General features: G+C 67.4%; 43 protein-coding genes and 1 pseudogene (1 of these 44 running past the window's edge). 29 read left to right on the top strand and 15 right to left on the bottom strand.

Translation table 11 applies throughout. The annotated features are described in order from the left end of the window. Positions 1 to 168 precede the first annotated feature (168 nt). From ABN028_RS29230 to ABN028_RS29255, 6 genes are all read left to right on the top strand, one after another. On the top strand, positions 169 to 762 hold the full coding sequence (locus ABN028_RS29230) for a LuxR C-terminal-related transcriptional regulator (RefSeq protein WP_349698838.1): 594 nt from the start codon (positions 169 to 171) through the stop codon (positions 760 to 762). An 85-nt stretch (positions 763 to 847) separates the two neighbouring features. After that, the gene (locus ABN028_RS29235) at positions 848 to 1,723 is read left to right on the top strand and encodes an NAD(P)-dependent oxidoreductase (RefSeq protein WP_349332198.1); all 876 of its coding nucleotides are present in this window, start codon (positions 848 to 850) and stop codon (positions 1,721 to 1,723) included. Between the two features lie 31 nt (positions 1,724 to 1,754). Then, positions 1,755 to 2,363, top strand: coding sequence for an NAD(P)H:quinone oxidoreductase (gene wrbA / locus ABN028_RS29240; RefSeq protein WP_349332197.1), 609 nt, complete (start codon positions 1,755 to 1,757; stop codon positions 2,361 to 2,363). Further along, entirely contained in the window at positions 2,360 to 2,797 is a 438-nt protein-coding gene (locus tag ABN028_RS29245; RefSeq protein ID WP_349698839.1) for a nuclear transport factor 2 family protein, read from the top strand. Before wrbA ends, ABN028_RS29245 begins: the two co-directional genes overlap by 4 nt. Beyond that, entirely contained in the window at positions 2,794 to 3,972 is a 1,179-nt protein-coding gene (locus ABN028_RS29250) for an MFS transporter (RefSeq protein ID WP_349698840.1), read from the top strand. Before ABN028_RS29245 ends, ABN028_RS29250 begins: the two co-directional genes overlap by 4 nt. Before the next feature lie 45 nt (positions 3,973 to 4,017). Beyond that, positions 4,018 to 4,584, top strand: a complete 567-nt coding sequence (locus ABN028_RS29255; protein ID WP_349332194.1) for a TetR/AcrR family transcriptional regulator — start codon at positions 4,018 to 4,020, stop codon at positions 4,582 to 4,584. Here the strand turns inward: ABN028_RS29255 and ABN028_RS29260 are convergent. Next, the gene (locus ABN028_RS29260; RefSeq protein ID WP_349698841.1) at positions 4,569 to 5,918 is read right to left on the bottom strand and encodes an SRPBCC family protein; all 1,350 of its coding nucleotides are present in this window, start codon (positions 5,916 to 5,918) and stop codon (positions 4,569 to 4,571) included. The two genes, ABN028_RS29255 and ABN028_RS29260, sit on opposite strands and share 16 nt — an antisense overlap. 94 nt (positions 5,919 to 6,012) lie before the next feature. Further along, positions 6,013 to 6,465 carry an NUDIX hydrolase gene (locus ABN028_RS29265; protein ID WP_349698842.1) on the bottom strand — a complete coding sequence of 151 codons (453 nt, stop codon included), beginning with the start codon at positions 6,463 to 6,465 and terminating at the stop codon, positions 6,013 to 6,015. Positions 6,466 to 6,718: 253 nt separating this feature from the next. Between ABN028_RS29265 and ABN028_RS29270 the strand changes: the two genes are divergently transcribed. The 4 genes from ABN028_RS29270 (at position 6,719) to ABN028_RS29285 (ending at position 12,054) form a co-directional block, all read left to right on the top strand. Further along, positions 6,719 to 7,954, top strand: coding sequence for an ROK family transcriptional regulator (locus ABN028_RS29270; protein WP_349698843.1), 1,236 nt, complete (start codon positions 6,719 to 6,721; stop codon positions 7,952 to 7,954). Positions 7,955 to 7,963: 9 nt separating this feature from the next. Then, positions 7,964 to 9,508 (top strand): sulfatase family protein, encoded by a 1,545-nt coding sequence (locus tag ABN028_RS29275; RefSeq protein ID WP_349698844.1) that lies wholly within the window; start codon positions 7,964 to 7,966, stop codon positions 9,506 to 9,508. Then, the gene (locus ABN028_RS29280; protein ID WP_349698845.1) at positions 9,505 to 11,127 is read left to right on the top strand and encodes an alpha-L-arabinofuranosidase family protein; all 1,623 of its coding nucleotides are present in this window, start codon (positions 9,505 to 9,507) and stop codon (positions 11,125 to 11,127) included. Before ABN028_RS29275 ends, ABN028_RS29280 begins: the two co-directional genes overlap by 4 nt. An 81-nt stretch (positions 11,128 to 11,208) precedes the next feature. After that, entirely contained in the window at positions 11,209 to 12,054 is an 846-nt protein-coding gene (locus ABN028_RS29285; RefSeq protein WP_349698846.1) for an alpha/beta fold hydrolase, read from the top strand. Positions 12,055 to 12,222: 168 nt separating this feature from the next. On the opposite strand, the gene ABN028_RS29290 is transcribed toward ABN028_RS29285, so the two are convergent. Further along, a complete protein-coding gene (locus tag ABN028_RS29290; protein WP_502879222.1) occupies positions 12,223 to 13,719 on the bottom strand; it encodes a SulP family inorganic anion transporter in 1,497 nt (498 codons plus the stop codon). 471 nt (positions 13,720 to 14,190) lie between these two features. Between ABN028_RS29290 and ABN028_RS29295 the strand changes: the two genes are divergently transcribed. The 7 genes from ABN028_RS29295 (at position 14,191) to ABN028_RS29325 (ending at position 24,131) form a co-directional block, all read left to right on the top strand. Next, a complete protein-coding gene (locus tag ABN028_RS29295; RefSeq protein WP_349698847.1) occupies positions 14,191 to 15,702 on the top strand; it encodes a UDP-N-acetylmuramoyl-L-alanyl-D-glutamate--2,6-diaminopimelate ligase in 1,512 nt (503 codons plus the stop codon). A 181-nt stretch (positions 15,703 to 15,883) separates the two neighbouring features. After that, positions 15,884 to 17,212 carry a GNAT family N-acetyltransferase gene (locus tag ABN028_RS29300; protein WP_349698848.1) on the top strand — a complete coding sequence of 443 codons (1,329 nt, stop codon included), beginning with the start codon at positions 15,884 to 15,886 and terminating at the stop codon, positions 17,210 to 17,212. A 220-nt stretch (positions 17,213 to 17,432) separates the two neighbouring features. After that, a complete protein-coding gene (gene mraY, locus ABN028_RS29305) occupies positions 17,433 to 18,509 on the top strand; it encodes a phospho-N-acetylmuramoyl-pentapeptide-transferase (protein ID WP_349698849.1) in 1,077 nt (358 codons plus the stop codon). A 38-nt stretch (positions 18,510 to 18,547) separates the two neighbouring features. Further along, positions 18,548 to 20,080, top strand: coding sequence for a murein biosynthesis integral membrane protein MurJ (gene murJ, locus ABN028_RS29310; RefSeq protein ID WP_349698850.1), 1,533 nt, complete (start codon positions 18,548 to 18,550; stop codon positions 20,078 to 20,080). Between the two features lie 38 nt (positions 20,081 to 20,118). Continuing rightward, positions 20,119 to 20,295 (top strand): trypsin-like serine protease, encoded by a 177-nt coding sequence (locus ABN028_RS29315; protein ID WP_349331133.1) that lies wholly within the window; start codon positions 20,119 to 20,121, stop codon positions 20,293 to 20,295. A gap of 112 nt (positions 20,296 to 20,407) precedes the next feature. Then, positions 20,408 to 22,909 carry a DEAD/DEAH box helicase gene (locus tag ABN028_RS29320; protein WP_349331134.1) on the top strand — a complete coding sequence of 834 codons (2,502 nt, stop codon included), beginning with the start codon at positions 20,408 to 20,410 and terminating at the stop codon, positions 22,907 to 22,909. Between the two features lie 271 nt (positions 22,910 to 23,180). Continuing rightward, a complete protein-coding gene (locus ABN028_RS29325) occupies positions 23,181 to 24,131 on the top strand; it encodes an MASE1 domain-containing protein (protein ID WP_349698873.1) in 951 nt (316 codons plus the stop codon). A 74-nt stretch (positions 24,132 to 24,205) separates the two neighbouring features. Here the strand turns inward: ABN028_RS29325 and ABN028_RS29330 are convergent, their stop codons facing one another. The 3 genes and pseudogenes from ABN028_RS29330 to ABN028_RS29340 form a co-directional block, all read right to left on the bottom strand. After that, positions 24,206 to 26,191: an ABC transporter substrate-binding protein gene (locus ABN028_RS29330; protein WP_349698851.1), complete on the bottom strand. Its 1,986-nt coding sequence runs from the start codon at positions 26,189 to 26,191 to the stop codon at positions 24,206 to 24,208. 155 nt (positions 26,192 to 26,346) lie between these two features. Beyond that, a complete protein-coding gene (locus tag ABN028_RS29335) occupies positions 26,347 to 27,264 on the bottom strand; it encodes an ATP-binding cassette domain-containing protein (protein ID WP_349698852.1) in 918 nt (305 codons plus the stop codon). 158 nt (positions 27,265 to 27,422) lie between these two features. Continuing rightward, a pseudogene (locus ABN028_RS29340) lies at positions 27,423 to 28,064 on the bottom strand (ATP-binding cassette domain-containing protein); the annotation flags it as partial. A 235-nt stretch (positions 28,065 to 28,299) separates the two neighbouring features. Between ABN028_RS29340 and ABN028_RS29345 the strand changes: the two are divergent. Further along, positions 28,300 to 28,794, top strand: coding sequence for a cupin domain-containing protein (locus ABN028_RS29345; RefSeq protein ID WP_349331138.1), 495 nt, complete (start codon positions 28,300 to 28,302; stop codon positions 28,792 to 28,794). Positions 28,795 to 28,889: 95 nt separating this feature from the next. On the opposite strand, the gene ABN028_RS29350 is transcribed toward ABN028_RS29345, so the two are convergent. The 6 genes from ABN028_RS29350 to ABN028_RS29375 form a co-directional block, all read right to left on the bottom strand. Then, a complete protein-coding gene (locus tag ABN028_RS29350; RefSeq protein WP_349698853.1) occupies positions 28,890 to 29,429 on the bottom strand; it encodes a hypothetical protein in 540 nt (179 codons plus the stop codon). Between the two features lie 137 nt (positions 29,430 to 29,566). Continuing rightward, positions 29,567 to 30,112, bottom strand: a complete 546-nt coding sequence (locus tag ABN028_RS29355) for a hypothetical protein (RefSeq protein WP_349698854.1) — start codon at positions 30,110 to 30,112, stop codon at positions 29,567 to 29,569. After that, a complete protein-coding gene (locus ABN028_RS29360; protein WP_349698855.1) occupies positions 30,109 to 31,491 on the bottom strand; it encodes a hypothetical protein in 1,383 nt (460 codons plus the stop codon). Before ABN028_RS29360 ends, ABN028_RS29355 begins: the two co-directional genes overlap by 4 nt. 315 nt (positions 31,492 to 31,806) lie before the next feature. Then, the gene (locus ABN028_RS29365) at positions 31,807 to 33,063 is read right to left on the bottom strand and encodes a hypothetical protein (RefSeq protein ID WP_349698856.1); all 1,257 of its coding nucleotides are present in this window, start codon (positions 33,061 to 33,063) and stop codon (positions 31,807 to 31,809) included. Next, positions 33,060 to 33,587, bottom strand: a complete 528-nt coding sequence (locus ABN028_RS29370) for a SigE family RNA polymerase sigma factor (protein ID WP_349698857.1) — start codon at positions 33,585 to 33,587, stop codon at positions 33,060 to 33,062. Before ABN028_RS29370 ends, ABN028_RS29365 begins: the two co-directional genes overlap by 4 nt. Before the next feature lie 300 nt (positions 33,588 to 33,887). Continuing rightward, a complete protein-coding gene (locus ABN028_RS29375; protein WP_349698858.1) occupies positions 33,888 to 34,685 on the bottom strand; it encodes a phytanoyl-CoA dioxygenase family protein in 798 nt (265 codons plus the stop codon). Positions 34,686 to 34,773: 88 nt separating this feature from the next. On the opposite strand from ABN028_RS29375, the gene ABN028_RS29380 reads away from it, so the two are divergent. From ABN028_RS29380 to ABN028_RS29400, 5 genes are all read left to right on the top strand, one after another. Next, the gene (locus tag ABN028_RS29380; RefSeq protein ID WP_349698859.1) at positions 34,774 to 35,592 is read left to right on the top strand and encodes a helix-turn-helix domain-containing protein; all 819 of its coding nucleotides are present in this window, start codon (positions 34,774 to 34,776) and stop codon (positions 35,590 to 35,592) included. A gap of 160 nt (positions 35,593 to 35,752) precedes the next feature. Then, positions 35,753 to 37,717, top strand: a complete 1,965-nt coding sequence (locus ABN028_RS29385) for an ABC transporter substrate-binding protein (RefSeq protein ID WP_349698860.1) — start codon at positions 35,753 to 35,755, stop codon at positions 37,715 to 37,717. Between the two features lie 72 nt (positions 37,718 to 37,789). Further along, complete coding sequence (locus ABN028_RS29390; RefSeq protein WP_349698861.1) at positions 37,790 to 40,027, top strand: FAD-dependent oxidoreductase; 2,238 nt, start codon at positions 37,790 to 37,792, stop codon at positions 40,025 to 40,027. 125 nt (positions 40,028 to 40,152) lie between these two features. Further along, positions 40,153 to 40,929: an IclR family transcriptional regulator gene (locus ABN028_RS29395; RefSeq protein WP_349331148.1), complete on the top strand. Its 777-nt coding sequence runs from the start codon at positions 40,153 to 40,155 to the stop codon at positions 40,927 to 40,929. Positions 40,930 to 41,070: 141 nt separating this feature from the next. After that, the gene (locus ABN028_RS29400; RefSeq protein ID WP_349698862.1) at positions 41,071 to 42,927 is read left to right on the top strand and encodes an alpha-galactosidase D; all 1,857 of its coding nucleotides are present in this window, start codon (positions 41,071 to 41,073) and stop codon (positions 42,925 to 42,927) included. 51 nt (positions 42,928 to 42,978) lie between these two features. Here the strand turns inward: ABN028_RS29400 and ABN028_RS29405 are convergent, their stop codons facing one another. The 3 genes from ABN028_RS29405 to ABN028_RS29415 all read right to left on the bottom strand — a co-directional run bounded on the left by ABN028_RS29405 (position 42,979) and on the right by ABN028_RS29415 (position 48,335). Further along, the gene (locus tag ABN028_RS29405) at positions 42,979 to 44,970 is read right to left on the bottom strand and encodes an ABC transporter substrate-binding protein (protein WP_349698863.1); all 1,992 of its coding nucleotides are present in this window, start codon (positions 44,968 to 44,970) and stop codon (positions 42,979 to 42,981) included. Positions 44,971 to 45,117: 147 nt separating this feature from the next. Further along, positions 45,118 to 46,005 carry an aminoglycoside phosphotransferase family protein gene (locus ABN028_RS29410; protein WP_349698864.1) on the bottom strand — a complete coding sequence of 296 codons (888 nt, stop codon included), beginning with the start codon at positions 46,003 to 46,005 and terminating at the stop codon, positions 45,118 to 45,120. Between the two features lie 242 nt (positions 46,006 to 46,247). Then, on the bottom strand, positions 46,248 to 48,335 hold the full coding sequence (locus ABN028_RS29415; RefSeq protein WP_349698865.1) for a HelD family protein: 2,088 nt from the start codon (positions 48,333 to 48,335) through the stop codon (positions 46,248 to 46,250). Between the two features lie 569 nt (positions 48,336 to 48,904). Here ABN028_RS29415 and ABN028_RS29420 point away from each other — a divergent pair. The 6 genes from ABN028_RS29420 to ABN028_RS29445 all read left to right on the top strand — a co-directional run. Then, positions 48,905 to 51,496 carry a hypothetical protein gene (locus ABN028_RS29420; protein WP_349698866.1) on the top strand — a complete coding sequence of 864 codons (2,592 nt, stop codon included), beginning with the start codon at positions 48,905 to 48,907 and terminating at the stop codon, positions 51,494 to 51,496. 1 nt (position 51,497) lies between these two features. Continuing rightward, positions 51,498 to 52,571: a TolB-like translocation protein gene (locus ABN028_RS29425; RefSeq protein ID WP_349331154.1), complete on the top strand. Its 1,074-nt coding sequence runs from the start codon at positions 51,498 to 51,500 to the stop codon at positions 52,569 to 52,571. Positions 52,572 to 52,621: 50 nt separating this feature from the next. Next, positions 52,622 to 54,241, top strand: coding sequence for a malate synthase A (gene aceB, locus ABN028_RS29430; RefSeq protein ID WP_349331155.1), 1,620 nt, complete (start codon positions 52,622 to 52,624; stop codon positions 54,239 to 54,241). Between the two features lie 415 nt (positions 54,242 to 54,656). Then, entirely contained in the window at positions 54,657 to 56,513 is a 1,857-nt protein-coding gene (locus tag ABN028_RS29435; protein ID WP_349331156.1) for an ABC transporter substrate-binding protein, read from the top strand. A gap of 7 nt (positions 56,514 to 56,520) precedes the next feature. Next, a complete protein-coding gene (locus ABN028_RS29440; RefSeq protein ID WP_349331157.1) occupies positions 56,521 to 57,513 on the top strand; it encodes an ABC transporter permease in 993 nt (330 codons plus the stop codon). Positions 57,514 to 57,539: 26 nt separating this feature from the next. Continuing rightward, on the top strand, positions 57,540 to 57,671 hold the start of the coding sequence (locus tag ABN028_RS29445; RefSeq protein WP_349331158.1) for an ABC transporter permease. 1,044 nt of this gene lie beyond the right edge of the window; 132 of the gene's 1,176 nt are visible here — the first part of the coding sequence; the start codon lies at positions 57,540 to 57,542; its stop codon lies off the right edge, out of view.

The following is a 57,671-nucleotide window of genomic DNA, read 5'->3' on the forward strand; positions in this document are numbered from 1 at the left end:
GGAGTCGAGGCGCGGCTGAGAGCCTAGAGCAGCCGGCTCGTAGACACCGGGCGGGTCTCGGCCGCCTGCGCGCTCAGCCTGAGCGACCTCGGCCACGGACGCGTCGATCAGGCACTGCGGCGACTAGAGGCGGCGAGGAGCGCGCCGGGCCACCACGTCACGGTGCTGATGGCGTCGACGGGTGACCTGGTGGAGGCGGCGGTCCGGCTCGGCGTACCGGAACGGGCCGAGCACCCCCTGGCCCAGTTCGAGCAGTGGGCCGCTGCCGGTGGTCAGCCGTGGGCGCGGGCGGTCGCGGCACGCTCTCGGGCACTGCTCGACCCGAGCGACGAGGCGTTCGAGGCGGCGCTGGCGGCGCACGCGCTCGGCGGCCGGCCGCTCGAGCGGGCCCGCACCGAGCTCGCCTACGGCGGCTGGCTGCGCCGCAACCGGGGCGCGACCGCAGCCCGCGACCAGCTGCGCGCAGCGGAGGAGGGGTTCACGCGGCTCGGTGCCGGGCCGTGGCTCGAGCTGACGCGGGCGGAGCTGCGGGCGGCCGGCGCCCGGATCCGTCCGGCGACCGCCACCGCGGTCGACGCGGTCGACCGGCTCACCGCGCAGGAGCTGCAGGTGGTGCGGCTCGCCGCGCAGGGGCTGGCCAGCCGCGAGATCGGGGAACGTCTGTTCCTGAGCCGCCGCACGGTGGAGTACCACCTCTACAAGGCCTACCCGAAGCTCGGCATCAGTTCCCGACGCGAGCTGGCGGAGGTCGATCTCCAGTAGCGGCGGTCGATCTCCAGTAGCCGTTACTGAAGCCGGCCGGTAATCCGCATCCCTAGCGTCGTCACCGACGACGAAGGGACGTGCGATGAGCGAGCAGAAGCAGCCAGTGAGCGTGGTCGGTCTCGGTGACATGGGCGCCGCCCTGGCGTTGGCCTTCGTGGACGCCGGGCACCCGACCACGGTCTGGAACCGGACCATTGAGAAGGCGGACCGGCTGGTCCAGATGGGCGCGACGGCGGCGCCGAGCCTGGTGGCCGCCGCGAGCGCGAGTCCCCTGGTGGTCGTCAACGTCACCGGCGGTGAGGTGGCCCGCGGGCTGCTGGAGCGGGCCGGCGACGCCCTTGCGTACAGCGACGTGGTCAACCTCTCCGACGGCACCGCCGGCGACGCTCGGCGTACGGCAGCGTGGGCGGCGGCCCACGGCGTCGGCTACGTACACGGCCAGATCGAGACCATCCCGGCCGGCATCGGCGACCCGAGCAGCGTGATCGTGTACGGCGGGTCGGCGGAGGTCTACGAGCGTCACCGGACCACCCTCGACGTGCTCGCGGGCAATGGCCGGCTGGTCTCCGACGACCCCGGCACGGCGGCGCTCTTCGGCATGGGCATCCACTCAGTGATGTGGGGCCTGCTCAACGGCTTCGTGCATGCCGCCGGAATGCTCACCGCGGAGGGTGTCGAGGTCGGCGCCTTCTTGGCGGGCGCCGACGTCCAGCTGCGTCAGTTGCACGACTTCCTCGGCGTGCTTGCCGCCGAGATCGACAAGGACGAGTACGCCGTGCCGACCAGCGGTCTCGCCGCGCACCTGCCGTCGATCGAGGACCTGCTCCGGCAGGGCGAGGACGTCGGCCTCGACAACGAGCTGGTCGAGGTCACCCGGCGCTGGGTCGCCCGCGCCGTCGGAGACGGCCACGGCGCCGACAACTACTCCCGGCTCGTCGACTACGTGCGCGCCGGCTGACGACAACCACGAAACCACAAGGAGCAGATCCATGACCCAGACCCGACTCGCGGTGATCTACTACAGCTCGACCGGCAGCGTGCACCGGCTCGCAGAGCGCGCCGCCGAGACCGCAGCCAACGCCGGCGCCGAGGTGCGGCTGCGGCGCGCCGCGGAGCTCGCCCCGCAGCAGGTGATCGACCGCGTGCCGGCATGGGCCGCGCACGCCGCGGCGACCACCGACATCGAGGTGGCGGCGCCCGACGACGCGGCGTGGGCCGACGCGGTGCTGTTCGGCACGCCGGTCCGGTTCGGCAACGTTGCTTCCCAGCTCAAGCAGTACATCGACACCCTCGGCGGGCTGTGGGCCGAGGGTCGGCTGGCCGACAAGGTCTACGCCGGCTTCTCCTCCGGCGGCACCGGCGGCACCGAGGCCACCCTGCTCGCGCTGTACAACTGCGTACACCACATGGGCGGCGTCCTGGTGCCGCCCGGCTACACCGACCCGATCAAGTTCGTCGACGGCAACCCGTACGGCGCCGCCAACCTCAGCGGCGCCGACGGCAGCGAGCTCCCGGGCAAGGTGGAGCTGACTGCGGTGGACCACCTGACCGAGCGGGTGTTGCGGTTCGCCCGGCTGGTCCGGCGGCCGGCGGCATGAGCGGCGCGGTGCCCGACGCGGCCGCGTTGGCCGACCTCCGGTTGACGATCGCACCGGAGGCGGCCGCGCCGGCCGCGGTGCTGGAGCCGCTGGTCGCCTACGCCCGCGGCCACGCGACCGGCGACCCCGCCCACTTCCGCCGAGCCTTCCGGCCGACAGCTCACGTGGAGGGCATCCGGGAGCACGGCTTCGCGTCGTGGCCGCTCGACGACTACTGCGGCCTCTTTCCCGGCGCCCCCGCGGCCGACGAGGCCGACCGTCGGCGGCGGCTCGACGTCGTACGTGTGACCGGGACCGTCGCCACGGCGGCCATGACCCTGCACCACGGGCCCGACGTCTTCACCGACATGTTCGTGCTCGTGGCCGAGGACGGCGAGTGGCGGATCGCGAACAAGGTCTACCACCGCGGCACCCCCAGGCAGAGGCAGCGATGAAGCCGGCGGTGGTGGCCAGCAGGGCCGGTGCGCCGCCGGCGGTCGCCGCCCTGGTGCTGGTTGCCCTCAGCGCGCCGATGTCACTCGGCGTCTCGGGGCCGGTGCTGGTGCTGGACCGGATCGACGGCCACGCCGGGCTGATCGTCACCGCGTTCGGCGCCGGCACCTCGATCGGAACCGCGATCGCCGGTGCCGCGCTCGGCCGCTTGGGACCGCGCGGGGTGGTGGCGACCTGTGCGTCCCTGCTCGCGCTCGGAGCGGCTCTGACGCTGACCGGTCCGAATGTGCCGGTGCTGGCCCTGGCCGCGCTCCTGCAGTCCCTCGGCGCCGCGGGGTTCACAGTTCTCGCCACCAGCCTCGCCCGCTCGGCGGTGCAGGTGGGTGCCATCACCGGCGGGCTGGCGGTGGTCGGCTCCTCGGGTCCACTGGTCGGGCAGGCGGTGGCCGACCTGACGTCGTGGCGCGTGACGCTCGCGCTTCCGGTGCTCGCGCTGCTCGGCATGCCTGCCCTCCTGCGGGCGCTCGGACCGAGCTTTCGGCGTGCGGTCCGACCCTGGGATCCGCTCGGCATCGCGCTCGTCGCCGGCGTCGTGACGGCCGTGGCGATGATGCCCGTCCACCTCGTCCTCGCTGGCCCGGCAGCGCTGGTGCTAGCCGCGCTGGCGTTCAGGTACGTCGGCGCCCGACCCCACCGCTTCCCGCCGCCAGGTCTGCTGCGGGCCGGCCGCTTCTGGCTCCTTTGTGGTCTCAGCCTGACGTTGGCCTCGACGAACTTCGGCCTGCTCTACCTCTCACCCGTCCTGCTCGCCGACCAGGGCGTGTCCGCCGCCGCGACCGGCATGGTCATCCTGTGGCCCTACCTGGCGGGCGGCTCGCTGTCGTGGGTCGTCGTACCCCTCGGTGCGCGGTTGCCGACCGCCTGGCTGACGGTGCTGCTGCCGGCCACGGCAATCGTCGGCGCCGTCACCGCCTCGCTGGCGCCGGCCACGGCCGTGGTGCTGGTCGGACTCGGGCTCTGCTCGCTCGCCGCGGTCTCGGGCCAGGGCATGCTGATCCACCGCGCCTCGGCGTTCGTCCCAGAGACTGCGCGCGATGCCGCCATCGGGTTCTTCACCAGCTGCTACCTGCTCGGCATCGCCGTCGGACCGGCGGTGGCCGCCGGCGTCTCTGCCTGACCCGGGCGACGCACGGGCGTCGGCGGGCCGACTAACCTGCGAGCGGTGAGCACATCGGAGCCGTCCTCCCCGCGCCAGCGCCTGCTCGCGGCAGTGGTGGCGGTGATGACCGAGCGCGGCTCGACGGACTGGAGCCTCCGCTCGCTCGCCGAGGCGATCGGCACCAGTCACCGGATGCTCATCTACCACTTCGGCTCGCTGGACGGGCTCATGATCGCTGTCGTGGGGCAGGTGGACGCCGCGGCGCGGGAACGGTACGCCGCGCTGTCGGAGGAGTACGACGACCCGCTGGCCGCCGCCCGCGCCTGGTGGGAGCAACTCGCCGACCCCGAGCAGGCGGCGGGGGAGCGGTTGTTCTTCGAGCTCTACGCAGCCGCCCTGCAGGGCAAGGAGCACGCGCGGCCACTGCTCGAAGGGGTGATCAACGACTGGCTGGCGCCGCTGACCGCCGCGTTCGCCGAGCTCACCGGCGACCCCTCCACCGCGGCCGTCGACGCGCGGCTCGGCGTGGCTGTGGTCCGGGGCCTGCTGCTCGACCTCCTCGCGAGCGGCGACAGTGACGGCGTGACGGCCGCGCACGAGCGCTACCTCGCGCTCTACTCCGCGGACTGAGCGCGCTGCTCGGCCGCTTCAGCCAGGCCGGCCAGCTCGAGGTCGACGTACCGTCGGATGGTGCCGGCGACCATCCGCCACATCGGTCGCGCGAACGCGCCCCGCATCTCGATCGACAGGGTCAGCTCGCTGCGGCGGCCACCGGCCGGGAGGATCCGGTGGGTCGCGATGGTGTGCACGCCGGTGGTGCGGCTGTGCCATGCGAACCCGCCGACCGGCCGCCAGTCATGCACCGTCCAGGTGGCCGGCAGCAGCTTCGGCTGCCGGATCCGCACTCGGCTGCCGAGGCCGAGGGGTCGGCCGCCGGCGATCCTGACCCGGGTCATCGATGGCGTCCAGCGCGGCATCGCCTCGACGTCACTGAGCACTTGCCACACGACCTCGACCGGTGCGTCGAGCTCGCGGGTGACGACGTACGACGTCGCACGATCGCGCCGGCCGCGTAGGGTGCTTATCATCCCGAGCCCGGCAGCGACCGCGACCACGTGGATGACGACGAGCAGCCCGAGGTGCTCGGGGAACCAGGAGTCCTCGGGCCGGCCGGCAGCCGAAGCGACCAGGATGAACGGGAGCTTCCAGCCGTGCCACGCGACGAGCGCCCCGCTCGTGAGCCAGACGGCGCCGACGGGTAGCCAGGCCGCACGACGGATCCGGTGGCGGACCAACGCCAGGTAACCGGCTGCGCCGACCAGCGCCCAGCCGCCGAGCACCGCGTGGAAGGCGTGCCAGTGCGGGGCGCGGTCGCCGGGGACGGTGAGCCCGAGCGGGCTGCCGGCCGCCCACTGCAGCAGGACGACCCCGACCAGCGCGGCGGCCGCTGCCGGCCATCGGCGGCCGCCTGCGGCACGGGCGGCGGCGACCCGCGCCGCCGCCGGCCACCGCCGAGCGACGTACGCCGGCAGCGCGAGCGCGAGTCCGGCGCCCATCCCGACAAACGCGGTCTGCAGCAGCGCCATCTCCCAGGACGGCCCCGACGAGCCGGTGCCGGCTCCTTCCGTCGGATCGCTGAGGAACGCCTGCACCGCGAGGTAGGGCAGCGCCGAGACCAGGAACCCGCCGCCGAGCCAGCCACCGACGACCAGCGGCGTCGCCCGCACCCGCTGGCCCCACGGGCGTGCCAGCGCCAGCGCGACCAGGATCGCCACGGCCGCCATGCCGATCGTCACGATGTTGAGTGCCACGAATGCGGTGGCGTCGCCGTCGTACCGACCGGCGAGCGCCTGCGCCACCCACGAGACCTTGATGAGCAGGTATGGCGTCATGGCGAGCGCGGCGCCGTACCCCGCCCACCTGCCGATCCGATCGAACCCGCCCGCCGTCACCAACTGCCGCATGTACCACATGGTACAGACGGCGGCGTGGCGAGTTACCGGCGCGCACCGCCGGCGTGGACCCGTGGGGCCCGTCCTCGGGCGCCCTGGCAGGCGGTCAAAGCTTGTCCAGGGAGCGATCGAGCAGCCGCCGGTTGTAGGTGTTCATGTCGGCAGGAAGCCCAGTCGGCGAGAAGTAACGCACTTCACTGCACTCGCCGCCGTCCGGCCGAGGCTCGCCTTCCACGGCTCCGGCAAGATACGTGGCGCCGACGACGTAGGCCTGGTCTCCGTTGGGGTACTCCAGGAACCAGTCCGGACCAGAGTGCAGATCCAGCAGTTCCAGGTCACGCGCGACAAGACCGGTCTCTTCGTACAGCTCGCGCTTCGCCGTCTCCTCCAGGGTTTCCCCGAGTTCCATGGCCCCTCCAGGGATACCCCACTGGCCAGTCTCGGCGTTGCGCTGCAGCAGAACGGCGCCAGCGGAGTCCTTGACGATCACCCCCGCAGCGACCAGGAGGAGTGGTCGGCTACCCACATGCTTCCGCAGCTCACGCACATAGTCAGACATGCGGCGAAGGCTAGGGGCTGTCCCCTGGATCTTGGCCGGGCTCGCGACCCTGATCCACGGGACACCCCCTAGTCGGCCGGGTTCCGCCCCCCGTCGTGCTCGCGCGCCCTCGGGGGAATCCGAGCCGGGGCCCCACAGGACCGCGGATGGTCAGCGCTTGACCTTGAACGACGCCACCAAATGATCGCCGCCGTACCCGGGTCAATCTTCTTGAGTATTGACAGAATAGTGGTCAGCTCGTCAGACTCCAGCCATGCCAGAGCCGTCCTCGAGTGTGCTGCGCCTGCTCCGCGAGAGTCATGAGGAGCGACTGCTCGCCGCGCTCCGCGTCCATGGCTCGCTGAGCCGGGCCGAGCTCGGACGGCGTACCGGACTGTCCCGCGCCACGTTGTACGCGATCATCCAGCACCTGATCGCCACCGACCGGGTGGTCGAGCTTCCGGCCGTGGCTTCGCCGTCCCGCGGTCGGGGGCGGCCGGCCACGTTGGTGACGCTGAACCCGTCGGGTGGTCTGGCGCTCGGGCTCGACCTCGGCCACCGGCGCATCCACGCGGCTGTCGCCAACGTCGCCCACGAGGTGGTCGGCGCGGCGAGTGAGCGCTGCGGTGAACGGACTCCGTGGGCCACCCGGCTCGAGATCGCCCTCGGCCTGGTCGACCAGCTCGCCGAGGAGGCGCACATCTCGCTCGCGGCCCTCGACGGTGTCGGCGCCGGGGTGATCGGCCCGGTGTCCGAGCCGGCAGATGCGAAGCATCGGCGCAGTCGGGTCGAGCTGGTGCGGGACGGGCTGGCCGACAGGTACGGCGTGCCCGTCCTCATCGACAACAACACCCGCCTCGCGGCACTTGCCGAGTCCATCTGGGGCAGTGGTGCCGGCGTCCCGAACGTCCTCTACGTACGCCTGTCCTACGGAGTCGGCGGCGGCTTGGTGCTGGGCGGCCACCTCCACTCGGGCGCGGCCGGCGGCGCGGGCGAGTTCGGTCACGTCAGCGTCGATCCGGACGGACCCCCCTGTCACTGCGGCGGCCGCGGTTGCCTCGAGCGGTACGTCTCGATCGCGGCGATCCTCGAGCAGTGCGACGCACGACGACTCGACCACGTACTCGACCGGCTGCGTTCTGGAGACCGGCGGACGCGTGAGGTCATCACCGCGGCGGGCATCCGCCTCGGCAGGGTCATCGCAGCCGCGTGCAACGTCGTCAACCCCGAGGTCGTCGTCGTGGGCGGAGAACTCGCCGCCGCCGGCGACCTGCTGCTCGACCCGGCGCGGGAAGCACTCCACGCCTATGCCCACCGTCAGGTACGCCAGGGCCTCCAGCTCCATGGTGCGGAGCTGGGCGACGAGGCCGCCGCCCGCGGCGGCATCGCCCTGGTCCTGCGCAAGTCAGCCCTGCTGGCCGGATATCCCCCTGCGACGGCCGCTCCTGCGACCCGTGACGCAGACAGAGACGGTTGGGGCACGCTGGCCGTCGACCTCCACCGGGAGTAGGGAGATGATGTGACCGGAGGATCACGATCCAACGTCCTGCTGCTCATGACCGACCAGCACCGGCTCGACACACTGGGCTGCTACGGCAACGAGGTCTGCGAGACGCCGGCGCTCGACGGGCTCGCGGCGTCCGGGACGCGGTTCGAGCACTGCTACACGCCGACCGCGATCTGTACGCCCGCGCGGGCCACCCTGCTCACCGGCGTCCTGCCGTTCCGGCACACGCTTCTTGCCAACTACGAACGCAATGTCGGCTATCGCGAGGAACTCGGCGGCCGGTTCCCTCCGTTCTCGGAGGCACTGGCGGACGCCGGCTACCGGCTCGGCCATGTCGGCAAGTGGCATGTCGGTAAGGAGAACGGGCCGCGGGAGTTCGGTTTCGACGGCGAGCACTACCCAGGCTGGGGGAATCCGGTCCGCCATCCGGACTACCTGCGGTATCTCGCCGACCGCGGCCTGCCGGAGTTCCGGCTGCGCTCGGAGGTGCGCGGCTCGTTCCCCAACGGGCAGCCCGGCAACCTTCTCGCCGGGGTGCTCGAGCAGCCGGTCGAGGCGACATTCGAGTACTTCCTCGCCGAGCGGACGATCGAACGGCTCCGAAGCTACGCCGGGCACCGCCGCACCGACGGCAGGCCGTTCTTCCTTGCCTGTCACTGGTTCGGGCCACACCTGCCGTACTGCCTGCCGGAGTCGTACTACCACCGCTACGACCCGGCGGCGGTCGAACTGCCGGCCTCGATGGCGGAGACGTTCGACGGGAAGCCGCGGGTCCAGCGGCACTACTCCGCGCACTGGACGTTCGACAGTTTGCCCCCCGACGACTGGCGGCAGCTGATCGCGGCGTACTGGGGCTACGTCAGCCTCATCGACAGCCAGGTCGGGCGGATCCTGCGGGCGCTGGAGGAGCTGGGCATGGCCGACGACACCGCCGTGCTCTTCACCGCCGACCACGGAGAGTTCACCGGATCGCATCGCCTGCACGACAAGGGCCCGGCGATGTACGACGACATCTACCGCATCCCGCTACTCGCCCGGGTGCCCGGCAGTGCTGGTGCGGCGTCCGCGGCTGGCGCCGCGTGGCCGGGAGGCCGCGTCGACGACTCGTTCGTCACCCTCGCCGACCTCACGCCGACGTTCCTCGACCTGGCGGGTCTGCCGGCACCCGCGTACTTCGACGGCGCCAGCCTGCTCCCTCTCCTCCGCGAGGGCCGTCGCCCCGATCGGGCGGATCACGTGGTCGCGGAGTTCCATGGCCACCACTTTCCTTATCCGCAACGGATGATTCGCACCCGTACGCACAAGCTCGTGGTCAGTCCCGCCGACGACAACGAGTTGTACGACCTCACCGCCGACCCGCACGAGCTGCGCAACCGCTACCACGACCAGGCGTTCGCGGAGGTACGCCGCGAGCTCCTCGGCACGCTCTACCGCGTCCTGCGCGAGCGGGGCGACAACTTCTACCACTGGATGACGTCGATGTACGACGTGGGCGAGAAGACCTACGACGCCGCACTCAGCCATGTCGACGACCACGCAGGAAAGGGTTCTGAGTGAACCACGTCGAGGCGAGGATCGAGATCGACCGCGACCGCGAGATCGGCCGGATCGAGGAGAACATCTACGGCCACTTCCTGGAGTCCAGCTTCTTCGGCAACATCGAAGGCGGCGTCTTCGACGAGGGTTCTCCGCACTCCTATGCGGGCGACGGACCGCGGGCGGGGCTGCGCCGCGACGTCATCGAGGCCTGCCAGGACCTGGGGCTGCCGGTGGTGCGCTGGCCGGGCGGGAACGTCGCCTCGCCGTACCACTGGGAGGACGGCATCGGCCCGCGCGGCGACCGCCCACGCAGGCTCGAACTCGCCTGGGGCTCGGAGGAGACCAACCGGTTCGGCACCGACGAGTTCCTGGCCTGGTGTGCCGAAGTCGGCACCCAGCCGTACCTCGTGCACAGTTGCCGCGACGTCGACGAGGCGGTCCGGTGGGTGGAGTACACCAACCACACCGGTGACACGGACTACACCAGGCGCCGGGCCGCGGGTGGGCATCCTGATGCCTACGGCGTGCGCTACTGGGGACTCGGCAATGAGGTCTACGGTCAGTGGCAGATGGGCCACCGGTCGCCCGAGGAGTACGCCGCCGCGGCCCGCGACCACGCCCAGTTCATGCGCAAGGTGGACCCGTCGATCCGCCTCGTCGCGGTCGGCACTCCCAGTGAGCGCTGGACCCGCCCGGTGCTGGAGCGGGTCGGCAGTCTCGTCGACTACGTCTCCCTGCACCTCTACGGTGCCTCCACGCACCTCTACACCGCCGACAGCGGTGACGACGACTACGACGCGGTGGTCGCCCAGCCGCTCTACTTCGAACGCCAGATCCACGAGTACGCCCACCTCGTCGCGAACCTTGCCGCGGCGGCCGGGGTGGAGCGGCCACTCGCACTGGCTCTCGACGAGTGGAACATCCGCCACCTCGAACCCGTCGACTGGCCCGAGCCCCAGCCCTCCCCCGACGGTGTCGTCGTCAGCCGCGACACCGAGCCGGTGAACGGTCGGCCCGCTCGGCTCCGCGTCAACCGGTGGAGTCCGCGCACTCTCGCCGACGCGCTGTTCTATGCGGGCGTCTTCCATGCTCTGCACCGCGCGAGTGGCCTCACCGTGCCGCCGACCATGGCCAACACGGTCAACCTGGTCAACGCCAACGGGCTGCTCGCCGTACGACCGGGCGGTGTCGTACGGTCCGCGTCGTACCACGTGTGGAACCTCTACCAGAACCACACCGGCACCATCGCCATCCACGCGGACGTGTACGGACCGGCGCGCACCGGTGCCGTCCGTCAGGGCGACAGCCGCGACGGCAGCGGGGGCTTCGCGACCCGGCCTGGGTCGGTGCCGATGCTCGACGCCTCCGCCACCCTCACCGACGACCGCCGCCTTCGCCTCGCCGTCATCAACCGGTCGCGCACCGACGGCATTCGTACCCGGATCATCCTCGACGGACGGGCGGCACTACCTCCCGGCACCGTCCACGACCTCGGAGCGGATGAATCCGACACCATGGCCACCAACACTCTCGACAGTCCGAACCGGATCCGACTCAGTGACCGCGGGCACGTCACACTCGACGACGGGACCTACACCTTCCCGCCCCACTCCGTCACCCTGCTGTCCTTCACCTGAGGCGAACCGCGCGGTCGGACCAGGCTCGTCGAAACCGTAAGCCCCTTTGACGACAGGCTGCGTACCCGGGAGTCTGTGCCGGTGGACGAGATACGGGAACGCGCGGTGACACTCGACGATGGCGCCCAACTGTGGACGATGAGTTCCGGACCCACCAGCGGATCGCCTGTCGTCCTGTGCCATGGCGGGCCGGGCCTGTGGGACGACCTCAGCTCGATTGCCACCATGCTGGATTCGACCCATCGCGTCCATCGGTACGACCAGCGGGGCTGTGGCCGATCGACCGGACCTGATGACTACCGGGTAGACCGGGCACTCGCCGACCTCGATGGGCTGCGCCGACACTGGGGCTATGACCGGTGGACGGTCTTCGGCCACTCGTGGGGAGCGACCCTCGCCCTCGCGTACGCATGGACCTACCCCGCACACGTGCAGGCCGTGATCTACTGCAGCGGGGTCGGACCAGGGACGGAGTGGCGGGAGCCGTACTACGCAGAGTCCGCCAGGCGGCTCACGCCCCGGCAGCAGGAGCGGCGGGATGAGCTGGAACAGCAGGAGGAGCGGAGCTGGGACGAGGAAGTCGAGTACCGCATGCTGTGCTGGCTACCGGGCTATGCCGATCCTTCGAGGGCTGAAGCCTGGGCAAGGGAGGCTGCCGCCGTCCCATTCGACATCAACTGGCGGGCCAACCGAGGCCTTTGGACCGACCGACCTGACGAGATCACACTCGCCACGAAGGTGACCGCTCCGACTCTGATCATCCATGGTGAGCAGGACCCGCGTCCACTGGCCAACGTCCGAAGACTTCTCGACCTGCTGCCGAGCGCCACGCTTGCTGCCATCCCCAATGCAGGACACTCCCCGTGGCTCGAGGACCCCGCAGCCGTATCGGCCCGACTACGCGCCTTCCTTTCCGCGCACGGATAGCGTGCCACCTGCGCGAGGGAACCATAAAGGACCAGACCCGCAACCTCGTCGGCGTCCTGGCCCCAGGCCACCGCGCGACCGATCATCTCCTCATGAGAGGCATTCATATCCGCCGAGCCTAGGCCTTACCCCCTCGAGGGTCGCGGCCACAGATCCTCGGGCCAGGTCTCAGTGGCTGCCGGTGAGCTCACCGGAGAGCTTGTCGTGGATCTTGGCGCTCTGCCGGTTCAGGCCGACAATCTCAACGGTCTTGCCGCGCTGTTCGTACTTTGTGGTCACCGCGTCCAGGGCTGCGACTGAGGAGGCGTCCCAGATGTGGGCGTCGGTGAGGTCGATGACGATGCTGTCGGGATCGTTCGCGTAGTCGAACTGGTACACGAGGTCGTTGCTGGAGGCGAAGAACAGCTCGCCGGTGACGCAGTACACGACTCCGTTCCCGTCGGGGTCGGTGACGGCGGTGACGTTGACCAGGTGGGCGACGCGGCGGGCGAAGATGACCAGGCCGGTGAACGACCCGACCACGACGCCGATCGCGAGGTTGTGGGTGGCAACCACCGCGGCAACGGTGACCACCATGACGGTGATCTCGCCGGCCGGCATCCGTTTGAGGGTCTTGGGAGCGATGGAGTGCCAGTCGAACGTGCTGAACGCCACCAACACCATCACCGCGACCAAAGCTGCCATCGGGATGTCGGACACGACCGGCCCGCACACGATGCACAGGACCATCAGGAACAGTCCCGCCAGGAAGGTGGACAGGCGGGTGCGGGCACCGTTCTTCACGTTGATCATGGTCTGGCCGATCATCGCGCAGCCACCCATGCCGCCGAAGAAGCCCGTCACAAGGTTGGCGACACCTTGGCCGATGGACTCACGGGTCTTGTTCGAGTGGGTGTCGGTGATGTCGTCGACGAGCTTCGCCGTCATGAGTGACTCCATCAGACCCACCAGCGCCAACGCGAGCGCGTACGGGGCGATGGTCACCAGGGTCTCGGCCGTGAACGGTACGTCTGGCAGGCCCGGCACGGGCAGGAAGCTGGGTAACGCGCCCTTGTCTCCGACGGTGGGGACCGCGATGCCGGCAGCGAGGGTGATCGCGGTCAGGATGATGATGGAGACCAGGGGCGCCGGGACCGCCCGGGTGATTCTTGGGAAGGCCACGATCAGGGCCAGTCCGCCGATGACAAGCGGGTACACCGCCCACGGCACGTCCAACAGTTCGGGCACCTGGGCGAGGAAGATCAAGATGGCGAGCGCGTTGACGAAGCCGACCATGACCGACCGCGGTACGAACCGCATCAACTTGGCCACGCCGAGGGCACCGAGGATCACCTGCAGGAGGCCGCCGAGGATCACGGCAGCCACCAGGTAGCCCAGGCCGTGTTCACGGTTGAGTGGAGCGATGACCAGTGCGACCGCACCCGTCGCCGCCGAGATCATCGCCGGACGCCCACCCACCAGGGCGATCGTGACTGCCATGGTGAACGACGCGAACAGGCCGACACCGGGGTCGACGCCGGCGATGATCGAGAACGAGATCGCCTCCGGGATCAGCGCGAGCGCAACGACCAGCCCGGACAACACCTCGGTGCGGAAGACCTTCGGCGAGAGCCAGGAGGGGCGAAAACCGCGCAGCCATGCGGGCGACAGCAGGAAACTCGGCACGATGGGAACCCGTCAAGCTCGGGCGCGTCGGTGACTCAGCACGCGCGAAGGAAACAGTGGTCGTGTACATGGCCGGCGCTGACTGTTTCGAGGGCGCGCCGGGCTGGTCCATTCCGGCGAACCGAAGTCCGGCTCACCAGGGAGAACTCAGGGCGGGCAGGAAGCGCGACGGGACATCAGGGCACGACGATGCCAAACTCCTGACGTCTGCGACCGTGCCGGAGGCTTCATCGGCCCGGCGGTGAACTCAACTGGGCGCCGGTACCGGGTTGCCACCGTCCTTCGCCCAAGCTTGCTTTACATCCTATCGTCCGGCCCGGGCGCGGCCTCCAGGGCGGGCGTTCGTTCGCGGCGTCCGTGCGGCTTGTTCCGGTCGCCGGAGGCTGAAACACTGTCGGCGGGAGCGCGAGCGAGACGTCGGGGCGCATCCACTGGGCAGGACGCCGGCCAGCGTCGCAGCCTGCGGACCAGATGGTCGAGGAAACGTCAGAGGAAACGATGCTACTGAGTGACCTGCTATCTGATCTGGACTGGTCTCTGGTCTCCGGCAATGCGCAACAGCCGATTACCGATATCACTGCTCATTCGGATGATGTGAAAGATGGAAGCCTCTTCGTCTGTCTCACGGGCGGGCGCGTCGATGGGCACTCCTACATCCCGGAGTGTGGCCTGCGTGGCGCCAAAGCGTTCCTCGTCGAGGACATCCATGCCGCTGCGATGGCGGCACCCGGCTCGACGGTTGTGCAAGTGCCGAGCACTCGGGCTGCCGCAGGACGAGTGGCGAGCCGGTTCTTCCGGCAGCCCACCAGGGACATGACGGTCATAGCCGTTACCGGAACTGATGGAAAATCCTCGGTGACCAACATGGTCGGTGGAGCCCTGACGAGGCTCGGCCGGCCCACGGGAACGGTCGGCACTACCGGTGTATCGCTCGACGGCAGCCCGATCGCCCATCCCAGATCTACCCCCACGACGCCCGAGGCGATTGACCTGCAGAGGATCTTCGCTGGTCTGCGAGAACGCGGGGCGACAAGTGTTGTTCTGGAGGCCTCGTCGATCGCGTTGGCTGCCGAGAGGCTTGCCGGATCGAGAGTAGACATCGGCGTCCTCACCAATCTCACGAGTGATCACCTGGACGCGCACGGGTCGATGGAAGGGTATCGTCAAGCGAAACTCAGACTGTTCGAGATGTGCGCTCGTGCCATAGTGAACGGCGATGACAACTTCTCGAACGTCATTAGTCGGGAGACCCGTGGCCCTGTTCTGACGTACGGAATTGAAGGGCGAGGCCACGCGTTCATGGCCAGCGATATTCAGGTCGATGGAACAGGCGCGACGTTCGTCATATCCCATGGCGGGCACAATGTGCGAGCGGCGTCCGAGACTCCAGGGATCTTCGCGGTGTACAACTGTCTGGCTGCTACGGCGGTCTGCGTCGAATTGGGCTACGGACTTGCGGAGGCTGTGGAAGCCACGTCGCAGTCGAGTTGGGTGCCTGGGAGATTCCAGGTCCTACGGTCAACAGACGGACTGAGAGTCATCGTCGACTACGCGCACACTGCAGTTGGCCTCCGGAGTCTCCTCAAGACTGTGAGGGCGCTCTCGAAGGGGCGAGTTATCACAGTCTTCGGATGTGGTGGCGATAGGGATAAGACGAAGCGAGAGCCGATGGGGATTGTCGCCGGATCTGGTTCCGACGTTTGCGTGCTTACCAGCGACAACCCGAGAAGCGAAGATCCTGAGGCCATCATGAGGCAGGTAGAGGGTGGCCTGAAGCAGACAGCCTGTCGATATGTGAAGCTCTCCAACCGTGAGGACGCCATTCAGTGGGCAATCGACGAGGCGCTCCGTCATGACGTGGTAGTGGTCGCCGGCAAAGGGGACGAGAAGTACCAGATCGTGGGGGACGAGGTGGTCGAGTTCAGCGATGCAGCGGCAGTTGATCGTTGCCTGGCAAGGTCTCGGGGCACCTGCGATCGGTGAGGCCTGCCGGTCACCAGTGGGTGAGTTCATGCGCGAATTCGACCCAGTGGACACCGACGGTATACGTGTTCGGCGGTGTGGACGGTCCACGAAATTCGGTTGGGCGGGGCAGACGCGTCTCCTACCGTGGTCGAACTGATCAGCGACCGTGGGCGTGGACCTACCGAGCCGGAGGTGCGATGTGCGACGGGACCTTGGTGATGGACTGGTCCTTCGCTGGTCCACGGCGAGGGACACCGAGGACATCGCCGAGTTGAACAGCCTGGTGTTCCGGGGCAGCGAGGACGACGAACCAAACCTTGGCCTGGCGAACACTGTGCGACGGCACATGCGAGGTGACTACCCATTCATGGGGCCCGAGGATGTCGTCGTCGTCGAGGACACCCGCAAGGAGGGCAACCGGATCGTCGCCAGTGCCTTCTACTTGCAGGAGGACTGGGAGTTCGAGGGGATCGTTGTTCCGGTGGCCCGTCCGGACATCGTGGCGACCGAGCCGGGTTACCGGAACAGAGGCTTGATTCGCACTGCCCTCGATGTCATGCACGAGCGGTCCGCGCGTGAAGGTAGGCCGGTGCAGGCGATTACCGGCATCCCGTTCTTCTATCGCCAGTTCGGCTACGAGTATGCGGTCGACGAGCGTGGTCGGGTCACGGTCGCACTTGGACTGCTGCCCGACGAGCCGTCAGGAAGCGGTGAGCAGTACCGGCTGCGGCAAGCGCGGGACGAGGACATCCCTTCCATTGCCGCATGCCACCGGCGCCAGCAGTCCACGTACCTGGTATCGCGTCGCCTACCTGACTCGTTCTGGAAGTACCACATCGACGCGGAGCACGAGAAAGGGCCAGCATGGAGTGATGCTCGCGTGCGGGTCATCGAAAGGGCCGATGGTGACTTCTGTGGCTTCGTCTTCACGCCGTATCGTCGGTCGGCAGATGTCTTCCTGACCTCCATGATCGGATCCACGGCAGGGACCAACCTTTATGACCTGGCCCCCGCGCTGCTGCGTGAACTCAAGCGCCTGGGTGAAGAGGAACCTACGAAGGGCGGGCCGGACAGGCCGCTGCAGCGGCTCATCCTCGAACTGGGTCGGGACCATCCTCTCTACGACGCCCTGCGGCCGGAGTGGCTGCCACACCGCGAGCCGCCCGCCGCCTGGTACGTACGTGTGCCTGACCTGCCCGGCTTCCTGCGCCTGATCGCGCCGATCCTCGAAAGACGGCTCGTGAACTCGACGTTCACGGGCTACAGCGGCGAACTCACCCTCGACTTCTACCGCGGTGGCCTGCGGATGTGCTTCGAGAACGGCAAGCTGACGAATGTCCAGGACTGCCGGTTCCGAACGTACGAGGCGATGGGCGGCTTTCCGCCGCTGATCTTCCTACGCCTGGTGTTCGGACACAGCTCGCTACGCGAGCTGCGCGCCCCGTATCCCGACATCTGGGTGAACAGTGAGGCCGAGGCGCTACTGGAGGCCCTCTTCCCCAAGCGCACGTCCCGCCTGGTCGACTAGGGGTGTCCCGTGGATCTTTGCCGGGCTCGCGACATCCCGCATCCCGCCTGGCTGCCGTCGGCCACGGCGCCGGGTATGACGCGGGGCGACAGGCCGTATCGCTATCGTCAACGGTTCAAGAGCGCTGTGGGACCAGCTGCTGGAAAGCGGCGTGACGGAGGGTAACCGTTGTGGCTGAGGAGATGTCGGCGACCGGCAGGAACGTCGGCAGGTATGACGGATGAAAGCGATCCTCTTCGGTGGTGTCGTATCGCTCGTCCTGTCCCTCGCGCTGACTCCCTTGGTGGCCCGGTTCTTCGTACGGAAGGGACTCGGCCAACCCATCCACGACGACATGCCGATGCACCAAGTCAAGCAGGGGATCCCCACCATGGGTGGGACGGCGGTCATCGCCGCCGCCGTCATCGGGTACCTGGTTGCACACCTTGTCGCCGGCGCCGGGCCGTCGGCGTCTGGCATGCTCGTCCTGCTCCTGCTGGTCGGCCTCGGTGCGGTCGGCTTCCTCGACGACTACCTGAAGGTCACTCGCGAACGGAACCTCGGCCTACGCGGCCGCACGAAGCTGGTCGGCCAAACCCTGGTAGCCGTCGTGTTCGCCATCCTCGCCATCCAGCTTCCCGATGCCGACGGGCTCACCCCCGCGTCGACCTTCGTCTCCTTCATGCGCGACCTCCCCGGCCTACAACTCGGAGCCGTGATCTTCGTCTTGTGGGCACTGTTCATGGTGTCCGCCACGTCTAACGGCGTGAACCTGATCGACGGCATGGACGGACTCGCCGCGGGCACCTGCGTCCCCGTCTTCGCCGGCTACACGATCGTCTGCGTCTGGCAGTTCAACCAGTCATGCGCGGCAGCCGACCTGCCCGGCTGCTACCAGGTACGCGACCCGTACGACCTCGCGATCATCGCGTTCTCATTGGCCGCCGCCTGCGGCGGATTCCTGTGGTGGAACGCCAACCCGGCCCGGATCATCATGGGCGACACCGGTGCGCTCGGGCTCGGCGGCGCCATCGCCGGCCTCGCCATCACGACCCGGACCGAACTGCTGCTCATCGTCATCGGCGGACTGTACGTCGCGGCCAACGCCTCGGTGATCCTGCAGCGTGGTTACTTCAAGTTGACCAGACGCCTCACCGGCACCCCCCGCCGGATCTTCCTGAATTCCCCCATTCAGCACCACTACGAGCACAAGGGCTGGCCAGAGATCACCATCGTGATCCGCTTCTGGATCATCTGCGGCATCCTCGTCGCCTCGGGACTCGGCATGTTCTACGCCGAGTGGCTCACCCATTCCTGATCTCGTCTGGTCGCGACGTGTCGGGACGGAGGACGAGAGTGGGCTCTGCGGCAGCCCTGCTGACGCTACTCAGTGCGGCTTCGGCGCTCCTGGGCTTCGGACGCGACGTGGTCATCGCGGCGGTGTTCGGTGCCGGAGCTGTGCTCGACGCCTACCTGGTGAGTCAGGGGTTGATGAACCTCATCCTGGGCCTGGTCGCGGGCGCGATGGCCAAGGCGCTGGTTCCGGTGGTCGCGCGTGCGACGGCCACCGAGGAGACCGCACAGCGTGCCAGCCACAGTGCGACGGTTGTCCTCTCGGTCACCGTGCTGGTCCTGGGTGTGGCGTCAGTGATGCTGTGGCTGTTCACCCGTCCGGTGGTCAGAGTGCTGGCGCCGGGGTTCGATGCCGCGCAGTCCGAACTGGCGGTGACGTCGACCCGGATCATCCTTGTCGCCGTCGTCTTCGTCGCCGGCACGAACCTGCTCGCTGCGGTCGCCCAGGCGCGCCGGCGGTTCTTCTGGGCGGGTGTGCAGGGGGTGCCGTTCAACCTGGTCATGATCGGTACGGTCGCGGCGTTCGGTCCGCGCTACGGCGTGGCGGCCCTGGCTGCGGGATTCGTTCTCGGTTCGGCCGCCCGGCTGGTGTGTCAGCTGATCCCGCTGCGGGCGATCGGGCTGCGACTTCGGATCAGTTTCGACCTGCGTGATCCGGGGTTCCGATCCGTCGCCCGGCTGGCACCACCGCTCCTGGTCGGCAGCGCCATCGTCAACGTCAACACCCTCGTCGACCGGGCAGTCGGCTCGTTCCTGGGTGAGGGCGTCATCTCCGCACTGTCGTACGGCTGGAGGCTGGTCACGCTGCCGGAGATGCTCGTGGTCGTGTCACTGGTGACGGTGCTCTACCCTGCCTTCGGCGCCGCGGCCGACGACCGAGGCGAGCTGCGCCGGCTGGTCGGCCAGGGCCTGAGCACCGTGATGGTCGTCATCGCGCCGATGAGCGCGGCGCTGCTGGTGTGCGCGCCGTTCGTTGTCCAGATCGTCTACCAGCGAGGCAGTTTTGACGCCGAGGCCGGGGAGGCGACCTCCACGGCGGTGATGTGGTACGCGCCGGCGTTGCTTGCCCTCGCCTGGCGGGAGGTCGTCACCAGAGCGTCGTACGCCGTCGGTGACACCGTGACCCCCGTCCTGGTGGCGCTCGTGGCGATGGCGGTGAACGTCGTCGGCGATGTCACGCTCGGTCCTGTCTTCGGGGTGCCCGGGCTGGCCGGGACGACGGTGCTGTCCGTCGGATGCGCCGCGCTTCTCAACACCTGGCTCCTGCGACGCCGGCATGGGGCCGTACGTCTCCGGCACGTCGCCGGACTGTTGGCACGGACCGGCTGCGCCGCGGTCCTCTCCGTGCCCGCCGGGCTGTTGTGCGCCCACCTCGTCGCCGACCGAATCGGTGACGGAGCCGTGGGTGCGGCCGTCACCGCCGCCCTCTCCAGCATGAGCATCGCTGCGGTCTTCCTCGCCGTCCTCGCAGCGATCCGCGCACCCGAGTTGAGCGTCCTCACCGCGGCCGTACGAATCGTGCTCCGCCGCGGCTGAACGGCGGAAGGCGCTATGCCGAAGGAACGGTGTTCGACATGATCGAGACCACCGCCTGCGTCCAACCCGGCGACAGCGGCGGCTCGCTCTACCAGGGAAGCACCGCGATCGGGATCACGTCTGGCGGCACCGTCGGCAGTTGCGGCGCCGGGTTCCAGTCGTTCTTCCAGCCAGTCGGCGAGGCGCTGGCGGCGGGCGGGCTCAGCCTGCTCTGATCCGTCGACCCGCAGGACACCCCGTGGCGAGCATGGTCGCCACGGGGTGTTCTGATGTCGAGGCCGGGCTCGTCGGTAAGGTCCGGGGGTCCGAGGTGTGACACTGAACGGCATGTCCACGAGCGAGCTTCCCCCGTCGGCCGCCGGTCCGACGGCCGGTGGCGTGGCCCGCCCGGATCCGCTCCGCGTCCTGTCCCGGCTGGCGGCGGCGGGCGACCGGGCGGAGCGGATCGTGCACGTAGAGTCGACACCAGGCCGCCCCGGACGGACGGCGCCGTGGCCGGACTGGGTGCCCCGCGAGGTCGTACGCCGGCTCAGGGCGCGGGGGATCGAGCGCCCTTGGACCCACCAGGTCGAGACCGCCGAGTCGATGCGGGCGGGTCGAGATGTCGTCGTCGCGACCGGCACGGCGTCGGGCAAGTCGCTCGGCTACCTCCTGCCCCTGCTCGCCGACGTGCTCACCCCGCAGGCACGTGCCGGTCGAGGCGGAAGACGGCGGGTGTCACGCCGGCCCCGGGAGCCGCTGCCGGGCCAGCTCACCCTGGACTTCGACATCGCCGGCATGTTCAGGATCGACGAGCCGAACGGACGCCGCGCCGGCCCCGGCCGCGGGCGTACCGCTCTGTACCTCGCACCGACCAAGGCCCTCGCCGCCGACCAGCTCCGGGCCGTGACCGCGCTCGGCGGGCCGGACCTGCCGGCCGTGACCTACGACGGCGACAGCTCGCGGGACTACCGCGACTGGGCTCGCAACCACGCGGCGTACCTCCTGACCAACCCCGACATGCTGCACCGTTCGTTGCTACCGGGGCACGAGCGGTGGGCACGGTTCTTCGGCTCGCTTGCCTACGTCGTGATCGACGAGTGCCACCACTACCGCGGCGTGTTCGGCTCCCACGTCGCCCAGGTGCTGCGGCGACTCCAGCGGATCCTCGAACATCACGGCGCCGATCCCGTCTTCGTGCTGGCGTCGGCGACGGTGCGTGCGCCCGCCGAGTCGGCCGAACGACTGATCGGGCGCCCGACGGCGGAGGTGACGGAGGACGGCTCGCCGCACGGCGGGCTGTCGTTCGCGCTGTGGGAGCCGCCGGTCACCTCCCTGCGGGGTGAGCACGGGATGCCGCTGCGCCGGAGCGCGACGTCCGAGGCCGCCGACCTGCTGGCCCTTCTGGTCGCCGACGGTGTGCGGTCGGTGGCGTTCGTACGCTCCCGGCGGGGTGCCGAGCTGGTCTCGACCCTGGCCCGGGAACACCTTTCCAAGCTCGACCCCGCGCTGGAGAGCAGGGTCGCGGCCTACCGTGGCGGTTACCTCCCCGAGGAACGCCGCGAGCTCGAACGCGCACTGCAGGACGGCAGCCTGCTCGCGGTCGCGACGACGAGCGCGTTGGAGCTGGGCATCGACATCGCGGGGCTCGACGCCGTGCTCCTCGCCGGCTATCCAGGGACCAGGGCCGCCGTCTGGCAGCGAGCCGGTCGCGCCGGGCGTGACGGGCACGGCGCACTCGCCGTCTTCATCCCGCGGAACGATCCGCTGGACGCCTATCTCGTACGGCACCCCGAGGCATTGTTCGGCCCGCCTGTGGAGGCGACAGTCTTCGATCCGGACAATCCTTACGTCGTACGACCGCACCTGGCGGCCGCGGCCGCCGAACTGCCCGTGACGGACGCGGATCTGAAGCGGTTCGGGCCGGCGGCTTCGGAGGCGTTGGCAGCCCTCGAGGCGGAGGGCAAGCTCCGGCGGCGGGCGTCCGGTTGGTTCTGGGTCCTCCGTGACCGCGCAAGCGACCTCACCGACATCCGGTCGGGCGGCGGGCTCCAGGTCAGGCTGATCGAGGCGTCGACCGGCCGGCTGCTGGGCACGGTCGACGCCGCCGCCTCGCACGCCGCGGTGCACGACGGCGCCGTCTATGTCCACCAGGGCGACACCTACGTCGTCGATCGTCTGGACCTCGACGCCGGTGTCGCCGTCGTTTCGGCTGCGGGCAGCGATCACGACCACTCCACGGTCGTCCGCGAGACCAGCGACGTGCGGGTGCTGGCGAGCGACCGGCGGGTGGACTGGGGTGAGGCGTCGCTGGAACTCGGATCGGTCGAGGTCACGAGCCAGGTCGTGTCCTACCTCAAGATCTCGCTCTCCGGCGAGCCGCTGGGTGAGCATCCGCTGACGCTGCCGCCGCGCACCCTGCGGACCCGCGCGGTCTGGTGGACGCTCCCTGACCACCTGCTGACCGCTGCCGGGCTCACCGAGGCGGACATTCCAGGCGCTGCCCATGCCGCGGAGCACGCGTCCATCGGCCTGCTCCCCCTGTTCGCGACCTGTGACCGTTGGGACATCGGCGGCGTCTCCACCGGACGTCACGCCGACACGGGACGGCCGACGGTGTTCGTGTACGACGGGCATCCGGGCGGTGCGGGCTTTGCCGAACGCGGGTTCGGGGCGGCGCACGAGTGGCTGGGGGCGACCCGTGCCGCCATCGCCGGCTGCGGATGCGACGACGGGTGCCCCGCATGCGTACAGTCACCGAAGTGCGGTAACGGCAACCATCCACTCGACAAGGCGGGCGCCGTCGGACTCCTCGACGTCCTACTCGCGAACGCACCCGACCAGCAGTGACCGCCGAGGGCCGCAGCGACGGGGCGTCGAACGCTTCTGCGATACCCCAGGACTTGGCAGAGCGGTAGGTGACTGCGTAACTTTGGCCCAGACGAGTTCCGGCTTGAACTCAGCGCACCTTAGCCGTCGGAAAAGGCGTCTGGAACGGCGGCAAGGCCGGATTTTTTATATGACCTGGGCAAGTGACCCCCGAATTCGGGCTTACCTCACCGTCGCCGCGCAGATTGTCGGCGTCGCTGTTGCCTATCACGGTGCCACCAGACTCGGGATGATGGGCTCATCGATCGGAAACATGAGTCCGTTCTGGCCGGCTTCGGGTGTCGCTCTCGTTGCATTGATGGTGTTTGGGTTACGCGTCGCTCCCGGAATCATGCTCGGCTCCCTGCCGCTCGAGCTCGCGCTGGCACCGACGATCGTTCCGGCAGTGGGAGCCTCGGTGGGGGACACGCTCGGACCCTTGTGCGGCTGCCTACTGCTGCGGTGGGTGGGCTTCCGACCAGAGCTGGACCGGTTCAAAGACGCTGTCGCACTGGTCGTTCTCGGTGCTTTTGTGGCGACGTTGGTGAACGCATTCTTCGGTCCTACCATCCTTCTGCTGACCGACCAGATTCCGGAGCGCCTCTTCGGGCCGACCCTGCTCATCTTCTGGACCGGCGACGTCATCGGCGTCCTGGCCGCCGCACCGCTGCTCTTCTCCCTGCGCAGATTTCCTCAGCTTCGAACCATGGGGTGGCGCGCCTGGGCAGAGATCGGGTTGTTGGCCGCAGTCTCCTTTGTCGTTCCTTTTGTCGAGCTTCGTGAAGTCGGCCTGTTCTTTCTGGCGTTCCCCATCATCGCGTGGGCGGCTTTGCGGTACCAGCTGATAGCGGTCACGCCGTGCACGTTCATCATTGCCGTCGTGGTGGTCGACGCGGCGACGCGCGGTGTCGGCCCGTTCGCCGGCGACGACGTGATGCGCCGGATGGTCGAGCTGCAACTCCTCAACGGTTCGTTGGTGCTCGGCGGGTTGTTCTTCGCGGTGGTGATCAGTCAGCGCGATCGCGCACGGCTCGACATCGAGCGGGCGTGTACCCGGCTCACCGAGGTCATCGAACACATCGAGGATCACGAGAGCCTCCTCCAGGCGGGAAAGTTGCCCTATGTGAAGGCCGCGAGCGAACTGCCTCGCCCACCCGACCCTCAGGAGTCGCCGCAGGGTGAGCGATCACCGAACTCCGGGTGACACCGCGCCGAGCGTCTGGTCCATCGGCTCCCAGCACGATGGGCCGACGGACGTCCCACGTAGGACGTGGGCGTTCAACTCGTCTCCTGAGGATTCCGGTACGCCAGCTGCTCCATCCCGGTCGTCGCGGTGAACTGGAGTCGATAGCTGAGGACCGCTTCTTCGCGGACGTTCATCAGGTCGGCATTGACGATCAGTGGCGTGAACGGCGTGGACACGGTGCCGATCATCCACACATTCTCGTCGTGCGCGGCAAGGATCTGTCGACCAAGCTCCTTGCGTGCCTCGTCGTCGATCTCTGTCACCATCTGGTCGTACAACCGCTGCAGCTCACGGAACTGTTCCGGTGGCTCCACTCCCGCCTCACCACCGGTCTCGTACCACTGACCGTAGGCGGGAGCCCAGTAGGTGAAGGCCGAGGTGGGCACGTACCACACCGGGTCGACGTCCCACAGGATTCCCGCAACCGTGTAGCCAGGGATATCCACCAGGTTTCCCGTGACACGCTCTGACCACAGGGTCCGGTCGATCCTCTCGAACTGCGCCTTGATCCCCACCTCTCGCCAGTGCTGCTTGACGAGTTCGTACGCGTCGGTGGCGTTGGCCGATCCACCGTACTCGTAGGTGAAGGTGGTGATGAGAAGCTCGAGGGTCTCGCCGTCGGGCCGGAGGCGGAAACCCTGGCCGTCCCGTGCTTCCAGTCCGGCCTTGTCGAGCAGGGCGTTTGCCTTGTCCACGTCGTACTCGGTGAACCGCTCGCCCGTACCCTCGACGAAGTAGTCGTCCTGAGGAACGGCGCACGGTTGCCGCGTACCGCCAGCGCCGCCGTAGAGGATCTTGTTGAGCTCGTCCCGGTTGAGGGCGTGGGACAGTCCGGCGCGGAAGTCGATGTTCTGCATCAGTGCGCGGAGCGCCGGATCCTTGGTGCTCTGGTTCATGTACATCGCGATCCATGGCGCGTCGCTTGCCCACCGCAACACCCGGTAGCCGCCCTTGTCCGCCGACTCCGCCAGCAAGGGCATGTCACCGATGGGGACGCTTTCGAACTGCAGGTCGAGGTCGCCGTTGATCGCCCGAAGCGTGATGACCTCTGGATCCAGCAGTTCCTCGACGAGGCGATCGACGTACGGCAGTTGGTTGCCGCTGGTGTCGACCTTCCAGTAGTAGGGATTGCGCTCGGCCACCGCTCTCGATGTGCCGCCGCTCTTGGTCTCGACCTTCCACGGCGCCATGACCGGACGGTCGGGATTGGTGGCCGGGCTGTTCCGGTCGACGAAGTAGTCGACCCAGGTGTCGAACTTGGCGTCCTTCGCCTTCGCCTCCAGCTCGTCCTTCGGTACGAAGTCGGGGTGGAACTGGCTGAGGTAGTGCTTCGGTGCCAGCATGCTCCCCTGGAAGGCGCCCCGGAAGGCCATCTGCCGCAGGAGAAGACCGTGTGGCGCCGGGAAGTTGAACGTGATCGTGTGGTCGTCGACCTTCTTGATCGTGCACGGCTTGCCACCGACGGCGAGCCACGTCGGGAACACCGGCGTGAGTTCCTTGTTGGACAGGATCGCGTCGTAGTAGAACATCACGTCGTCAGCGGTGAAGGGCTTGCCGTCTGACCACCGGGCGCCCTCGCGGAGGTGGAAGGTGTAGACCTTCCCACCCTCACTCACCTCCCACGACTCCGCGAGCCCCGGTTCCACCTGCGTCTGTCCTGGTGCCCACTCCACCAGGCCTTCACGGGACACGATCATGAATCGAGATGAGGGTGCGAGTGTCGTGGCCATGCGGATCGTGCCGCCGTAGCGCCCGACTCCCTCCAGCGGTGACACGACCGCCGGCGATCTGGGCAGACGTTCGGTGACAGGTGGCAGCTTTCCCTCCTGGACGAGTTCCGCCAGCATGGGCGCTTCCTTGCCTTGGGCCTCACCGCGGCCGGAGCCTTCTCCGTCCCGCTTCGTCGGCTCGGTGGACAGCAGGTCGCAGCCGGTCACCAAATAGGTCCCGACGACCGTGCCGCTCGTCCACTTCAGGAGCGCGCGCCGGTCCATCTCGGAGGCTCGTCTTCGTGTCATCGTCCGATCAACTCATCTCGAGCATGGAGGGGTGATGCAGGGCGAGAACTCAGAGCTCCGGACTTCCGGTCCTGACCGAACCTCAGTCGTACTTCTAGCAGCCAGCCCGAAGGTCGTCAAGGTCGCGCGGACGGACGAGGACCGGTCACCTGTCGTCAACCGGATGGAAGGCTCGCCCGCTCGCGGACCCTCCCGTCACCTTCGAATGCCAGCAGCCGATGGGCCACCTTCTCGATGAAGTAGCGGTCGTGGCTGACCACGACGACAGCGCCCGGGAAATGGACGAGTGCCCTTTCCATCACCTGCGTACTGGTGAGGTCGAGATGGTTGGTGGGCTCGTCGAGGATGACCGCCGCAGCACCCGAGAGCAGGCACTGTGCGAGGGCGACCCTGGCCCGCTGCCCGCCCGACAGCGTGCGGATCTTCTGCTGAAGGTCGATCTCCGAGAACTGGAAGAGGGCGAGGAAGCGGTTGACCTTCCGGCGCGGTGCGTGAAACGCCATGCTGTCCGGCAGCGCATTGACGGCGTGGCTTACGGTGTCGTCCGGATCCAACTCCGCCAGCATCTGGTTGTAGTAGATGAATCGCGTTCCCTTGCTCCACCAGACGCGACCCGCGTCAGGTGGGGACACCCCCGCGAGTACGTCGATGAGCGTCGTCTTCCCGCAGCCGTTGGGACCTGTGATCGCGAAGCGGTCGCCGCGGTGGATCTCCAGGGAGAGGTCCTCGAAGACGACATGGGGTCCGTACGCCTTCGTGAGGTTCTCCACGCGGCAGAGGTCGTTGCTGACATAGAGGTTGTCGTAGATGCTGGTGATGACGTTGTCGACCCGTCGCGGTGTGGCGTCCTTCCTGATGTTCGCCAGTCGTCGACGAAGGTGCGGGGTGGGGTTCCTGGCGGCTTCGCGCCGGTCGGCGATCGCCTCCTGCTCGTAGGCCAGTAGCTCCTCTTCATGGACGAACTGTCGTTCCAGCGTCTTGAGCCGCATCTGCTTCTTGCGTACGTAGTCGGTGTAGGTCCCTTCGTACTCCTGCAGGTGATGGTTCTCGATCTCCACGATGCGATTGGCCACCACGTCGAGGAAGTGGCGGTCGTGCGAAACGAGATCAGGGCACCTCGGAACCCCTGGAACCAGGACTCCAACCAACGCAAACCTTCCAGGTCGAGGTAGTTGGTCGGCTCGTCCATCAGAAGGACGTCGGGCGCCTGCAGGAGAATTCGCGCGAGCGCAGCCCGGTTCCGCCAGCCTCCGGAGAGCCGGTCGACCGGCAGGTCGCGATGGCTGGTGCTGAATCCCAGCGTGGTCAGAACAGTGTCGATCCGGTTCTGGTAGGTCCATCCGTCGAGCGCCTCCATCTGCTCGAAGAGCGCTGCCTGCCGTGCCAGGAGTCTGGTCATCGTGGGCTCGTCGGAGGCTTCGTCGAGGGAGACCTCGAGATCGGTGAGTTCCTTCTCGACGGCATGGATGTCCGCGAACAACCCCTCCAACTCCTCGACGATGGTCTGCGTTCCGCTGAGCTCGGAAAACTGCGAGAAGTATCCGATGGTGACGCCATCGGTGATGTCGACAGTGCCGGCATCAGCCTCTTCGCGGGCGAGAACGAGATCGAGGAGCGTCGTCTTCCCAACTCCGTTGCGGCCGATGAGTCCGATCTTGTCGCCTTCGCTCAGGCGGAGATGGACCTCGCGCAGGACGACGTTCCCGTCGAAGCTCTTGCTGACATCAGCCAGGCGTATCCAACTCACAACGACTCCTTTCGGTCGTGGAAAGCTGCGTGTGGGGTGGGCGTTTCGGGTGGGCTGCGTCCGGCTCGAGAACGAAAAAGCACCCGAAGCCACACCGGCCGAGGCGTACGAACCCGGCTGGAACATGGCTTCGGGTGCTCTGAGCAAAGCTTCCGTGAGCTAGCGCGCCAGTGCACTACCCGAGTACATCGACGCGTTCTCCCGAAGGGTGGTGATGAGGTTTCCTCGCACGCTAGCAGCAGCGGGCTCCGTCGGTACAACGGTTTTCCTCCGCCGCAGTGTGTGTGTCGGCGTGGCAGAACTCAGATAACGTTCACCTGTCTCATAGGAACGAGACACCACGCACCATGGAGAGATATCAGTGACCGGCAGGAAGCAACCTCCAACCTCACGCATCACGCAGCCGTACATCGTCGCGCCCGAGGAACAGGCCGCCGTGGAATTCTTCGGTCATGTCGCGCGCGTGCGGCTGGGTGGCGAGCACTCGGCTGGAGAACTGGCCATCATCGACAGCACCATGTCACGGGGCTCCGCGAGCCCTGTGCACCGTCACCTCCACGCCGCCGAGACCTTCCTCGTCCTCGAGGGCACCCTGCGTGTGCGCGTCGACCGGGAGGAATTCAGCGTCGGCGCGGGCTCGGCCGCGGTGCTGCCGAAACTGATCGACCACGCCTTCCTCGTGACCAGCGACCACGCGCGGCTCCTCTCGCTGCACACACCCGCGGGATTCGACGAGTTCGTCATGGGCGTCGGTCATCCGCCTGAGCTGACCGACGCCGCGATCGATTCCGAGGAGCTCGCGCGCATTGCCGCCAGGTGTGGCATCGAGCTGGTCGGTCCGCCGATGACGCTCTGAGACGCTGACGCTGACGCTGACCCGGTGACCTCACTCGGCGCGACACATCGCCACCGGGCGAGGGCAGCCTGCGACGCCGGTTCCCTGATGCGGCATCAGCTGGCCGGCGTACCCCGTAGATAGTGCGGCGACAGGCTGACGATCAGCCGGACATTCCCGACCACGGTCGAGTCGTCGGTGTCGACATGCGTACCGGCCCAGTCGACCGCCTGCGTGCGAAGGCCTTCGTCTCCGGCCAGCAGGACACCCGCGAGATCAGTGAACAGCCGCTTGCAGGCCTGGTCTCCTGGGCCGTACACGCACAGTCCGTGCACGGCCCGCACCCGTTCCTCGCCGTCGTACTCGATGTTGACCCGGAGATCGTGCGCGGCCTTGCCACGTGGCGTGCAGCCCATGAGTGTCGACGCACCGCTGGACGGCTCGGTGCCGGTGTCGGAGACCTCGCACGTCCATGACCGCGTTCCGGCGAGCCAGTCCTCGGCGAGGCCGGAGACCGTAACGCCGCGCAGGTGCCGTTGCGAGGCATCGGGAAAGTCAGCCGTGACGGCGGGTGGACCGGTCGGACCCACCGGCCTCGAACCCACCCGGTGGCCGACCGCCACACCAGTAGAAGCACCGATCAGAAGGGCGATCACGCACGAGACGACCAATGCCATCCAACGGCGTCGACGGACTGGGTGAGCGGGCATGTGCGGGTACGCGGGGGGTTGCGAAGGAGACGGCTGCCCCGGCGGGACGAGTGGGCGCCGTTGTTCGGCGGGGACCTGCGGAGTCATCGCGGCACCACCGTTCTCACCTCGAAGTCGATGACCTGCTCGTCGTCGGCATCCACGCGGTAGCCGTAGCCGCCGACGGCGGCGTGCGTCGTGCCGCCCTTCTCGATCTGCCGGCCGACCCAGGTGCTGATCCGCTGCGCGAACGCCGGGTCATACGCATAGGGCAGCTGCGCCAACCAGGACAGGTACGCGATGGATGTCGTGCCTGGCGGGCCGTCGACCGATGTGCTGACGCGTGCCGAGTACCCGTGGACCTGTCCTCCGATCACCTGGAGCGACAAGGCGTACTCCGTGACACCGATCTGGAGCACGCAGCTCCACCTGTCGAGGGTCCGGTGGCACTCGTGGCCCTGCGTCCTCAACGTACGAATGACGCTCGCCGCCTCGAGTTCGGGTATGCACAGGTGCGCCGAGCCCTTGCACGGCAGGGGGCCGAAGTCAGGAGTGTCGCGGTTCGCCACCGTGTACCCGCCGAGCCCGCCGGCCGCGCAGGCGAACATCGCGACTAGCAACGAGAGGAGTACGGCACGTGGCACGCTCATATCGCTCCTCCGCGTACGAACGCTGCCCACCGCTGGAGGAACGCCCGCCCTCGCACGCCCACCACGCGTCGGCAGATGCCGTCGAAGGTCGGGGTCTCGACCAACGAGGCTCCGCCGATCTCGCCGTGCTCGATGACGCTCGCGTAGAACTCGACCGCGGCGTTCTGTCCTTTCACCTTGTCGACGTAGGCGAACACCGAGGCGCCCAGGTCGTAGTTGAACGCGACGTTCTCGCCGTAGAACGCGTCCGACTCAGGTGGCTTCCCGGAGAACCGGCCGTCCAACACCGCGACGCGTACGACGAAGCGCAGATCAGCCATTCTGCTCGGGCTGCCCACCGTCTCCACCCATCGGGCGAAGCCCTCGATCGCCCACCTCGGCGCCGCGGTGACGAGCCCGCCGAAGCCGGCCTCGACGCTGGTCGCGCGGGCCGTGACCGCGTGCGCCAACTCGTGGCGCATCACGAGTTCGGGATCGCTCCACGGCCCGCTGCCCCGCAGGTTGACGACGATCCGTGCACCGGCGTACTGGCCGCTGTAGGCTTCGCCGTTCTTTCGTACGCCCTGCAAGGGAATCTGGGCGCCCTCGACCCTCGGGTCGAAGTTGTCGTAGGCACCGATGCTGTACCAGTTCTTGAAGTTCTGGGTGTTCTTCGTGAGAAACAGGATGTGTCCGGGAAACGTGAGACGGTCACCCCAGATGGCCTCGATGTCGCGGAGGTGTGTTCTCGCTGCGTCGGCGTACTGTTCGAGGTCGGTGACACTGCCGTCGCCCGCGATCCAGACCTTGCCCGCCCGGATGATGTGCAGTGGCGTGTAGTTCCACGGCGCGTCGGCCATCGGCCCGTTCACCCCGAGTTCCTCGGCCGTGTGGGCGTCCAGTCCCTTGATCTCGACGATGGCGAGCTTGTCGTGCCGGGGGACCAGCGTGTACTGGAATGTCTCGGCGGGCGCGAACCCGTCCGTCTGGACGTCAGTCACGAGCTGGGTGATCTGGATGACCGGATCGAAGCGGAGCAGCCTGCCCTCCTCGGCATGCGATGTCCGGTCGAGAACGTAGTCGAACCGGGTGAACTCGAGCTGGCGCAGGTTGGCGAAGACCATCTTCTGCTCGCTGATCAGCCGGCGGTTTCGATCGTCGATGTCGGCGAGGAAGGTCCGCTCGTCGTCGTTGCGCAGCGCATTCACCCGGCGGTCGAGGATCTCGCGTAGGGCCTGGGTCTGGGGATCGGTGGAACTCTGGTGGCGAATGACCTTGATGGTGGGCCGTTCCGCCTGGCCACAACCCGCCGCCGCGAGTCCGGCCAACAACACCGCCCGCCTGGACACTGACACACCGCCATCGCGGCTTTGGGTGTCGAGGTCGAGGTGCGTTCTCATCCGGCACACACCTCCTCGGAACGAATGGAGATTCCGCGCAGTCCATCCGTCCTTGGCCGCATCGTGAGCAGGGCAGGGGCTCCGAGCTCCTGAACGATGCGATGGTGGCCGGAAGTACGCCCACTGGCGCGCAGAAGCTACCACCGGCCGTGCCACCATCGGACCTGAATTCCGACGAGGTCCGGCAGCGGACACCGACCCGGGGGAACCTCACCCGAGGCGTACGTGGACGCAGAAAGAAGCCGGGTGGCCCGAACGACTCGGTTGTTCGGGCCACCCGGACTTCTCGGACAGGGGTTCGAGGGCGGAAGGTGCCTAGCGAGCGGGGTCTGATGCTTCGATGGCCGCCATGTCGACCAGCTGGTAACCATCCTTTGTCTCGACGTAGTAGAGCCGCTCGTCGCCCATCATCCGAAAACCGCCACCGTCCAGGGCCGCGACCCTGCCGGCCTTCCCGGTCTTGATGTCGTAGATGACGGACCTGGACCGGTCCTCGGCGAGAACGAAGCGATCCCGGGCCGGCTGGTTGCCGTACGTGACCGAGGTCATGACGCTCCCGACTTCGCGGTGGCCCGTGCCGTCGCGGCGCTGGACCGCCCCGCCGTCGTCCGTGGCGCCCACACACCACTGCACCCGACAGGTCCACAGACCGTCGCGTTCGGTGGCAATGCGTTCCTCCCCGGTCTGGAGGTTGCGCAGCGTCCGGTAGGTGATCTCGTCCGGCATGCTGCCGGACCAGGACTCGCGCGACCGGACCGGACTGCCGACCCACGGCCAGTCCACGAGGCCGAAGTCGTCGGTCCCCTCGATCAACTCTGCCTCTCCTCCGGCAGCCAACGGAGCCTGGTAGACGCCGCCGCCGGAGTGCGACCACATCACCTTGCCACCGGTGATCGCGATGTCACCCTCCACGCCGCCCTTGGCGTGGACGCGACCGACCAGATGCGCCTCGCCACCCGCGAGGGGCGCAGCCCACAGCTCGACGCTGGGCAGGCCCATGTCCGGATGGGCGATCCACCACACGACGTGTCCCTCGCCGATGGTGAAGTTCGAGGCGAAGATGGTCGCGTCCTTCGGCGTACGCACGGTTGTCACTTTGCGGGCGGTCCGGTCCTGGATGTCGTACAACCACAGCTCGCCGACGTTCTCGAAGCCGGCGTCGACCGAGACAAGGACCGTGCGGTCGTCGACCATGGTCTGAGGACGGAACTTCCGCCCGTCGGCCAGGCGGTCGGGGACGTCGTGGACGGCCGCGGGCCAGACCTTCTCGACGGGCTCGGCGGCCGGAGCCTCCCGTCGCACCTTGCCGGACCCGGCAGCGGGCGGGTCGGCCGGCGGGTCGGCGGGCGTGAGAGTCGTGTCCCGGCCGGACGCCCCGGGCGTGCCGAACAACGCCGCGGAACCTCCCGCCACCGCGAGGACGGCCCCGGTCGCGAGGAAGATCTGCCCCCGCTGCTTCCGGCGCCGGTGCCTGCGTTCCAACTGGTCGAGCAGCCCGGGTGCAGGTCTCGGTGCCCGCCCTGCCGCGCTCTCCAGCGTTCTCATCAGTTCGTGTTCGATGCGTCGTGTCATCGGAGCTCTCCCTCCTTTGCGCCGGCGTCGGCCGGCTCGGCAGGTTCCGGGAAGCGCGACCGCAACTTCTCCAGAGCTCGGGCTGCCTGACTGCGGACGGTCCCGCGAGAGATCTTGAGGATTCCCGCGATCTCCTCATCGGTGAGGCACTCGTAGTAACGCAGCACCAGGACCGCCCGCTGTCGCCGCGGAAGTGCGGTCAACGCGTCCCACAGGCCGTCCCGAAGCTCGGCCAGGTCGAACGTGTGGTCGGTGTATGGCTCCTCGGGCATCGTCGCGACCAGCGTCTCGCGGCGGCGCCGTCGCCAGATGCTGACGTGCAGCCGGGCCATCGTGGTGCGGACGAAAGCCTCGGGTTCGCGCTTGTTGGCGACCCGATGCCAAGCCGTACGCAGGCGGACGAGTGCCTCCTGCATCAGGTCGGCGGCATCGTGTGGGTTTCCGGTCAGGACGTAGCCGTAACGAAGCAACGCCGGTGCCCGGGTCGCCACGAACACCTCGTAGTGCTCGATCTCGTCATCCACCGCATGGCCCCCTTTCGTACCTCCGAGACGCCACACCCTCCGGAACTGTTGCATCACCCGCCCATGCCCCTTCTGTCAAGATGGCGTCATGGCGCGTAAGAAGGCCTCGGTGCACATCGAGGAGTCGCTGCCGCGGGCAGCCAAGATCGCCGCCGCGCGCTCAGGAAAGCGCGAGTAACCCGTGCCCAACGGCCCGTTCGGGCGACCTTCGACGCCGGCGGATTTGCCAGCGCATGACGGGTACGCCGGGAAGAGCCATGCGGTCCTCGGTGTCGGGTAGCGACGCCCTTCCGCCGGCGGCTACCGGGTCGGCGGGGATGGGCTGGTGGTGCGGTTCAGGCCGAAGGTGTCCTCGCCGCTGACCACGACGCACGCGTGGCCGGGGAAGAGTGGTGGCGCATCCTGGTCGAGGAGCGCGACGAACGGCACGGTGTACCTCGCCGACAGCCCCATCCGGCGCCGGTCGGAGGTGTTCTTGTGCGAGTGGTGCAGCAGGCGTTCGTTGAAGATGAAGAACTCGCCGGGACGCAGCACCATGTCGACGGCCGCGGACGTGTCGACGGCGGCGGGGTCGGCTTCCTGCCCGAACGCCATTCCTTCACGCGCCGGCAGATGTCGTACGACGGTGCGGTGTGAACCGGGGATGATCTGCACGCAGGAGTTCTCGGTCGTCACCTCGTCGACCGCCATCCAGATGGAGATGTTCAGCGGTGGCTCGATCGGCCAGAAGTTCGCGTCCTGGTGCCAGGGGATCTCCTTGCCACCAGGGTCCTTGGTGAAGAAGTAGCTCGCCCAGACCACGATGTCCGCACCGATCAGGCCGCGGAGCCTGCCGACGATCTCCGGCGCCGCGATCACGTCGTGGAGGAATCGGTGGTCGAGGTGCCTGGCCTGGAGTGGGTTCTTCGGGTTGCGGCCGGGCGTCGGCAGCACCTCGTCCTCGATCCGCCGCCGGAGGTCGGTCATCCGGTCCACCGGCATCGCGGTGTACGGGCCCAGGTAGCCGAGTTCGTGGAACTGCCGTACCTCGTCGCGGCTCAGCGTGGCGGCGGCCTGCTCGGTGGCGTGCCCCGCGGCCGGCGTCGTGGTCGTCGTCATAGGCCGATCGTCCCGCGTGGGTGGCACGGGCTCCATGCCCCGGTTCGTCGGAACTTTTGCACTGGGTCGGTGTGTGAGAATCGGCCGCGTGGTGTCGCGCTGGCAGCAGGACTGGCTCGATCTGATGCGGACCGAGGGCGACCAGGTGGTCGGCACGCTCTTCGGTTACGACCGGCTGCCAGGCACCTGGGCGCTCGATTTCCCGTGTGGCCTGCCCGAACACCTCGTCTACCTTGTCGTGGCGGGATCGGCGGGCGGCGAGGTAGCGGGCACGGGGGTGTCCTTGGCCGCGGGGTCGTTCTTCTGGGTGACTCCGGCGACGCCCTTTCAGTTGCATGCAGCCGGGGATGCCGGCCTCACGTTGTACCGCCTCCGGGTGGCGAGCGACACCGCCGGCTGCCCGGGTGGACACCTGGTGGTGCCGGGCGCCTGGCAGGTGCGTACGACGTTCGATGCCCTGGTCGTCGAGCTTTCCGGTGCCCTTGCGTTCCGTGCGGAGCGGCTGCGGGCGTTGCTGGTCGTCCTCTTCTCCGACGTCTTCCGGGCGGCGGCGCGGGGCCGGCGTACACCCCCGCTCGACGATGAGGACCGTGCGGCGGTGGAGTCCTACGTCGATGCCCGTCCGGCGGAGCGCCTGAGCGCGGAGGACCTCGCGGCGGTGGTCGGGCTCAGCGAGGACTACTTCGTCCGCCGGTTCCGCCAGACGTTCGGGCTCGCGCCGCGGTCGTGGCTGGTCAGGCGTCGGATCCAGGCCGCGATGCTGCGCCTGGACGAGTCGAGTGACCCGGTCGGGATGGTCGCGCGGGAGCTGGGCTACCCGGACGTGTTCCTGTTCAGCCGCCAGTTCAAGGACGTGACAGGCATGTCGCCGCGCGCATGGCGGGCGAGGGGTTCGGTGCTTCGCTGACCCGATCCACAGCTGGACTGCCGGTGCTGGCCACTTCCCGCCTGGTGACCAGCACCGCCAGGACGTGCATGCTGTGACGCGAGTATGCGTATAGCGGGTAAGCGACTCCACGATCTCGACAGGCGGCCACGAGTGCCGGGCGCTCGACCAGGAGGACCAGATGAGACCGGACGGCAACAACCCTGGTGCCTCCACGAGGCGGCGTTTCCTGACGACAACCGGCTTCGTGACGCTGGCCGCCGCGTCCCTGCCCGGCTGCGACCTGCTCTCCACCGACCCCGGTGGGGGACGGGACGCCGGTCGCAACCGCGGTCGGCCCGGCGCCAAGGAGTCGCCGATGCTGGCTGACCTGGTCAAGGCCGGGAAGCTCCCGAAGCTGGCCGAACGCCTTCCGAAGGTGCCGCTCACGGTCACGCCCGTCGACGAGGTGGGGACGTACGGCGGCGAGTTGCACAGCGCGATTCTGGGGGCCGCCGAGGCGATCCAGCTCAACCGGGTCGTGGGATATGACTACCTGATGCGGTGGAGCCCGGACTGGGAACCGGAGCCGATCCCCAACATCGCCGAGTCGGTCGACGTCACGCCCGACGCGAAGCAGTTCACCTTCCACCTACGGGCCGGAATGCGCTGGTCCAACGGCGATCCGTTCACCGCCGAGGACATCGCCTTCGCGCAGAACGACGTCTTCAACAACCGGGACCTGTTTCCCGCCGCAGCGGCGAACCCGGTGACCGCGGAGGCGCTCGACCCGCAGACGGTCCGGTTCAGCTTCGACAACCCGCACGGGCTGTTCCTGCAGGAACACGCCTCGACGGTGGGCCAGCAGTTCGTCACCAAGCCGGCACGCTATCTCAAGCAGTTCCACAAGAAGTACAACCCGGATGCGGAATCCCTGGCGAAGAAGGAGAAGTTCGCGAGCTGGACGGAACTGTTCTTCGCGAAGACCGACATCTGGGTGAACGCCGATCTGCCGACACTCTTCGCCTGGAAGATCAGCAACGGTGTCGGCGACGGCCCGCGCGTCATCCTGGAGCGGAATCCGTACTACTGGAAGACCGATCCCGACGGGCGGCAGTTGCCGTACATCGACAAGGTTGTCTACGCGGTCATCTCCGATCCGGAGGTCATCCTCACGCAGGTCCTCGCCGGTGACAACGACTTCCAGCTCCGTCCGAGCAACACACTGGCCAACAAGCCCGTGCTGGCCAGAAGAAGAGAACAGGGCGACTTCCGCTTCGCCCAGGCCGTTCCGTCCAACATGAACACCATGGTGGTGTGCCTGAACCTCACCCACAAGGATCCGGTCCTGCGCGAGATCTTCCGGAACAAGGACTTCCGGATCGGACTCTCCCATGCGATCAACCGCCAGGAGATCATCGATGCGGCGTACCAGAAGCAGGGTGAGCCGTACCAGGCGGCACCGCGGCCGGAGTCGGAGTTCTACGACGAGGAACATGCCAAGCAGTACACGGAGTACGACACGGGTCTCGCCGCCGAACATCTCGACCGGGTCCTGCCGGAGAAGGACTCCGAGGGATTCCGGCTGCGTCCCGACGGAAAGCGACTCAGCATCACGATCGAGTTCGCGACGGCGATCTGGCCCGAATTCCCCAGTGTACTGGAACTCATCAGAGGCCACGCCAAAGAAGTGGGCCTCGACATCAGGATCAAAGGCGAGGACCGCGCCCTCTTCGACGTACGCACCGGAGAGGCGCAGCAACACGAGGCTGCGGTGTGGCAGGGTGCCGGTGGCTGGAACGACATCTACCTCAACCCCTACTACTACCTGCCGGTCAGCGCGGGTGCGACGTACTTCGGCCGCGCCTGGTGGGACTGGTATCTCAGCGGTGGCGAGAACGGCGAAGAACCACCGGCGGCGACGAAGCGGCAGTTGGAGCTCTGGGACCAGCTGCGGGCGGAGGCCGACGGCGGGAAGCGCACCTCGCTCATGAAGGAGATCCTCGCCATCACCCGGGACGAGTTCTACACGATCGGGATCAACCTCCAGCCCGAGGAGTACGCGACCGTCGCGAACCGGGTCCGAAACGTTCCCGAGGAGATGCCGAACTCGTGGGTCTATCCCAGCCCCGGCCCCACGAACCCGGAGCAGTACTTCATTGCCTGACACCGCATTGCCTGACACCGCACTGCACACCGCATTGCCTGACACCTGCGACCTGATCGGAGTGATCACCGCATGCGTCACGAAGAATTCTCCGCGGACCTGACCGTCATCGGCGGCGGCCTTGCCGGTTGCTGTGCGGCGATCGCGGCCGCCCGCCAGGGCGCCAGTGTGGCCCTCGTCCAGAACCGTCCCGTACTCGGTGGAAACTCCTCCAGTGAGGTGCGGGTCTGGGTCTGCGGCGCCACCGGTCACGGCTCGCACCGCTACGCCCGCGAGACCGGCATCATCGGCGAGATGTTCGTGGAGAACCAGTTCCGCAACCTCGACGGGAATCCGTACTACTGGGATCTGGTCGTCCTCGAAGCGGTCCGCGACGAACCGAACATCACGCTCTTTCTCAACACCGACGTCCGCTCGGTCGAGTCCGACGGTCCCGACGACGCACGGGTCATCCGTGCGGTCACCGGCTGGATGATGGGGTCGGAACGGGAGATCCGGTTCACGAGTCCGACCTTCATCGACTGCACAGGCGACGGTTTCGTCGGGTTCCTGGCCGGCGCGTGGTACCGCACGGGGTGCGAGTCCCGCAGTGAGTACGACGAGTCGTGGGCCCCCGAGGACGCGGACGACTCCACGTTGGGCAGCACGATTCTCTTCTACACCAAGGATGTCGGGCAGCCGGTGAAGTACGTACCGCCGAAGTTCGCCCGTGACATCACCACGACGTCGATCCCGGAGCGGCGCATCATTCGGACCGACCTCAACGGGTGTGCCTACTGGTGGATCGAATGGGGTGGGGAAAAGGACGTCGTCCACGACAACGAGGAGATCCGCGACGAGTTGCAGGCGGCGATCTACGGCATCTGGGACCACATCAAGAACTCCGGCAAGTTCGACGCCGACACTCTCACGCTGGAATGGATCGGTGCGGTCCCAGGAAAGCGGGAGTACCGCAGGTTCGTCGGCGACCACACGATGACACAGCACGACGTGTTGGGCCAGGAGTTCTTTCCCGACCGCGTGGCATTCGGTGGTTGGTCGATCGACCTGCATCCTCCCGGCGGGATGTACGCGACCGAACGGGGATCGCGCCACTGGCACGCGGACGGAAATTACCACATTCCCCTACGGAGCCTGTATTCGCGCAACGTCACGAACATGTGGATGGCCGGCCGCAACATCAGCTGTAGCCACGTGGCCTTCGGCAGCACCCGGGTGATGGCGACGTGTGCGGTCGTCGGCGAGGCGGCCGGGACGGCGGCGGCCCTGGCCACGCAGCGTGGCATCTCGCCGCGCGAGCTGGCGACCCAGCAGATCGCCTTGGTGCACAGGGCGATGGTGAGATCGGACGCCTCCCTGCTCGGCGTGGAGAACACCGATCCCGCCGACCTCGCGTTGGCCGCCCGGGCCAGTGCGTCGTCGACGCTGCGGAACCTGGCGGTCGAGACTTCGGCCAGCACGCTCGCTCTCGACACCCATGTCGGCATGGTGCTGCCGGCGGATCCTGGCCTCGGCTCGCTCGAGCTGCTGGTCGACGCCGACTCCGACACGGAGCTGACCATCGAGGTGCAGCACACCGGCAATCCGCAGAACTACATTCCCACCGAACTTGTGGAGACGGCGACCACGTCCGTGCCGGCGGGCCAGAAACAGTGGGTGACGCTCACGTTCGACTGGACACCTGGCCACCCGCAGAACGCCTTCGTGGTGGTGCGGGAGAATCGCCACGTCGCCTTGCACTGCAGCGATTCGGCCGAGCCTGGGACGTTGTTCTTCCGCCACCGCACGCCTCCGCCGGGCGAGATCTACACCGAGCAGTGGCGGGAGTGGAAGCACATCCTGCACCGGGCGAGCGTGTGCTACCGCCTCGGCAGGGCGACGGACGCGTTCGACGCGCGGCACGTGATCGGCGGGTATGCGCGACCGTACGGCGGTCCACAGATGTGGGCGTCGGAACCACTGGCATGGGACGAGCAGCCGTGGGTGGAGCTCGCCTGGGACGCCCCGGCGACGTTCCGCGAGGTCGCGCTGATCCTCGACGACGAGGTGGAGGAGGATCTCATTAACCTTCACCACCATCGCACGCCGTACGACGTCATGCCCGGGTTGGTACGCAATTACCAGATCCAGGCCGAGGTCGACGGGGATTGGACCACGCTCGTCGACGTGCAGGACAACCGCCGCCGGCACCGGGTGCACCAGCTCGACACGGCCGTCACGGCGCGGCGGCTGCGGGTCGTGATCGAGTCCACCAACGGCGCGCCCCGGGCGCACGTGGTTGCCGTCCGGGTCTACGCCGAACCACGTTGAGCCGGCCGCTGGCCTTGGCATTGGATGAGGGTGCCTCTCCTCCAGCGCGGCATTGGACGAGGGTGTCCTTCCTCCAAGAGCCGGGACGGCAAGGGCATGCACGTGACGAGTACTAAGCTCTGGGTATGCGTGAGGAGGTCACCGGCTCGTCGCAGAACCAGGCCCTGGCGCGCGGGCTCGAGGTGCTGCGGGTGCTGGTCGACGAGAGCGAGCCGGTGACGGGCACCGAGATCGCCCGCCGGCTCGGCCTCCATCAGAGCTCGATCTCCCGCATCCTCGCCACCCTGACCGAGGTGGGGTACGTACGCAAGACCGCCAAGGGTTTCGCCCCCGACTTCGGCGTCCTCTCGCTGGCCTCGGCGACGTCGCAGTTTCCGCTCATCCGGAAGCCGCGTGCGGCGATGAAGCAGATCGCCGCCAGCTGCGGAGGGCTCAGCCCGTCGCTCGGCATGCTGTGGCGGGGCCAGATGATCTACTTCCTGCGGACGACCGAACACGGGGACACCATCGACTTCTGGTGGTCGGACTACCCGATCCACCTCTCGGCACCGGGACTCCGGCTCCTCGTGGACCTCCCCCGCGAGGAAGCGCTCGCGATCCTGCGCGGATCGCGACAGCGGTACGGCTGGGACGGGGAGAAGGGTGTCGTGCCGGCGACCGAGGAGGAGGTGCTCGACCTCGCCGCGAAGAACGTCGCGCACGACGTGATCGTGCTCACCGGGTGGTTCCGGCGCGGATGGATGGGCGCGGCCATACCCGTCGAGGTCGAAGGGGAGCACCGGGTCGCCCTCGCGTTGGCCGGCCCGTCCGACGTGACCGACCTCGCGACACTTCAGCTGTGGTTGCACGACGCGCGTCGTACGGTGGAGGCCGCCCTCCGCCAGCCCACGACCGGCCGCTGACCGCGCACCCTCGGTAGACGGTCGCGGTGGCCTGCGCGACCAAGCTCGGCGTACGTCCCCGACCAGCCGGGTGACGACCTGGACGGAAGCGGCCACCGCCACATTCTTGACCGCGGAAATTAATCGGCCAGGATGCGAGGCGTGACCTACCGGATGAGGCGCCTGATGACGGCCGGCAGCACCCTTGCCGCGGCCGCGACCCTGTTGGCCGGAGGAGTGTTCGGCGTACCGACCACTGAGGACTCCACGACCGACACCACCCGCAGGCAGCCGCGCGGTGACGAGGCGACGCCCACCCGGGAGATCGTCACTGCGCCGACGGGAGCCGCCGTGGTCGAGCCGCCGTACCGCGGCTGGTCCAGTTGGAGCATGCAGTCCAGCAACTATCCCGGCCTCAACCCGCGCGGCCCGGGGAGCTGGCTGCACGAGGAGAACGTCCTCACCCAGGCGCGCGCGATGGCGAAACACCTGAAGCCGTACGGCTATGAGTACGTCAACATCGACTCCGGCTGGACGGCGACCTGGGACTGGCAGGGCGGGTTCGACGCACACGGCCGGCAGACGCCCAACCCCGAGAGGTTCCCGCACGGGATGAAGTACGTCGCCGACGAGATCCACAAGCTGGGGCTCAAGGCGGGAATCTATCTCGCGGTGGGGTTGGAGAAAGGCTCGTACGACAAGGGCGATCTGCCGATCGCCGGTGCGCCGGAGTGCAGTACGCACGACATCGTCTACCCCGACCTGCGCACGACGAACGGCTGGGACTCCTCCTACAAGATCGACTTCGGCCAGCCATGTGCACAGGCCTACGTCGACTCCCAGGCGGCCATGATCGCCGACTGGGGCTACGACCTGCTGAAGATCGACGGTGTGGGACCGGGTTCGTTCAAGTCCGGGCCCAACTACGACAACCGGCCCGACGTCAGGGCATGGCACCAGGCGATCGCCGCAACCGGCAGGGACATCCAGCTCGAACTCTCGTGGTCACTGGACCGGGCGGCGATCAAGGACTGGCAGGCCTACGCCGACGGCTGGCGGATCGACACCGACGTCGAGTGTTACTGCGACACGCTCGTCACGTGGAACAACTCCGTCGACAACCGGTTCTACGACGTGCCTGCGTGGGTGCAGCATGCCGGGCCGGAAGGCTGGAACAACCTCGACACCGTCAACGTCGGCAACGGTGAGATGGACGGACTGAGCGACGCGGAGCGGTACTCGTACATGACGCTGTGGGCGATCTCGGCCGCACCGCTCTACACCGGCGACGACATGACGAAGCTCGACGCGCTCGGCAGGAAGCTCCTGACAAACCGCGAGGTGCTCGCCATCAACGCGGCGGGACGGCCCGCGAGCCCGGTGGTTCCGGACGCACTGCAGCAGGTGTGGAGGGTCCAGAACACCGACGGGAGCTACACGGTCGCGCTGTTCAACCTGGACCGCAAGCCGGCGGTGGTCGGTGCGCGGTGGTCCGACGTCGGCTTCGCTGGCCCGGCTGCCGTACGGGACGTGTGGGCGGACAAGGGCCTCGGGCAGCAGGCCGACGGATACGTCGCGATGCTGCCGGGCCATGGGAGTCGACTCCTGCGGGTGACACCGAACGTGCCGGCGCTGTCGGTCGAGGCGGAGGCGGCCGGCAACGAGCTGGCGGGTACGGCGAAGATCAACGAGTGCGACGGATGCGCGGGCGGGCTCAAGGTCGGCGACCTCGGCGAGGGCGCTTCGGTGACTGTCAAGGGAATCTTGACAGAGCGTGCTGGTGCCTACGACGTCACGGTTTCCTACGTCGACGGTTCGAGCGGTCGGGCGGTCGGCGTGGCGGTGAACGGCGGCCCCGTGCAGGAGGTCATGCTCGGTGGGGCGGACGACGACCGGTGGGATCGACCGCAGGGTGAGACGCTCCGGCTGTCCCTGGCACGCGGACAGAACACTCTCACCTTCAGCAATGTCGGCGGCTATGGCCCGGACATCGACCGGATCACCGTGCAGGCGCGGTGACCCTGAGGCCACCGGTCGCCGACGGGTGTCCTCAGAGGCCCTCAGAGGCCCTCAGGTGTCGATGTAGTACTGCTCCGGATTCGTCCATCCCGGCGAGGGAAAAGTCGTCGACCACGGCACGGACGACGGCACGTTGTGCAGAGTGTTCTTGACGACGCTGTAACCGCCGACCGGCAACGCCGTGCCGATGATGACGAACTCCTCGCGCGCGATGCTGAGGATCTGCTGGAACAACTCGTCCTGCCGATCGGAGTCCGAGGTCGCCTTCACCTGGTCGTAGAGCTCCATCTGGCGGCGGATCTGGGCCGGCGGTTCCTCGCCCTCCTTGCCGCGTGAGGCGTACCAGGTCCCCCACGGGATCGCCCACTGGCAGCCGGCGTGGGAGGGGAAGTACCACGTCGGGTCGAGTTGGACGTCATCGAGGCCGGGATAGCCGTCGTCCATGACGGCGTCGTGCTGGTTGGCCTCCACCCGGCCGATGACGAGCTCACTCGCGCCGGTCTGCACGCGGGCTTCGACGCCGACACGTTCCCAGTAGCGCTTGGCGAGTTCGGCGATGTCGACCCACGTGGAGATCGTGCCCAGGCGTACCTGCAGGGTGAACGCCAGCCGCTCACCGTCCGGGCGCAGCCGGAATCCCTCGTTGTCCCGCTCGGTGTATCCGGCCCGGTCGAGGTGGTCGTTCGCCTTCCCCACGTCGTACGCGGTGTACTGCTTGGCGAGGCCTTCGTCGTAGAACTTCGAACCGCGCAGCGGCGATGTCTGCCAGGGATCGCCTTGGCGTTGCAGGACGGTGTCGATGATCTCCCGACGGTTCAGTGCGTACGACAGGCCGATCCGGAAGTCCTTGTTCCCGAAGACCTTCCGCAGGTTCGGGTCCTTGTGCGCGAGGTTGAAGACGAACGTCGCTGCGTTCATGTTCGACTGCGGGACGTCGATGAAGTGGTAGCCGCCCTTCTTCCGGCTGGCCGCGATCACCGGCTTGTCCCGCACCACGGCGAACTCGTCCGGGACCAGGCTGTACCGCCCTTCCGTCGTCTGCAGCACGGCGACCTCGGGATCGGCGACGACGTGGACGACCACCTTGTCGATGTAGGGAAGTTGGCTGTCCTGTGGATCGGTCTTCCAGTAGTACGGGTTGCGCTCCGCGACCAGCCGGAGGTTTCCCGCCAACGGCTCGGTGGTCTTCCACGCGGCGATCGTGGGAATGTCGGGGTTCTGCCACCAGGCGATGTCGGTCATCCCGCCGCCACCCTTCGCCATGAACAGATCGCTCCAGCGGGGATGCCCTTCCTGCTTGGCGATCGCGTCGGCGTCGGAGGCGTAGTCCTTGTGGAACTGCTCGAAGTAGTGCTTCGGGAACGCGGTGAGCACGTTGCCCGCCGAGGAGGCGAGATGCTTCAGGAACACGCCGTTGGGTTGGGTGAACGTGAAACGCACGGTGCGATCGTCCACCTTCTCGACCCGTGCTGGCCGTCCGCCCGCGCTGAGCCACTCCGGGAACGCCGGAAAGAGCGCGACATTGCCGATGACGTCGTTGTAGGCGAAGTCGATGTCGTCGGCGGTGCAGGGTTCGCCGTCGGACCATCTCGTACCAGGCTTGAGATGGAAGGTGTACTCCCGTCCGTCCTTTCCCGCCTCCCATTCGGCGAGGTTCGGAATCACTTCCGTCCACCCGCGGTTCCATCGCACCAGGCCGTCATAGCCAATGGCCGTGTAGATGAAGCTCGCGTCGGGGTTTCCCATGCAGGTGTTCCACGTACCGCCGTAACTGCCTGCCCGCTCGGTCGGTTCGACCACGAGCGGGCTCGCCGGCATCCGGTCCTTCCTCGGCGGGAGCCTGCCCGCCTTCACCTGCTCGGCCAGGCTCGGCGCCTCCGGCAGCCGTGGACCGGAGGAGGCAGAGTCAGCCTTGCTCCTGTCGTTCGATGAACGATCGGTGGAGAGCAGGTCGCAGCCCGTGGCCGAGAGCCCGAGGAGAGTTCCGGCGCCAGCGGAGCGAAGTACTCCTCGCCTGCTGAGCTGTGGGTGGGGAGATTCCATCGACTCATCCCATCCGCGCGTGTGAGAACTGGACAGTGCCGTCGATCATCGAGCCAGCCAGCAAATCACGGACGGGGAACGTGTGCGGCAGATCCTGGCCGCTACCGGCCGTCGTGTCCGTACCGGACAGCACGGGCAGCACGTGTATCACGTGGTGGACCAGTCGTGGATGAGTTGAAGGAGTCGGCGTGTGAGGCGGTCTCGCTCCTCCTGGGTGAGAGAGGCGGCGAAGTGTGGCCATGCGAATAGCAGAATCTCGATCTCTGCTGCGACCAGTGCGCGGTGAAACAGAGCGGGATCGACTTCGCGATGTGCGACGTACTCGCGCAGCATGGCCTCGTACGGCAACTCGGCGCCATCGGCATTGGCGCGTGACCAAAGGAACGCCAGCTCGCTGGCAGGACATCCGACTCCTGCTACCTGCCAGTCGGCCCACACGATCTGCTCGCCTTCGCGCAGGAGGTTGTCGACGTGGCAGTCGCCGTGGCCGAAGCAGTCCGGTATGGCCCGGAGGGCTTCCACGAGCTGGTCCGGTTCGTCGAGAAGCGGTCGTACACTGTCGGCGGCGCCCGTGGTGGGCCAGTAGGCCTCAGCAACGTCGATGGGTGGTAGGTAGGGAAGCTTCCGGTGCACCGGTGGATCGATCCAGGGATCCTCGCCGGGCGGCGGGATCGAGTGAATGGCCGCTAGTTGCCGTGCAACCTCTAGCCATGCTGGCCGGTCCCATTCCCGTGCAGGTCGCGCGGAACCGTGAGCAGACAGCAGCAGTGCGGTGAAGTGATCGTTGTCGGCGTACCGGAGCAGGCTGGGTGTCGTGACAGGTACCTGGTCGGCCAGCGTCTGATAGAAGGTGAGTTCTCGCCGGGCATTGTTCTGCCATTCGCCGGCGGGGGTCACCTTCAGCACCGCAGCGTCTCCGTCGATCTGCACGCGATACACCCCGGAGCCGGACGCGCCGCCCGTCAGGTCCATGCGCTTGGCACCCAGCTCCAATCCCACAGATCGCATGACGCGGGCAAGCTCATCGTCGAGCATTCCACACTCCCATCGGTGCCAGTCAGCTACAGCGCCGCCATTGGTGACGACTACTCACGCGTTGTCAGGCCGGTGGTGTCTCGGTGGACCTCGTACCTGAGCCAGATCACCACAGGTCCACAGCTGAACGGGACCTGGCTCCATCTCGATCCACTCCCTCTCAACCGCCGATGACCTCGACACGGCAGCAGACGCGACGCAGGCGACGCGCCCTGCCTACTCGCCCTTGGCTACTGGCGTGTTCATACGGATGGGACGACCTCGCGCAGGGCGGCTGGCAGGGGAGTCGCATGGATGACATGCAGGCTGGTGACCGCACGGGTGAGGACGACGTACAGCCGATGAAGGCCGCGCGGCTCCGCCTCGACGATATGCGATGGTTCGGCCACCACCACGGTGTCGAACTCCAATCCCTTGGCGAGCCGGGCTGGGACGCACACCAGCCGTGACATCTCCATGGCATCCTCGGTCGCTCCGAGGAGAGCGGGCGCGAGCCCGGCGGCGAGGAGTCCTTCGTACAGTGTCACGACGTCGGCGTCCGCGGCGATCACCGCGACCGACCCCTCACCGTCGAGCGCCTTGTGGCTTGTCGCCACGAGCGTGTCGAGGAAGTCGTGGTCGTCGGTCTCGACGATGTGGAGTGCGCCCGGAAGCTCACGGACGCCTCTCGGCTGGCCGAGTGTCGGCGCGATGAGGGGGAGCAGTCGGGCGGCGAAGTCGATGATCTGTGCCGGCACCCGGAAGCCGCGGTCGAGTTCGGTCAGTCGGGCGTCCGGCATGTCGAGGTGCTGGAAGACCTGTGGCCACGAGCCGACCGCCCAAGGTGTCGTGGCCTGGGCGAGATCGCCGAGCACGGTGGCCGACCCTGACCGGCACCGCCGGCGGAGTGCACGAAGCTGCATCGCCGACAGGTCCTGCGCTTCGTCGACGACGAGGTGACTGAGGGAGCCGGTACGCCGTTCGATGAGGTCGGCGAGCTCGTCCAGGAGTACGGCGTCGGCATCGGACCACCTGGCCGACTTCCACGAGCGTGCGGGCTTGGGCCAGAGGAGGGTGGCCTGCTCGTCCGGTGTGAGATCGTTTCCAGCGGCCGAGGCCAGGAAGTCGGCGTCGGAGAGCAGCCGAAACAACACCTGCTCCGGAACGACCCTCGGCCAGACCTCGTCGATGAGCTGCTTGACCGGCTTCGACCTGGCGACGGCGTTCTGCACCCGGTCGTCGGGTGACTCACCGCGCTGCTCCATCCGGACCAGGACGGCGTGCGCGATTCGCTGGGCGAGCGCATTCCTGGCGAAGGCGTAGCGGGTCGAGCCACGCAGCGCGGCCACGATCTCCTGGACCTCGAAGTCGGGTACCCGGTAGCGGCGGGAACCCTTGGCGTACAGGACTCCCTCCGTCGGCGTACCGACCTGTGACCACAACGCCCGGTGCAGCACGGTCGCCATCCGGGCATCGGCCTTGATCGCCGCGACGCGCGAGTCGTCTCGTGCGACATCGTCTGCCAGCCCGAGCACCTCGTCGACCGTGGCCTGTTTGACGTCGACCTCGCCGAGCGCGGGAAGCACCTTGCGGATGTAGGAGAGGAACGAGCGGTTCGGCCCGACGATGAGGACACCGCCGCCGTGGGCGAGGCGTTCCCTTTCGGTGTAGAGAAGGTACGCGATACGGTGCAGGCCGACCGCGGTCTTGCCGGTGCCCGGAGCGCCTTGTACGCAAAGGGAAGGCTGCAACGGCGCCCGGACGAGATCGTCCTGCTCGGGCTGGATGGTGGCCACGATGTCGCGCATCGGCCCAGTGCGTGGTCGTTCGATCTCGGCACGCAGGAACGCATCGGTGGGGGTAACCGCCACCGCCTCGTCGAGGAACTCGTCGTCGAAGGCAGTCAGCTCCGCGGAGTCGGAGTAGCCGTAACGGCGCCGCCGCCGGACGAGTTGCCGGTCACTGCGGGTCGCCCGATAGAACGGAACGGAGACCGGTGCCCGCCAGTCGATGACGAGCGGCGTGCCGAGTTCGTCATGCACATGTCGGCGGCCGATGTAGACCTGCTCCATCTCCTCGATGGCGCCGGACTCGTAGTCCAGGCGGCCGAAGAACAACGGCACATCAGGCAGGTCGACAAGGGCCTGTACCCGGAGCCAGTGGGCCCGTTGGTTGGATTCGTTGGTGAAACGTTCGTCATTGTCCTCACCGCCGATCAGCGGTATTTCGCGGTGAAGGACGTCGTGATGCATGCGGGCGAGCGCGGCGCGTGCGGTGGCGAGAAAGGCGCGCTCGGTGTCGAGTTCTGGATCTTCGGCGTGATGGGACAGGGGTTCGACGGATTCGACCATGGGAAGAGTCGTCCTCGGCTCGTGAATCGGCGGGGAACATCGGATTGGCGGCAATCAGCAGGGTCCCGCCCCGGACGAGCGATCCGGTTCGTTGCGATCCTTTGAAGTGGTGCGTAGGAAAGCCACCCAAAAAACGGCCCAGGGAGACTATCAAGATCGATAGTTGGCCGCCACCGAATTTCCCGGGCCTGCCTGTCGACCCGACGCCCGGGACGTTCTCACTTCTTCCGGAACACCTTCAGGGCGATCGCCGCCACGATCAGGATGGCGATGATCGCGATGATCAGCTGAGGGGTCTCCACTGTCGACCTCCAGGTCGGCGCTCGCGGTGGTGGAGCGGCTCGTCGCGCGTACTGCTCGGTGCGGACAGCTCAGTGCGTGCTGCTCGGCGCGTACGGCCCTCCTCATGCCCGCTAGCCGGCCGCGTCTCACCCAGCGTGTCCGGCCGGGCCGCGTGATGGCCGTTTGTGGACCGGCGAAGCCGTGGCCACCGGCGGAAGAGAGGTTCTACGATGCGAAAATCCACTTCCACGGGATCGGCCCGTGATCGGCAGGAATGAGGACCATCCATGAGCTCCGCGACCGGTGGTGGCGACTCTTCATCCATCGCCATCGTTCTCGACCCGTCCGATCCGCTGGCGACCGAGCCGCCCGTGCGGTGGGCGGTCAGCCACCTGGCCGACGTCCTGGCCGGCGCGGGCGTCACCGTGCGTACCGACGCGGACTCCGAAGCCGACCTGGTGGTCAACGTCGGCGGCGCCGGTGACACCGGTCAGTCTGCGGGCCCGGAGGCCTTCGCGCTCAGTCGGCCGGACGGAGGCGAAGGCCGGGTGGGGGTGGCTGGTGCGGATGCGCGTGGCCTTGCGTACGGCGTGCTCGAACTCGCCGACCGTGCCCGTTTCACTGGCGACGTTCTCGGCGAACTCCGCGCCACGACGCCGGAATCCCAGCAGGCGGCGACGCCGGTCCGGAGCATTCTGCGCACCTTCACCAGTGACGTCGAGGACAAGCCCTGGTTCTACGACCGGGAATTCTGGACCGACTACCTCACCGAACTCGCCGTCAACCGGGTCAACCGGTTCCAGCTGGCGCTCGGCATGCAGTACAACTACGGCCACCATCCCGCGACCGACAACTACTTCTGCTTCCCGTATCCGTTCCTGCTCGACGTTCCCGGATTCGACGTACGCGCCGGCAACGTGCCCGACGACGAACGTGACCGCAATCTCGAGACGCTTCGGTTCATCAGTGACGAGACGAAACGCCGTGGAATGCACTTCCAGCTCGGGCTCTGGAACCATGCCTTTGACCAGGGCGAAGGATCGGACCCGCTCTACCCGGTCACCGGAGTGACACCGCAGAACCACGCCACCTACAGCGCGGCGGCACTGAGCCAGTTGCTGAACGAATGTCCGTCCATCGACGGCCTGACCATGCGGGTCCACTACGAAGGGGGAATCCCCGAGCCGAACCACGAGGAGTTCTGGCAGACCGTCATGACTGCCGTCGGCGAGGTCGGCCGTCCGATCGAGCTCGACATGCACGCGAAGGGCGTGGACCAGGCGCTCGTCGACATCGCGCAGGGAACGGGCCTTCCGGTGATCGTGTCCGCGAAGTACTGGGCCGAACACCAGGGGCTTCCCTATCACCAGACGACAATTCGCGAACGCGAACGGGCCACCAAGGAAGCCGGCAGTGGGCTGATGGCCATCACCGCGTTCCAGCGGCGCTTCACCCGGTACGGATATGGCGACTTCCTCCGCGAGGGCAGCGATCTCGGGTTGTTGTTCAGGATCTGGCCCGGCACCCAGAAGGTGTTGTTGTGGGGCGATCCTGAGCTGGCCGCCGGTTATGGGCGGCTCGGTACGTTCGCCGGCGCGCGAGGCATCGAGCTGTGTGAACCACTGACCTTCAAGGGGCGCAAGAACACCGGGGAGGAGGGTGGGCGGGATCCGTACGCCGACGGAAGTCTGCGCATGGGCCGGGACGTGTGGAAGAAGTACCTCTACACCTACCGCCTGTGGGGACGGCTGCTCTACAACCCCGACGCCCAGCCGGACGAATGGCGCCGGTTCCTTCGTGCGGAGTACGGAAACGCGGCCGGCGCGGTCGAGCAGGCACTCGCACCAGCCAGCCGGGTGCTCCCGCTCGTCACCGTCGTCCACGGCCTCGGTGCCTCCAACAACGGTTACTGGCCGGAGATCTATCTCAACATGCCGATCGCCGGCGGACCGAATGCCGACCACTACGAGCGGGACACGGCGAAACCGCCGACATTCGGTGGTGTCAGTGCGTTCGACCCGAGCATGTTCTACCGGGTGGGCGAGTACGCCGACGACGCGATCGCCGGCCGGCGGGACGGACGCTACACACCGCTCGACGTCGCTGATTGGCTGGACGGCCTCGCCGACGAGGCCGAACGGAATCTCGCCACGGCGACCGGTCAGGCCGCGGATCCGGACGCGCCGGTATTCCGCCGGCTGGCGGTCGACGTGAAGGTGCAGGTCGGGCTCGGCCGGTTCTTCGCCGGAAAGTCCCGAGCGGGGGTGGCGTACTCCCTCTACGAACGCACCCGAGATGCGCAGCACCTGGGGGACGCGGTGGCCGCCTACCGTCAGGCGCGCGACGTCTGGGCGGGCATCGTCGAGGAGACGCGCGAGGTCTACCGGCCGGACCTCACCTTCGGCGACCTGCGGTCAGAACACGGCCACTGGGCCGACCGGCTGCCGGCCATCGAGGAGGACCTCGCCAACCTCGAGCGGCTTCACGAAACCGCCAGGGCCGAGAAGAACACGCCTGTCAAGGCGAACCTGACGGTGCCGCGAAGTGCCCGACCGCGCTTCACCCACCCGGCACCGGCCGGGTTCTCCCGTGGCGAGGACATCGCGATCGATCTCGTCCCGAGTGAGGCGTCGTTCGACGGCCACGTGGTCTGCCATTACCGCCATGTCAACCAGGGCGAGGACTTCGAGACCGCGGAGATGCGCTGGAACGGTGCGCGCTATCAGGTAACCGTCCCAGGTTCCTACACCGACTCCGACTTCGCGCTCATGTACTACTTCACCATCCATGACGCGGGCGGTGACGCCTGGATCTCCCCGGGTCTCGAGGATTCGCTGGCCAGGCAGCCCTATCACCTGCTGCGACAGAGAATCCACTGAGATGCCCAACGAACGAGCCGACGTCGCTCACGTCCTCGACGATCCACCGCCGCTGCACCGCAAGCTGCTGGACTACGGTGAACGCCCCTACTGGTCGGCCGACGGAACCAGGATCGCCTTCATCGAGACCAACTACGGAGACGTCTGCGAACTCGACGTCGACTCGGGGCAGGTACGAAACCTCACCAAGGGTCTTGGTGAGCATCACGCCTTCCTCCGCGTCCTGATCCTGTCCAACGGGGACTATCTGCTGATCGGCCCACGGCAGTTCACAGATCGCGACACCAGTCGGCATGTCGAGTCCGAGCTGTGGGTGCTGGACAAGAACGCGAGTCGGCCGCCGAAGCCGCTCGGTCGCCGCATCTTCGAAGGCTGCGGCGTCTCGACGAACAGTCCGCTGATCACCTACGCCGTCACCGGGAGGAACGATCCCGGCCTGGGTGATCCGGACGTCTCCGAGTGTCACGTCACCGAGATCGCCTACGGCGACGACGGTCCGGAGCTCGGCGAGGACCGGGTGTTCTACCGGACCAGGCGCGGGCTGCGCCCGGAACCACAGGACTTCCGCCACGATGACACCGAGGTGGTGTTCGCCGAGTACGTCAGAGTCGCCGGCGATGTGCGCCCGCGCTGCGTGGTCAAGGGCTGCCGGCTCGACACCGGCGAGTTCACCACCTACATCGACGAGCCGATGGTGCACAACGAGTGCGAGGGAATCTTTCCCGACCACGAGTACATCTGTCTCGAGTCCTCCTGCGACACCGACTGGCCGATGTTCCCACCGAGAGACCTGTGGAAGCTCAAGCTCGACGGTTCCCAACAGCGGGTACGGATGACCTCCATGCCCGGCGACCACACGTGGAAGGCGACGAACTCCAACGTGAGCCCGGACGGCAGGTGGCTCGCGTTCATGGTGGGCCTTCGTGCGGACGAGGCGGGGTTCGGCCGTGGTCTCGGCCTGTTGGATCTGGACGCCTGGGAACGCACGCCGGACGCCGAGCGGTGGGAGACGCCGGCGGACCGGGCGCGGGAGAACGCGGCGAAGTTGCTGAACTCCACCTCCGGCAAGCCCTGAATCCGATCAACGTCTTCTGAGTGTGTCTCCCGACGAGCAAGGAGTTTCGCATGCCTTCCCACGCGGCCACGTCAGTCACCGGTCCCTCGGTTCCCCGCAGTGAGGAGGTGCTGACCCCGGAGGCGCTGGCGTTCGTCGGCGCTCTCCAGCAGCGTTTCGGTGCGCGCCGGGAAGAACTTCTCGCGCGCCGCAGGCAACGCCGGGACGAGGTGGCAAAGACCGGGACTCTCGACTTTCTCCCGGACACGAAGGAGATCCGCGACGATCCGGCCTGGCAGGTGGCGCCCGCGCCGAAGGACCTGCGCGACCGCCGGGTCGAGATCACCGGGCCGACGGAACGCAAGATGACCATCAACGCGCTCAATGCCGGCGCGCAGGTGTGGCTCGCGGATCTGGAGGACTCGAACACCCCGCACTGGTCCAACGTGGTGAGCGGGCAGGTCAATCTCGCCGATGCGGTCCGGCGACGCATCGCGTTCGAGGGACCCGACGGGAGACAGTACGCATTACGCGAGGACGGCGAGCTCGCGACCATCGTCGTACGACCGCGTGGCTGGCATCTTGACGAGCGGCACCTCACCTTCGACGGTCAGCCGGCGACGGGTGCGCTGGTGGACTTCGGGCTGTACTTCTTCCACAACGCGCACGAGTTGCTGGCGCGAGACAGCGGACCGTACTTCTATCTGCCCAAGCTGGAGAGCCACCTCGAAGCCCGGTTGTGGGCCGACGTGTTCGCCGTCGCGGAGGAACTGCTGGGAATCGAGCACGGCACCATCCGGGCGACGGTGTTGATAGAGACGATTCCCGCGGCGTTCGAGATGGAGGAGATCCTCTATGAGCTCCGACACTACGCGTCCGGGTTGAACGCCGGTCGGTGGGACTATCTGTTCAGCCTCATCAAGTATTTCCGTGACGCCGGGCAAGAGTTCGTTCTCCCCGACCGGAACGCGGTGACGATGACGACTCCGTTCATGCGTGCGTACACCGAGTTGCTGGTGGCGACCTGCCACCGGCGTGGTGCGTTCGCCATGGGAGGAATGGCAGCTTTCATCCCCAACCGGCGCGATCCGGAAATCAACGAACAGGCCCTGGGCAAGGTCCGCGCGGACAAGGAGCGAGAAGCCGATGACGGCTTCGACGGATCCTGGGTGGCGCATCCGGACCTGGTGCCGATATGTAAGGACGTGTTCGACCGGCAGTTGGGGAGTCGGGAAAACCAACTCGACCGGCGTCGTGACGACGTGGAGGTAGCGGCGGCGGACCTCCTCGATGTGGGGTCGACGCCCGGGACCCCCACTGAGGCAGGGCTTGCGAACAATGTCGCCGTGGCGCTGCGGTATCTCGCCTCGTGGTTGGGCGGCAACGGAGCCGTCGCCATCTTCAACCTGATGGAGGACGCCGCGACGGCCGAGATCTCCCGCTCCCAGATCTGGCAGTGGATCCACCACGCGACACCACTGGACAATGGGCAGGTCGTCACGGCCGAGCTCGTCCGGCGGGTGGCAGACGACGAGTGTGCCCACCTACGCGAAGAGATAGGCGAAGAGAATTTCCATCGCAGTAATTTCTCGCCTGCCCGCGAGCTCTTCGAAAAGGTCGCTCTGGCGCCGAGCTACGCCGACTTCCTGACGATTCCGGCGTACGAACTCATTGACGAATCCCGTCCCTAGGGCGACTGTTGGTCAAGCCGTTCGGGGGCCCGAATCCGGCCAGAAAAAGTCCCCCTGTGTTCATTGACCTCACGATTTCCGACTCGTACCCTCAGCGGTACCCCAGTTCCGCAATACGGAGCATCTCTTCCACTGAGAAGAGTGGCCATTGAGAAGGGATGGACCATTCAGGAGTGGTGGCCATGCTCATCCACCGCTCCGCCTTCGTCCGGCGACGCCGATCGCGTGGCCGCCCCGTCGAGTCACCTCGACCATCCCACCCCCACCCCGAGTCCCACGGTGTAAGGGACCTACGCAACACCCCGAAGCAGGAGAGATGAGCAGCATGAGACGGGCCATATCACGCAAGCAGTTCCTGACACTAGGTGCATCGGTTGTGGGCGCGAGCTTCCTTTCCAGTTGCAGCGCGCTGTCGATGGACCCCGATACCAAGGACGGGAACGGTCAGGGCGGGGGCAAGGGCGGGGGAACGAAGGGCAAGGAGGCGCCGAGCCTGGCGGCCAAGGTCAAGGCAGGCGACCTGCCGCCGGTCGCCGAACGGTTGCCGAAGACTCCGCGGGTCATCGAACCCCTCGACCAGATCGGCACCTACGGTGGCACCTGGCGTACGGTCGACGCCAGCACCGACCCCAGTTGGCCGTGGATGACGGTGTGCCACGACCACCTCATCACCTGGGACCCGACCTGGAGTGAGATCATCCCGAACGTCGCCGAGTCCTTCGAGGTCAACGGTGGCGGCGCGGAGTACATCTTCAAGCTGCGCGAGGGGATGAAGTGGTCCGACGGTGAGCCCTTCACCGCCGACGATCTGGTCTTCTGGTACGAACACATCTTCTCCAACGAGAAGATCACGCCTGTGCCGCCGTCGCAGCTCGCCATCAACGGAAAGCCACTCGTGGTGGAGAAGCAGGATGACGTCACGGTGGCGTTCACCTTCGCGCAGCCCAACGCCTTGTTTCTCGACAACCTCGCGATCCACGGCCCGCCGTTCCGGTTGCTGCCCCAGCACTACCTCGAGCAGTTCCACCCGGAGTTCACCTCCGGCCTGCCCGACAACTGGAACGAGACGTTCCTGGAGCGGATCGACGAGCTCAACAACATCGACCTTCCGGTACTTACCGGATGGATTCCGAAGAACCCCCATGGCGACGGCGATCGGCAGGCGTGGGAGCGCAACCCGTACTACTGGAAGGTTGATCCCGACGGAAGCCAGCTGCCGTACCTCGACAGCGTGGTCTTCACCTTCTTCCAGGACCAGGGCCCGTTGATCCTGCAGGCGGCCAATGGTGACGTCGACCTCTACCAGCGGTCGGAGGTGACAACTCCGAAGAACCGACCCGTGCTGGCGCGCGGCCAGGAGGCCGGCGACTACCGACTGGTCGACATCAACGATGGCAACCAGAACACCATGGGAATCTGCCTGAACCTCACCCACGAGAATCCGGCCAAGCGGCGGATGTACCAGAACAAGGACTTCCGCATCGGGCTGTCGCACGCCATCAACCGCCAGCAGATCATCGACCTGGTGCACCTGGAGCAGGGCGAGCCGTGGCAGACGGCGCCGCGCCCGGAGCTGCCGTTCTACGACGCCAAGGAGATGGGCAAGCAGTACACCGAGTTCGATCTGGCCCGCGCGAGACAGCACCTGGAGAAGGCAGGCGTCGGTGAGGTCGACGGCCAGGGTCGGCGGCTCGGCCTGGACGGGCGACCGATCATCATCACGGTGCTGAACCAGAGCAGATATCCGCTGATGGTCGACGCGTTGGAGTTCATCAAGCCCACCTGGGAAGAGGTCGGTATCGAACTCCGCATCGACAACGTCGCAGCGGAGCTGGTCAGCACCCGGCTGGAGGCCAACCAGTACGACTGCACTCCCGACTCCGGCGAGCTCGGCTATCTCGACCTGGTGGCAGATCCGCGTTGGTTCTTCGCCACCGGCGGATCGTCCTATGCGCGCCTCTGGTCACAGTGGTACGAGGGTGGAAGCCCCAAGGAGGCGCCACCACCGGCGATGCAACGGCAGGCCAAGATCTACCGGGAGCAGGTCGTCGGGAACGCCGATCGCGAGGCGCAGTACGAAGGCATGCGGCAGGTCATCGAGATCGCCAAGGAGGAGTTCTGGACCATGGGGATCAGCCTTCCGCCCAAGGCGTACGCGGTGGTCACCAACCGCCTGAAGAACGTGCCGGGTGACGACAAGATGTGGCTCGCCTTCAAGTGCCCGTATCCCGCCGTGACGAATCCCAGTCAGTACTACATCGACGAAGGCTGACCAGGAGATGCTCAGTTTCATCGTACGCCGGGTGGCGTACATGATTCCGACGGTGTTCCTCATCTCCGTCGTCGCCTTTCTCATCATCTCGTTGCCACCAGGGGACTACCTCACGACCCTGGTGGCACAGATGCGGGCGCAGGGAATCGAGATGGACCAGGGTCAGCTGGCAGCCCTGCAACAGCGTTACGGCCTGGGCGAACCGATCTACGTGCAGTACTTCAAGTGGATATCGGCGATCCTCACCGATCTCGACTTCGGCCAGTCGTTCCAGTACAACCGGCCGGTCGCCGACCTGCTGGCACAGCGCCTCCCGCTGACCATCGTGATGGCTGGGACGACGCTGATGTTCACCTGGATCATCGCCTTCCCGGTGGGGCTGTACTCCGCGGTCCGGCAGTACTCGATCGGCGACTACCTCTTCACCACGATCGGGTTTCTCGGACTCGCGGTGCCGAACTTCCTCATCGCTCTGGTGTTGATGTACATGGGATACCGGTTCTTCGGCCTCAGCGTCGGTGGGCTGTTCTCGCCGACGTACGCGGATGCGGGGTGGAACCTCGGCAAGGTCGTGGACCTGCTCGGCCATCTGTGGGTGCCGATCGTCGTCCTCGGAACCGCCGGGACGGCGGGGCTGATTCGCATTCTCCGCAACAACCTGCTCGACGAGCTTCGCAAGCCGTACGTCGTCGCGGCGCGGGCGCGCGGAATTCCTGAGCGGAAGGTGATCCTCAAGTATCCGCTGCGGATCGCGATGAACCCGTTCATCTCCACGATCGGCTGGATCCTGCCGGTCCTCGTATCCGGTGAGGTGATCGTTGCCCAGGTGCTGTCCCTGCCGACGACCGGCCCGTTGTTGCTGAGCTCGCTGCTCAGCCAGGACATGTACCTTGCCGGGTCACTCATCCTGATCGTGAGTGTGCTCACCGTCATCGGCACGTTGTTGTCCGATATCGCTCTGGCGTGGCTCGATCCCCGAGTCCGGCTGCGCGGAATGTAGCGGCGGGAAGGCGAAGCATGGCAGGGGTGACGGGACAGGTGCCGACCAGGCAGGTCGCCACGCCCGATGGTACGTCCGGTCCGAGCGCCGGCACTGACCGCGCGCGAGAGGAGGACTACTCGGCGAGCCAGGCGAAACTCGTCTGGCGTGCGTTCAAA

Origin of the sequence: Actinopolymorpha sp. B17G11 (assembly GCF_040196095.1) — a bacterium.
Taxonomy (GTDB): domain Bacteria; phylum Actinomycetota; class Actinomycetes; order Propionibacteriales; family Actinopolymorphaceae; genus Thermasporomyces.

Bases quoted from the DNA above. Each gene is read 5' to 3' on its own strand.
- ABN028_RS29235 (WP_349332198.1), top strand. From the start codon at position 848: ATGAGCGAGCAGAAGCAGCCAGTGAGCGTGGTCGGTCTCGGTGACATG.
- ABN028_RS29265 (WP_349698842.1), bottom strand. From the start codon at position 6,465: ATGTCTGACTATGTGCGTGAGCTGCGGAAGCATGTGGGTAGCCGACCA.
- ABN028_RS29435 (WP_349331156.1), top strand. From the start codon at position 54,657: ATGGACCCCGATACCAAGGACGGGAACGGTCAGGGCGGGGGCAAGGGC.
- ABN028_RS29270 (WP_349698843.1), top strand. From the start codon at position 6,719: ATGCCAGAGCCGTCCTCGAGTGTGCTGCGCCTGCTCCGCGAGAGTCAT.
- ABN028_RS29410 (WP_349698864.1), bottom strand. From the start codon at position 46,005: ATGCTCGACGATGAGCTTGCCCGCGTCATGCGATCTGTGGGATTGGAG.
- ABN028_RS29440 (WP_349331157.1), top strand. From the start codon at position 56,521: ATGCTCAGTTTCATCGTACGCCGGGTGGCGTACATGATTCCGACGGTG.
- ABN028_RS29390 (WP_349698861.1), top strand. From the start codon at position 37,790: ATGCGTCACGAAGAATTCTCCGCGGACCTGACCGTCATCGGCGGCGGC.
- ABN028_RS29355 (WP_349698854.1), bottom strand. From the start codon at position 30,112: ATGAGCGTGCCACGTGCCGTACTCCTCTCGTTGCTAGTCGCGATGTTC.
- ABN028_RS29360 (WP_349698855.1), bottom strand. From the start codon at position 31,491: ATGAGAACGCACCTCGACCTCGACACCCAAAGCCGCGATGGCGGTGTG.
- ABN028_RS29385 (WP_349698860.1), top strand. From the start codon at position 35,753: ATGAGACCGGACGGCAACAACCCTGGTGCCTCCACGAGGCGGCGTTTC.
- aceB (WP_349331155.1), top strand. From the start codon at position 52,622: ATGCCTTCCCACGCGGCCACGTCAGTCACCGGTCCCTCGGTTCCCCGC.
- ABN028_RS29260 (WP_349698841.1), bottom strand. From the start codon at position 5,918: ATGCGGCAGTTGGTGACGGCGGGCGGGTTCGATCGGATCGGCAGGTGG.
- ABN028_RS29245 (WP_349698839.1), top strand. From the start codon at position 2,360: ATGAGCGGCGCGGTGCCCGACGCGGCCGCGTTGGCCGACCTCCGGTTG.
- ABN028_RS29295 (WP_349698847.1), top strand. From the start codon at position 14,191: ATGGTCGAGGAAACGTCAGAGGAAACGATGCTACTGAGTGACCTGCTA.
- ABN028_RS29420 (WP_349698866.1), top strand. From the start codon at position 48,905: ATGAGCTCCGCGACCGGTGGTGGCGACTCTTCATCCATCGCCATCGTT.
- ABN028_RS29320 (WP_349331134.1), top strand. From the start codon at position 20,408: ATGTCCACGAGCGAGCTTCCCCCGTCGGCCGCCGGTCCGACGGCCGGT.
- ABN028_RS29415 (WP_349698865.1), bottom strand. From the start codon at position 48,335: ATGGTCGAATCCGTCGAACCCCTGTCCCATCACGCCGAAGATCCAGAA.
- ABN028_RS29425 (WP_349331154.1), top strand. From the start codon at position 51,498: ATGCCCAACGAACGAGCCGACGTCGCTCACGTCCTCGACGATCCACCG.
- mraY (WP_349698849.1), top strand. From the start codon at position 17,433: ATGAAAGCGATCCTCTTCGGTGGTGTCGTATCGCTCGTCCTGTCCCTC.
- ABN028_RS29395 (WP_349331148.1), top strand. From the start codon at position 40,153: ATGCGTGAGGAGGTCACCGGCTCGTCGCAGAACCAGGCCCTGGCGCGC.
- wrbA (WP_349332197.1), top strand. From the start codon at position 1,755: ATGACCCAGACCCGACTCGCGGTGATCTACTACAGCTCGACCGGCAGC.
- ABN028_RS29315 (WP_349331133.1), top strand. From the start codon at position 20,119: ATGATCGAGACCACCGCCTGCGTCCAACCCGGCGACAGCGGCGGCTCG.
- ABN028_RS29325 (WP_349698873.1), top strand. From the start codon at position 23,181: ATGGGCTCATCGATCGGAAACATGAGTCCGTTCTGGCCGGCTTCGGGT.
- ABN028_RS29330 (WP_349698851.1), bottom strand. From the start codon at position 26,191: ATGACACGAAGACGAGCCTCCGAGATGGACCGGCGCGCGCTCCTGAAG.
- ABN028_RS29405 (WP_349698863.1), bottom strand. From the start codon at position 44,970: ATGGAATCTCCCCACCCACAGCTCAGCAGGCGAGGAGTACTTCGCTCC.
- ABN028_RS29250 (WP_349698840.1), top strand. From the start codon at position 2,794: ATGAAGCCGGCGGTGGTGGCCAGCAGGGCCGGTGCGCCGCCGGCGGTC.
- ABN028_RS29230 (WP_349698838.1), top strand. From the start codon at position 169: ATGGCGTCGACGGGTGACCTGGTGGAGGCGGCGGTCCGGCTCGGCGTA.
- ABN028_RS29375 (WP_349698858.1), bottom strand. From the start codon at position 34,685: ATGACGACGACCACGACGCCGGCCGCGGGGCACGCCACCGAGCAGGCC.
- ABN028_RS29365 (WP_349698856.1), bottom strand. From the start codon at position 33,063: ATGACACGACGCATCGAACACGAACTGATGAGAACGCTGGAGAGCGCG.